Here is a 57,671-nt window from a genome sequence, read left to right as displayed (position 1 = left end):
TGCACCGATTTCCGCCTGGTGGTCAACTACAAAAAGAACATGATCAAGAGCTACTTCAACGACCTGGAAAAAAACTATCATGTCTCTTATGCGGATGAGGACGAGCCGCTGGGTACCGGCGGCGGTCTGTGCCTTTTGAAGGGCAAGCTGGACCACACCTTCTTTCTGTCCAACTGCGACATCCTGCTGGATGCCGACTACGGCGATATCCTGAACTACCATAAGAGCCAGGGCAATCTCATCACCATGGTCTGCGCGGTGAAGCACTTCACCGTGCCCTACGGCGTCATCGAGCTGAACAACGACGGCACCATCCAGACCATGCGGGAAAAGCCGGAGATGAACTTCCTCACCAACACCGGCGTGTATGTGGTGGAGCCCCGCGTGGTGGAGGAGCTGGAGGACGGCAAGAAGCAGGGCTTCACCGACATCATCGAGCACTACCGCGCCATGGGCGAAAAGGTGGGCGTGTATCCCATCAGCGAGCAGAGCTGGATGGATATGGGCCAGATCGAAGAGCTGGACCACATGCGCCGCCGCCTGGAGGGCAACAGCTGAATTTTCCACAAAACGGCCGCGCCTGCGGTCGAAAACCGGTGGAAAACGGTTGAAAAACAGATAAAAATTACCTTTTGTATAAGAAATGGAGCGATTCCATGAGCGTTTTGATCATTGCGGAAGCCGGTGTAAACCACAACGGCAGCCTGGAGCTGGCCAAGAAGATGGCCCTGGTGGCCAAGGAGTGCGGCGCGGATGTGGTGAAATACCAGACCGCCGTGCCCGAGCTGGTCATCTCCAAATTCGCCCAGAAGGCGGAGTACCAGAAGCGGGAGACCGGGGCCGAGGAGAGCCAGCTGGAGATGGTGCGCCGCATCCACTTCGGCTTTGAGGCCCATAAAGAGCTGAAGGAGTACTGCGATTCCATCGGCATTCAGTATCTGTCCGCGCCCTTCGATCTGCCCAGCGTGGAGTTCCTGGCCAGCCTGGACCTGCCCATGTGCAAGGTGCCCAGCGGCGAGATCACCAACCTGCCCTATCTGGAGGCGGTGGGCCGCACCAAAAAACCGGTGATTCTGTCCACCGGCATGAGCACCCTGCCCGAGATCGAGGACGCCCTGAGCATCCTGGAAGACAACGGCTGCCCCGAGGTGACCGTGCTGCACTGCAACACCGAGTACCCCACCCCCTATGAGGACGCGAACCTGCTGGCCATGCTGGAGCTGGGCGAGCAGTTCGGCCTGCCCTACGGCCTTTCCGACCACACCTCCGGCTGGGAGTGCGACGTGGCCGCGGTGGCCCTGGGGGCAACGGTGATTGAAAAGCACTTCACGCTGGACAAGACCATGGAGGGCCCGGACCACAAGGCCAGCCTGGAGCCCGCCGAGCTGAAGGCCATGGTGGATGCGGTGCGCCACACCGAAGCTGCTCTGGGCACCGGCCGCAAGGCGGTGAGCGCCAGCGAGGCCAAGAACAAGCCCATCGCCCGCAAGAGCATCGTGGCGGCCCGGGACATCAAGGCGGGGGAGACCTTCACCGCAGAGAACCTGACCACCAAGCGCCCCGGCGACGGCATCAGCCCCATGCGCTGGTACGAGGTGCTGGGCAAGACCGCCAAGCGGGATTTTGAAGAGGACGAAAAAATCGAGCTGTGAGCAAAGCAGCTTGATGAAAACTACAAAAGGGGGGTGCTGCCCATGGCAGCCCAGCCAAAGACCCTTGCGGTCGTCACCGGGACCCGGGCCGAGTACGGTCTGCTGCGTCCGGTGATCCAAAAACTGTTGAAATCTGACGATTTTATACTAAAGGTATTAGTTACCGGTGCCCATCTGGCCCCGGAATTCGGCAATACCGTACAGGAGATCGAGGCGGACGGGGTACCCATCGCCGCCCGCATCCCCATTTTGAAATTCGGCACCGGCCCGCTGGCCACGGCGGACACCGTGGCCTACACCATCCAGCAGTTCAGCCGCTGGTTCTGGGAGCATAAGCCGGACGCGGTGCTGGTGTTGGGTGACCGGTACGAGATCTTCGCGGCGGCTCAGGCGGCGGCCATGACCGGGGTGCCCATTGCCCACATCAGCGGCGGCGACGTGACCCTGGGTGCGGCGGACGACTACTACCGCCATTGCATCACCAAGATGGCCCACCTGCATTTCCCCAGCTGCGCGGAGTACGCCCGGCGGGTCATCCGCATGGGCGAAGCGCCGGACACCGTGTTCAATGTGGGCGGCCTGGGGGATGAAAACATCCGCACCATGCCCAAGATGAGCCGGGAAGAATTGAGCGAGAGTCTGGGCTTTGATCTTTCCGGCCCCTTCGCGCTGGTCACCTTCCACCCGGAAACCGCGGGCGGGGCCAGCCCCACCGAACAGGTGGCCCAGCTTCTGGCTGCAATGGAGCAGCTGCAAAAAGCCCGCCCGGTGCGCTGGCTCATCACCAAGGCCAACGCGGACGCGGGCGGCCTTGCCATCAACGAGCTGATTGACCGTTGGGTGGAAAAACATCCTGACAGGGCTATTGCCTTTACAAGTCTCGGGGTCAAGCGGTATCTCTCCGCCATGGCCTGCGCGGCAGCGGTGGTGGGCAATTCCTCCTCCGGCGTGGTGGAGACCCCCACCTTTGGGGTGCCCACAGTAAACATCGGCGAGCGGCAGGCCGGGCGGATCATCTGCCCCAACGTGCTCTGCTGCAAGGCCGAAAAGAGCGAGATCCTCACGGCCCTGGAAACCGCCTTCAGTGAGGAATTTGCCGCAAAGGCAAAGCAGACCGTGAGCCCCTACAACGGGGGCGACACCAGCGGCCGCATTGTAGAGATTCTGCGCCGGCAGCTGGCCCGGCCGGACTTCGGCGCGCCCAAGGGGTTCTACGATGGACCCGTGGAGTAAGCGGTACCCGATGGCCCCGGGCATGCTCCGGAACGCGGAGTTCAAGCCAGGCCAGCGGGTGCTTGCCATCAGCGATATTCACGGCTGCAAGGCTCTGCTGGAACGCCTTCTGAACAAGCTGGACTACCGCCCCGGCACCGACGCACTGGTGCTGGCGGGGGACCTGTTGACCAAGGGCGAGGAGAACATGGCCATGCTGGACTTCGCCATGGAGTTGTCGTTATTGCCCGACGTGCATATTCTGCTGGACAACTGCGACGGCATGAACGACGAGGCTGAAGCCCCCTGGCTGCCGGTCTTTCTGGACCGCCAGCCAAGGCAGCTGTTCTGGGAGCAGTGCGCTGCCCAGGGGATCGACAGGGATGCGGCGCTGGCGGATGCCCACGGCACCATCCAGACCCTCTGCCGGGCTTACCCGAAGCAGGCGGCCTTTCTGGCCGGGCTGCCCCGAATCCTGGAAAGTGAGCAATATTATTTCGCCCATGCTGCAATGGACGCGGCGCTGCCGCCGGACAAGCAGGACCCGGTGGAGGTGATCACCCGGCGGGGCTTTCTGCAAACTGCCGGGCGCTTTGACCGGCTGCTGATTGTAGGCCATTATCCGGCCTGCAATTACGACCTGACCGAGTGCCGCCTTTCTCCTTATTATGACAGGGAGCGGAAGATTCTTTGCATCGACGGGGGCAACCGGGTCAAAACCGGCGGCCAGCTGAATGGCGCGGTCTTGCAGGACGGGGAGTATCTGGGCTGCGAATGGGTGGACGAGCTGCCCGCCGCCCGGGTGCTGCGCCCGCAGGCGGAAAAGCCCGCCACCGTGAACATCAACTGGCCCAGCTATGAAGTGCAGCCCCTGCAATGGCAGGGCGGGCTGTGCCGCTGCCGCCACGAAAAAACCGGCCGGGAGTTCTCAGCTCCCGCGCAGCTGGTGCAGCAGACGGAGACCGGCTGGAGGCTGGCGGACGATTACACCGACTACCGCCCGCCGCTGCAAACCGGCCAGCGAGTGGGCCTTGCTGCCCGGGCAGGGGACTGGGCGCTCATCAAAACCGGCGACCGGCCCGGCTGGGTCCCGGCGGAATGGCTGCAACAGGAATAATTCCCGGCGGGCGGCAAAAGAACCGTCGGAACAAAAAACGCGAGGTGTGAACAAATGAAACTTTTGATTGTGGGTCTGGGCAGCATGGGCAAGCGCCGTGCCCGCCTGGCCAAGGGAATGGACGCATCCATCCAGATCAGCGGCGTGGACACCACCGAGTCCCGCCGGGTCGAGGCCGAGGGCCTGGGCATCCCCGCCTATGCCAGCATCGGCGAAGCAGTGGCGGCAGAAAAATTCGACGCGGCGCTGGTCTGCACCGCCCCCATCACCCATGCGGGCATTATCAGCGAGCTGCTGGATGCGGGCCTGCCGGTGTTCACCGAGCTGAACCTGGTAAGCGACGGCTACGAGGAGAACATGAAAAAGGCCAAGGAAAAGGGCCTGCCCCTGTTCCTTTCCTCCACCATGCTATACCGGGGCGAGACCCGGTACATCAAGCACCAGGTGGAAGCCTTCGACAAGCCGGTGAACTACATCTATCACATCGGCCAGTATCTGCCGGACTGGCACCCCTGGGAAAACTATAAAAATTTCTTTGTGGGCGACAAGCGCACCGGCGGCGTGCGGGAGATTTTCGGCATCGACCTGCCCTGGCTGCTGGACACCTTCGGCCCGGTGAAGAGCCTGCACGTGGAAAAGGACAAGATCAGCCAGCTGGAGGTGGACTACCCGGACAGCTACTTTGTGACCCTGCGCCACGAAAACGGCGTGAAGGGCATGCTGGCGGTGGACGTGGTAAGCCCCAAGGCGGTGCGCAACTTTGAGTGCTTCGGCGAAGGGCTGCACCTGTTCTGGGAGGGCAACCCCAAGAGCCTTTACACCTTCGACCACGACAAGGGCGAAAAGCTGCCGGTGAACACCTACGAGAGCTTTGAGCACGATTCCCGCTACAGCGACAACATTGTGGAAAACGCCTACGTGGACGAGCTGGCCAACTTCTTCGCGGTGCTCAAGGGCGCCGAGCAGCCCCGCTACAGCTTCGAGAAGGATCTGGAGACCATCCGGCTGATCGAGGCCATCGAGGAGGCATAAGGCTGTTTTTGCCAACAAAATAAAAGGAGGAAGCACCATGAAAGTATTGTTTGTGGGCCTGGGTTCCATCGGCAAGCGGCATCTGAACAATCTGATCCACATCGCCTCCCGGCGGGGCATTCCCCTGGAGGTGGACGCGCTGCGCTCCAGCTTAAAGCCTCTGCCCCCCGAGCTGGCGGCGGTGATCAAGCACCAGTACATCGACTTTGAGCAGCTGGGCCGTTATGACGTGGCCTTCATCACCAACCCCACCAGCCTGCACGCCTCCACCCTGGCGGATCTGGCGGGCAAGGCGGAGAACCTGTTCATCGAAAAGCCCATCTTCGATCACACCGATTATGATCTGGCCGAGCTGGGCCTGGAGACCCAGAAGGCCTATGTGGCCGCGCCCATGCGCTGGTGCGGCACCTTCCTGGCGCTGAAGAAGCTGATGCCCACCCTGTGGCCCTACTCCGCCCGGGTCATCTGCTCGTCCTATCTGCCGGACTGGCGGCCGGGCGTGGATTACCGCAAGGTCTACTCCGCCCACAAGGACATGGGCGGCGGCGTGACCATCGATCTGATCCACGAGTGGGACTACATGGTGGAGCTGTTCGGCAAGCCTCTGGAAAGCTACAACTTCAAGGGAACCTATTCTGATCTGGAAATCGATTCGGACGATCTGTCCGTCTACATCGCCCGCTATCCGCATATGCTGGCGGAGATTCATCTGGACTACTTCGGCCGCACCTACCGGCGCACCATCGAGCTGTTCTGCGCCGACGGTACCGTCACCGCCGACTTCGGCGCAGGCACGCTGACCCTGGCCAATGGTGTGGTGCAGCACTTTGAGGAGCCGGTGAACGACCGCTATATGCGGGAGATGGAGTATTTCCTGGATTACGCCATCAACGGCCAGGGCGAGAGCATCAACAGCCCGGCCATGGCGCTGGACGTGCTCAAGCTGACCCTGGGCGAGGAATAACAAAGGCAATACCACATCATTTCAGGTGATACGCCGCCTGAGGGGGCTTGCCGCGAATGGTGCGGTGTTGCCCAAGGAATCAATCCGAAAGAAGGAACAAAACGTGGAAAAACTGCTCATCACCATCTGCGGCCGCGCAGGCAGCAAGGGATTTAAAAACAAGAACTTGAAGGTGTTCTGTGAAAAGCCGCTGGTGTACTATACCCTGAGCGCCGCTTCGCTGTTCAAGGCCGCCCGGCCGGACGTGCAGGTGGACATCTGCCTGAACACCGACAGCCAGGCCCTGGCGGACCTGGTGGCCGCCAAATATCCCGAGGTGGTCTTCCTGCCCCGGGGCGAGGCCCTGGGCGGCGACACTGTGCCCAAGATGGCCGTCTTCCAGGACAGCCTGGCCCGCATGGAGGAGAAGAACGGCTGCACCTACGACTACGTGATGGATCTGGACATCACCAGCCCGCTGCGCACCGCCAGGGACGTGCAGAACGCCTTCGAGATGAAGGCCGCCCGCCCGGACCTGGACCTGGTGTTCAGCGTCACCGAGTCCCGCCGGAATCCCTGCTTCAACATGGTGCGGGACTGCGGCGACCATGTGGAAAAGGGCATTGACAACGCCACCTACACCGCCCGCCAGCAGGCCCCGGTGTTCTACGACGTGAACGCCAGCATCTACGTGTTCCGCCGGGATTTTTTGGCAAACAACACCACCGGCATTCTGTGGGACGGCAAGATCGGCGTGAGCAAGATGCTGGATACCGGCGTGCTGGACATCGACAGCGAGGAGGACTTCCTGCTGATGGAGGTCATCGCCGGGCATCTGTTCAAGACTCTGCCGGAGTTTGCCCAGGTACGGGACAACATCCGGGAATAAAACGCGGCGCGGGGGCCTGCGGCTCCCGCGCTGAAATCTGTTATCGAGGAATACCATGGGAAAGACACAAACCCCCTGCGCCCGCGCGCAGCGGAACAATCTGATCTTCTGCTTTGCCCTGGCCACGGTGCTGGTGGGCGGTGCTTATCTGCTGCTGGGCTTCTGGCCCTTCGGCGACGGCACCATGCTCACCGGCGATCTGAACGGCCAGTATGTGGCCTACCTGGCGGACTTGAAACGCCGCCTGGGCGAGGGCGGCCTGTTCTACAGCTTCGGCAAGCTGTGCGGCGGCAGCACCCTGGGCCTGTTCGCCTATTACATGGCCAGTCCCTTCAATCTGATCTTGCTGGCGCTGCCGCTGCGCATGATTCCGGTGGCGGTGCAGCTCATGTTCTGGCTGCGCACCGCCCTCACCGCCACGGCCTGCTGCTTCTTTCTGCAAAAGCACCTGAACAGCGCCAGCCCGCTGCTGGCAGCGCTCAGCCAGGGCTACGGCCTCTGTGCCTTCTGCGTGGTCTACAGCCAGAACGTGATCTGGATGGACGTGGTGCTGCTGGCGCCGCTGGTGCTGTGGGCTTTGGAGCGGCTGGTGGATACCGGCCGCCACTGGGCACTTTTGTGGCTGGTGTTCGCCTGTGTGCTCCTGAACTTCTACACCGCCTGGGCAGTATGCCTGTTCAGCGTGATCTACTTCTTCTACTACTGGGCCACCAGTGAACGGTTGGGCGAGCGCACCGGCCGTCTGTTTGCCCGCCGGTTTGGCCGGTTTGCGGCCAGCGGTGTGCTGGGCGCGGGGCTGGGCATGGTGCTGCTCTATCCGGCGCTGGTGGAAATTGAGGAGAGCAAGGGCGCACTGTTTGCCATGGAGCTCTCGCTGGAGCCCAATTTCAGCCTGCCCCAGCTGGTGTGGCAGCTGTTCTTCGGCAACTTTTTCTGGGAGGACGTGACCGGCGGCCTGCCCAACATCTACTGCGGCGTGTTCTGTGTGGTGCTGGGGCTCTTTTTCTTTTTCAATGGGAAGATCCGCCTGCGGGAAAAGCTGGCCGCCGCCGGTGTGCTGGCGACGCTGGTGCTCAGCTTCTGGGTGAGCGGCATTGATCTTGTCTGGCACGGCTTCAAGGAGCCGGTCTGGTTCCCCTACCGCTACAGCTTTTTGGCCAGCCTGTTTTTGCTGCTGCTGGCCGCCCGCGCTTTGCTGGCTGCCCGGCCCAGGGTTTGGGCCTTCGCGGCGGCTGGGGTACTGGGCGCGCTCTGGCTGGCGGGCTACACCGCCACCGCAGGAGAGGAGTTTTCCGTCCTCAAGCTGGTCATGTGCGGCGGGCTTTACTTCGGCACGCTAGTTTGCATCTGGCTGCTGGGCGCAAAGCGCAGCGTGGCGCTGCTGGGCACCGCAGGCTTCTGCTGCCTGGCTGCGGCGGACATGGGCGTGAACAGTATGCTCAGCCTGCGCAAATTTGAGAGCTACTCCAAAAGCGGGTTCGAGACCTTTTATGACCAGGGCCGCCAGGTGGTGGAAGCCCTGGAGCAGAAGGACGAGGGTTACTACCGGCTGGAAAAGAACTTCATGCGTACCCTGAATGACCCCATGCTGCTGGGCTACTGGGGCATCAGCCATTATTCCTCCACCAAAGCCAGCACCGCAAAGCCCATGCTGGAGCAGTTGGGCTATGTGAACTACACCACCTACGGCTGGGGCTCCACCGCCGTGGCGGACAGCCTGCTGGGCATCAAGTATCTGTATACCGACGGCAGCCGCCCGGTACCCGCGCCCTATCAGAAGCTGGAGCTGGGGACCGAGCTGGAGGTGTATGAAAATCCCTACGCCCTGCCGCTGGCCTATGTGGGCAGCGCGGACGCTCTGAACGTGGACGTGGAGGAAAGCAGCAATACCTTCCAGTTACAGAACGAGATGCTGCGGGCACTGGTGCCCGGCAGCGCCGACGCACTGCTGCCTGCGCAGAATGTGACGGTGGACGACCAGGCAAAGGGACTCACCGTGTATTTCACTGCGCCGGTGAGCGGGCCCTGCTATCTGGCGGTGCCGGATACCGGCAACTTCCTGCCGGCGGACGTGAAGCTGGACGGTGAGCTGCTGGGCGAATACTTCCAGGGCGACTCGCTGGGCGGTGTGTTCCCGCTGGGCAGCCTGGAGGCCGGGCAGACGGTCTGCCTGCAGCTGGGCGTGGAGGCCCCGGCCCAGTATATTGACAAGCTGCAGATCTACAGCCTGGATGAGACGGCGCTGGCCGGAGCGGTTGACCAGCTGAAGGAAAACGCCCCCACCGAGCTGACCATCCGGGAGGGCGGAAGCATCCGGGTGACCGCCCAGGGCAGCGCAGAGAACGACCTGCTGATTCTGCCCTTCGCCTGGGAGGACGAAGCCCACTGGACCGCTGAGCGCAACGGCGAGCCGGTGGCGGTGGAGCAGGTCTTTGAGGGTATGATGGGCGTGCGGCTGGAGGAAGGCGAAAACCAGATTCAGCTGACCTACCATCATCCGGGCGCGGCAACAGGCGCGGCGGTGAGCGGCCTGTGCCTGATCGCCGTTCTGGGCTGGTATGCGGCCGAGCGGCGCAAAACGCAGAAGAATAGGGGAGAAGCAATATGAACGACCAGCAGCGTGTGCTGGAATTTGTGATGGCGGCAGGTGAGGTGCTGCTGAAAAACGGGGCCGAGGTAAGCCGTACCCAGCAGACCATGGAGATCATGGCCAAAAGCCTTGGGGTGGACAGCTTCCACGGCTATGTGCTCACCAACGGCCTGTTTGCCAGCATGGGCTCGGACTACGGCCAGCCTGCACAGATCCGCAGTGTGCCCGCCAGCGAGGTGCATCTGGGCCGGGTGGAGGCGGTGAACGCCCTTTCCCGCAAGATCGCCCAGGGGCAGGTCAGTCTGGATGAGGCTTACGAGGAGCTGGAGCGGATCAAAACCATGCCCTACGCCCCCAGCCGGGACCAGATCCTGGCCTGCGGCGCGGGCAGCGCCTGCTTTGCCCTCATGTTCGGCGGTATCTGGCAGGACGGTCTGATCGCTCTGGCGGTGGGTCTTGGCTTGCAGGTGTTTTTGCTGTGGATGGGCCGCTGGGGCCTGAACAAGCTGATCACCAAGTTTCTGGGGGCGGCCTTTGTGGCGCTGGCCACCATGCTGCTGTTCCTCACCGGCTTCGGCCAGAATATGGATAAGGCCATCATCGGTGCGCTGATGCCGCTGGTACCCGGCATGGCGCTGACTCTGGGCATCCGTGATCTGATCATGGCGGACTTTCTGTCCGGTACCATCCGCATGCTGGATGCCCTGCTCACCGCCGCCTGCATCGCCTGCGGCGTGGGCCTGATTCTGGGCCTGGCCACCATGATCCCGGGGGTGAACGTATGATGCTGCTGATGATCGAGTTTCTGCGCCAGCTGGCGCTGGCCTTTCTGGGCACCGTCTGCTTCGGCCTTTTGTTCCATGTGCCGCCCCGGCATTTTGCCGCCTGCGGCATCGTGGGCGCCATCGGCTGGCTGGTCTACTGGGCTATGATGCTGGTGCAGCCCAGCTCGGTGCTGGCAAGTCTGGTGGCGGTGATCCCGCTGACCATTGCCACCCGCGCCTTCGCCATCGTGCGCCGGGCCCCGGTGACCTTGTTCCTGATTCCCGGCATCTTCCCGCTGGTGCCCGGTGCGGGCATCTACTACACCGCCTACGCCTTCATCACCGGCGATACCGCCCAGTGCGCGGCCAAGGGTGCCGAGACACTGAAGATTGCGGTGGCGCTGGCCATGGGCATTGCGGTGGTTATGTCCATCCCGCTTAAGCCCAGCAATCTGCGCCGGGACCGGAACTGAGTGCCGGTTCGTCCCATTGCTGAAAATTCTTTTTCTGTAAAAATCCCCTCGCGGCAGACAGGCCGCGGGGGGATTTTTGCGTGAAAACACAGGGAAAACCGATTGCCCTGCCGGTCAGACTCCGGCACCCTTCGCCCTCCTTTCACATAGGCTGTCGAAAAAAGAGGGATTCGGGTGAACAGAAAATTCATCCTGTCCGTGGGGTTCGGCATGCTGTGGCTGGCGTTTTCGGTCTGGCTGTCGCTCCCCTGGATCGAGGAAACGGTAGAGGTGCTGCCGCCGGTCTATGTGTGGGCGGTGGTCATCGGCATCGCCTTTCTGCCGGGCTATCTGATGAGCGCCATGTTCTTTTCCAATCTGCTGCACCGAAGGGGGCGGCAGTATCCGCAGACCTGCGAGGACACCACCGTCATCCTGTGCGCCCACAATGAGGAAGGGAACATCGCCGGAACCATTCAGGCGCTGTTCAGTCAGAAGTATGCCGGGCGCATCTGCATTCTGGCGGTGGACAATGCCTCCACCGACGGTACCAAACGCCAGATTCAGGCTATGGCTCGGCTGGCACCGGAAAACCGGCCGGTGCGGTATCTGTACTGCGGGCAGCCGGGCAAGGCCAACGCCCTGAATCTGGGCCTCAGTAAGGTGCGCACCCGCCATTTTCTCACGGTGGATGCGGACACCTGGCTGGAGGGCAGCGCGGTGCAGCGGATTATGAACCACATTTTGGGCACCCGGCGGGGCTGCGTGGCAGGGAATCTGTTTGTGCAGAACCCCACCCGCAGCCGCACGACCCGGATGCAGAACTACGATTACCTGCTCAGCATCGCGGCGGTGAAGCGGTTCCAGGGCAGCTACGGCGCCACCCTGGTGGCACAGGGGGCTTTCAGCGCCTACAATAGCTGCGCGGTGCGCCGGGCGGGGGGCTGGCAGCAGGTGATGGGGGAGGACATCGTGCTCACCTACCGGCTGCTGGAGCTGGGCTATTCCTCCGGCTATGAGCCTGCCGCCGTGGGCTATACCAGGGTGACGGAGACCTTGGGCGGCCTTTACCGGCAGCGGCGGCGCTGGGCCATGGGCATGCTGGAGGGCCTGCGGGAGGTGCCGCCCTGGCGGCAGAGCGGCTGCACCCGGTATTTCACCAGCGTGAACCTGAGCATCATCTATCTGGACCTGGCCTACCTGTTTGGTTTTGTGCCCGGCGTGATTCTGGCGCTGTTTGGCTATTGCTATCTGGTGGGGCTGCTCACCGTGTTCACTGCGCTGGTGGGGGCACTGTGCTTCTGGACTGTTTATAGGTACCAGCAGCGGCTGAACATTCCGTTTAAGAATACGGTGGGTGGATTCATCCTGTTCCTGTTTTTCTTCCAGCTGGTGCAGAGCACGGCCTCTCTGCACGGCTACCTGAGCCATCTGGCAGGCAGGCGGCAGAACTGGAAATAAAGGCAGCAAAAAGCCCCCTGCCGGTGCGGCAGGGGGCAAAATGCTTTGGTGCGAAACGCTTACAGAGCGGCGTATTCCCGGGCGATGCGGGCAGCCACACGGGCGTTGTTGTAGGCCAGCTGGATGTTGGTGGCCAGGCTGCGGCCCTGGGTGTACTCCACGATGTGGGCCAGCAGGTAGGGGGTGATGTTCTTGCCGCGCACGCCGTCGGCGTTGGCGCTGGCCAGAGCCTTGTCGATGATGGCACTCATCTCGTCGAAGTCCATGGCGAACTCCTCGGGCACCGGGTTGCCGATCAGCATACCGCCGGCAAGGCCCAGGTCCCACTTGGTCTTGGCAATCTTGGCCACGTCGGCAGCATCCTTGGCGGCGTAGTCCACGCCGAAGCCGCTCTTGCGGCAGTAGAAGGCGGGGAAGTCGCTGGTCTGGAAGCCCAGAACGGGAACGCCCATGGTCTCCAGGTACTCCAGGGTCAGGCCGATGTCCAGAATCATCTTGGCGCCCGCGCAGACAACGGCCACGGAGGTGTGAGCCAGCTCCTGCAGGTCGGCGCTGATGTCCATGGTGGTCTCGGCGCCGCGGTGTACGCCGCCGATGCCGCCGGTGGCAAAGATCTTGATGCCTGCCAGGCTGGCCAGGATCATGGTGGAGGCCACGGTGGTGGCGCCGGTGCCGCCCTCGGCCAGGATGATGGGCAGATCGCGGCGGCTTACCTTCACAACACCCTCGCCCTTGCACATCAGCTCCAGCTCCCCGGCGGACAGGCCCACCTTCATGCGGCCGTCGATGATGGCCATGGTGGCGGGCACAGCGCCTTCGGCGCGGATGATCTTCTCCACCTCAGCGGCGAACTCCAGGTTCTGGGGGTAGGGCATGCCGTGGGAGAGGATGGTGCTCTCCAGGGCAACAACGGGCTTGCCCTCTTCCAGAGCGGCTTTAATTTCGGGGGTGATGTCCAGATACTGCTTCAGATTCATTTCACATACTCCTTTATCATTTGTTGAATGGTTTGTTCGCTCATGTCCGGGTTGATGGTGTCCTTGCCGCTGATGGCTACAAGACCCGCACCCAGCGCCCAGTCCAGAATCTCGCTTTCGCTGAGACCTTTGCGGGTGGCATGCAGAATGCCCGCCATGGTGGCGTCGCCCGCGCCGGTGGCATTGACCATCTTGTCAAAGCGGCGGCTGCGCCGGTGGATGCTGCCGCCCGGCCCCTTGTAGTAGATGCCGTCCGCCCCCAGGCTCACGAAGACACGGCGCACACCGGTTGCCAGCACGCGGGTGCAGGCCTCTTCCAGGTCCTCCTCGGTGGCAATGGGCATGTCCGCCAGAATCTCCATCTCCAGCCGGTTGGGCTTGATGGTATCGAACCGGCCCAGAATGGGCACCAGCTTGCGGGCCCAGGTGGTGCTCACCGGGTCCACGCACAAAGGTGCAGTGCAGTGGGCGGTCAGGTAGTTCAGCGCGCTGGCGGAAAGGTTTCCGTCGCAGACCACCAGCTCCGCCCCGTTCAGCAGCTCCAGCTGCCCGGCCACAAAGCTCTCGTCCATCTCGGTGAGGATGCGCATGTCGCTCATGGCAACCAACATGTCTCCTGCGGAGTCCATGATGGAGATGTAGGTGGAGGAGGAATGGCCCGGCCGGGTGAGCATGCCCTCGGTGCCCATGCCCAGGGCCTGGCAGCCGGTGCGCAGCATCTGGCCGTAGGCGTCGTCGCCCACCGCGGTCACGATCTGGCAGCTTTCGCCCAGGCGGGTGAGGTTGTCCAGAATGTTGCGCATCACGCCTCCCATGGACAGATGCAGCCGCCCGGGGTTGGAGTCCCGCATGATCAGGGGCGCGAAGCTCTGGCCGTGGATGTCCACATTAGCGCCGCCGATACCGGCGATATAAGGTTCGGTCAAAAACAGCCCTCCGTTCGCTTGAATTGGCCGCCCTCTTGCGGCCGGTGACGTTTTTCACCCTTATTGTACTATTCAGAAAAGGGGATTTCAAGTGACATCCGGCACATGTATAAACCGGCGGTTTTGGCGCAAAACTAAAGGCAAAGCGGCAGCAGAACACTCTGGCGCGGCAACCGGCTGTGCCGCCGCAAAACTGCAAAAGATAAGGAGCAAAGGGAATGAAATGGATCGCTTCGTTGTTTCGGGGCAGGGGGCTGTACTGGGCGCTTTCGCTGTGCATCGTGATTGCGGCGGCGTGCAGCTTTTTTGCCGTGAAGAACATCGTGGAACAAAACAAACCGCAGACAGAGCAGGGAGGTGAGGCAATATGGGAGCTGCCCGAGGCACCGGTGGAACAGGATGTGGAGGATGTACCCATCAAAGCTACTCCCGCCCCAACCGCTACGCCCAGGCCCAGCGCCTCGGCCAAGCCATCACCCTCGCCGGCTTCCTCCTCTGGCTCGCAGGAGCAGCCCGCGCCTACTGCCGCACCCGAAGAGCCTGCCGCTGCGCCGGCGCCCTCCTTCGTGTGGCCGGTGGATGGGCAGACCGGGCAGGAATATAGCGGCGACGAGCTGGTGTACAACGAGACCCTGAAGGACTGGCGCACCCACAACGGGCTGGACATCTTCTGTGAGGCCGAAAGCCCGGTGAAGAGCGCGGTGGCCGGGCGGGTCACCGCCGTGTATGAGGACGGCATGTGGGGCCAGATCGTGGAGGTTGACGACGGCGCCGTCACCTGGCGTTACTGCGGCCTTGCCAGCGGCAGTGTATTGGTGAAGGCGGGCGACGAGGTGCTGGCCGGTCAGGCCATCGCCACGCTGGACCAGGCCCCCGCCGAGAGCGGCCTGGAGTCTCACCTGCATCTGGAAACGCTGCGGGGCGGCAACTATGAGGACCCCCGCCAGTACCTGAGCGAGGGCTGAACTTTCAAGTCATCCGAATGAACACAATGCCCCGGCCTGAAACCAGGCCGGGGCATTGTGTATCTGTGTATTTAGGAGTTGAGAGGATAGCAAAAATCAGAAGACTTCCATCACCGCATCGCCGGCCTTTACCTCGCCGGTGCGGGTCAGCTCGAAGCCGCCCAGATCGGCCAGATTGCCCACCACGACGGGGGTTACGGTGCGGTAGCCCGCAGCCAGAATGGCCGCCCGGTCCATGGTGCCGATGGGCTGACCGGCTTTCACGGTGTCGCCCTGCTGGATGTTCAGGGTGAAGGGCTCACCGTTCAGACGGATGGTGTCGATGCCCATGTGGACCAGCAGGTCCACACCCTGGGCGGTGCGCATGGTGAAGGCGTGCTTGGTGTCGAACACCAGAGTGATCTCGCCGTCTGCCGGAGCCAGAACCTCATCGGCCTCAGGCTCTACGGCAAAGCCATCGCCCACCATTTTTTCGCTGAACACGCCGTCGGCAACCTCTTCCACCGGAATGACCTTACCGGCCAGAGGGCTCACCACGGTCAGGCGCTCGCCGCCGGCCTTGGGGGCGTCGGCGGGTTTTTCTTCCGCCTTCTTGGGCTCCTGAGCAGGCTTGGCCACCGGAGCGGGATGATCGGAAGCGGAGGATTTCAGGTAAGCCTCCAGGTCGGACTTGATCACGGATACCCGGGGACCGTACACTACCTGGACGCCCTGGCCCTTGCACAGTACACCGGAAGCGCCGCTGGCCTTCAGCAGCTGCTGGTCTACCTTAGCGGGGTCCTTCACGGTGCAGCGCAGGCGGGTGATGCAGCAGTCCACATCGGAGATGTTGTCCTTGCCGCCCAGGCCCTGGGTGATCTGTGCGGACAGCTCATTCGCTGCTTCAGCCTCGGTCACTTCACCGGCCTGTTTGCGGGCCTCCAGGTCCTTGCGGGTGTAGAGCTTGGCCTCGGAGCTGTCGTCCCGGCCGGGGGTCATATAGTTGAACTTGCGGATCATGAAGCTGAACACGAAGTAGTAGATCAGGAAGTAGGCCACGCCCACCACGGGAATCCACAGCCAGCTGGTTTTTTCGTTGCCCTGCATGATGCCGAAGAGGGTCAGGTCGATCAGGCCGCCGGAGAAGGTCAGGCCCACGCCCACGTTGAGCATGTGCATGATCATGTAGGAGGCGCCGGCCAGTACACAGTGTACCATGTACATGGCGGGAGCCACGAACAGGAAGGTGAACTCCAGGGGTTCGGTGATACCGGTGAGCATGGAGGTGAGGGCCGCGCTGAGCAGCAGACCGCCCACCGCCTTGCGGTTCTCAGGCTTTGCGCAGCGGTACATAGCGAAGGCCGCACCGGGCAGGCCGAAGATCATCAGGGGGAACTTGCCGGTCATAAAGCGGGTGGCGGATACCGAGAAGTGGGTGATGCCGGGGGTGGCCAGCTCAGCGAAGAAGATGTTCTGTGCACCTTCTACCAGCTGACCGCCCACAACAGCGGTACCGCCCACGGCGGTCTGCCAGAAGGGAATGTAGAACACGTGATGCAGGCCGAAGGGGATCAGCGCACGCTCGATGAAGCCATACAGCCAGGTGCCCGCATAGCCGGAGGCCAGCACGAAGCCGCCCAGGGCGTTGATGCCGATCTGGATGGTGGGCCAGATGTAGTACATGGCGATGCCCACCAGCAGGTAAACGGCAGAAGAGATGATGGGCACGAAGCGGGTGCCGCTGAAGAAGGAGAGCACCTGGGGCAACTGAATCTTATAGAACCGGTTGTGCAGCGCCGCGGTGCCAAGGCCTACCAGGATACCGCCGAACACGCCCATCTGCAGGCTGGTCATGCCCAGAACCTCGGCGGTGGCGCCCGCCAGGTCCGGCGCGCCGAAGGCGCCGATCATGGCGCCGATGGTGGCGTGCATGATGAAGAAGGCGATGGCGGAAGCCAGGGCCGCCACTTCCTTTTCCTGCTTGGCCATACCGATGGCTACGCCCATGGCGAAGATGATGGGCAGGTTGTTGAACACCACCGAACCGGCGGAGTTGAGCACCTGCAGAATGGCGTTGGCGAAGGTGCCGGGGCCCAGCAGGCCCATCAGGTTGTAGGCCTCCAGCATGGTTTCGTTGGTCAGCGAGCCGCCGATGCCCAAAAACAGGCCTGCCACCGGCAGAATGGCGATGGGCAGCATGAAGGAGCGGCCCACACGCTGCAATACGCCGAAGATCTTGTCTTTCATAAGTTTCATTCCTCCTCTGTACTCAGGCCCATCGACACCGACAACCGGTGCAGATGGACGGTCAAAAAGAACTGTTCGCTGCTGGGGAAGTTCAGATCGAACATTTCCCGGATGTGCTGGCCGATGGCCTGGGCACATTCATAATCGGCCGCGTAGTGGCGGGCGATCAGGTTCTGGAAACCGGTGTCGCCGTCCGGTGCGTAGCGGCCCTGGAACAGCCGCTGGGCCAGAAACTTCAGGTGCACCACGAACCGCTCGTAATCCACCGAGCTCTCGTCAAAGGTCACCCCGTAGTAGGCCTGGGCGTAGTTGACCACCTCGCGGATCAGCTTGGTGATGGGGACCATGTCCGCCATGCGGCCGTCCAGCTCGGCGTTCACAATGTGAAGCGCCATGAAGCCGGCCTCGTCCTCGGGCAGCCGCAGCCCCAGAACGCTCTCGATCACATCCAGCGCCTGCTGGCCCAGGGCATATTCCTGGGGATAGAAGTTCTTGATCTCCCAGAGCAGCTGGTTTGGGTATTCCACCCCGTTCCGGAGCCGCTCCACCGCAAAGGAGATGTGGTCCGTGAGGGTGATATACACGTTCTCGCTGAGCCGCCGTCCCAGGACCCGCTCGGCGGTCTCGATGATGTGGGTGCTGATGTCCAGGTATTCGCTGGGCACGTCCTGCATCAATTGCATCAGCCGGTCGCACTGACCGGGGTCCCGCAAGGCGTAAACCTTTTCCACCCGGGCGGCGGGCAGCAGGTCCCCGGCGGATTTCTTGAACCCGATGCCCAGACCCCGCAGAATGATTTCCTGGCCGGTGGAATCCTGCGAGCAGACGAAGTTGCTGCCGATTACCCGCAGAATCTTGTAGGTGCCGTGTTGTTCCATGGGGGAGGTCATGGGCTCATCCCCCCACAAACCGCACCGGCAAACATGCCGTGCTTCATGCGTTTCATCACCTTTCCTTACATCGCGCTGCATTCCGGCGGACCGGTTTTGGCAAATAAAAAAGACCAAACTACACCCGGCGATCAATCGCACCGAGAGAAGTTTGGTCTTGCCTGCATTACCAGTCACAAGCCGTATCGACTTTGAACTGTTCACAGGATAGCACAGGGCAGAAAGCTTTGTCAACAAAAAAACAGGAACGGAAAAAACTTTGGAAGTTCTGCCGGGAAAGAAATGAAAAACTTGTGAATTATGCCAAGTCAGAAGGGGGAAGAGGCAGATACTTGGCCTCGAATTCCTCCACACTGATGGGCCGGTCGAAGTAATAGCCCTGGGCCAGATCGCAGTGCATGCTGCGGATGAAGTCCACCTGGGCGATGGTTTCCACGCCCTCCACCACGGTGGTGATGTGCAGCTCCTGGGCCAGATGGATCACGTTTTTCATCACCAGATCCCGCTTTTCTTCGTCGGTCTCGTCCCGGGCGGCCAGGAATACCCGATCCAGCTTCAGCTCGTCGATGGGCAGATCCTTCAGGGTGTTCAGCGAGGAGTAGCCGCTGCCGAAATCGTCCATCGAGATGGCAAAGCCCTGGCTGCGCAACCCGATCAGCACCGCGCGCACCCGGTCGATGCTTTCCAGAGCAAGGCTTTCGGTGACCTCCAGCACGATGAGCCGGGGCGGGATGTTCCAGCGGTTCAAAATGCCGCACAGCCGCTGCACATAGCCTGCCTCATACAGCATCAGCCGGCACTGGTTCACTGAGATGGGCACGACCGGACGGCCTTCGTCCATCCAGCGGCGCAGGGTACGGCAGGCCTGTTCCACCATGTAGAAATCCAGCTCCACGCAGAAGCCGTTTTTCTCGAACACCGGGATGAACTGGTCCGGGTAGAAGGAAAGTCCATCCGGCCGAATCCAGCGCACCAGTGCCTCGGCACCGCCGGGGCGGCCGGTGACCAGGTCAATCTTGGGCTGCAGTTTCATCACGAACTCGCCGCTCATCAGTGCAAAATCCATGCTTTCCTCAATCTGATTGCGCAGGATCACCGGCTCATAGATGGCCGGGTCAAAGAAGATCAGCTCGTCCTGCCGGGAGCCGGAGGTGGTTTCGGCGGTCATGGCCGCTTCGGTGATGGCCCGCTCCAGGTCCGGGGTAGTGTTGGTGACAAAGCGCACACCTGCTGAGCAAACCGCCTGATAGTTCTGGTGTTCCGATACCCGGAACTGGCGGATCTGGGAGAAAAAGCGGCTCATGCGCTGGCGCACCTGCTCAGGCTCAGCACAGTCCAGCAGCAGAAGGAAACGCTCGTTGCGGCCCATGCAGAACAGCTCGGTGGGGCCCATCTGCTGGTCCAGCGCCTCCTTGATGTGGCGCAGCAGGGAGTTGAAGCGCTCCAGTCCGTACAGGTCTTTGATGGTGGGGGCGTTGTCGATGTCCAGCACGATCAGGGCTTTGGGGTCGGCGGTGAGCTTGGTGGGCATCTCCTGCAAAAAGCGAACCCGGTTGTAGGCCCCAGTGATGGAATCGAAATAAGTCAGTTTGTTCATAGAGCGGTTGTTCTGGCGCATCATCCGGTAGATATAGAGGGTAAGCAGGATCACCAGCAGGAAAATCACAAAAAAGGTGATGCGCTGCAGGTTAAACCACTGGCTCAGATCGGTGACCAGGATACGCTGGGGCACCACGCACATGACGTACCAGTCGTTGACGTCCATGGGAATCAGCGCCACCCCATACAGGGTACCCTCGTTGGTCAGGCTGAAAAAGGCGGATTCGTTCACGGCGAAGGCGCTCAGGATGGTCTGCTGCAGCTCATCGCTGAAGGCGGGGGTATCGAAGATGCTGCGGGCGTCTTCGCTGATGAAATAGGTCTGGTTGCGCACTACGAACTTGCCCTCAGAGTTTACGATATGGGCGTGGACCTGGCCGTTGAGCAGCAGGCTGGGGCTGAGCAGCTCCCGCAATGCGTCGGTGTTGTTGGTGCCGGTGAGCACTCCGATCACCGGACCGTCCACGCCGCCCTGGTAGATGGGCACCGCGTACCGGTTCACATAGCAGCCCAGGGTATCATCCCAGAAGGTGAAGGAGATGTTGCCTTCACCGGCCAGTGCCCGCTGCACGGCGGAATCCTGGCTCAGGTCCTGCTCCAGCTGGGAGCTGCCGTCCAACAGAACAAAGCTGCCCTGGCCGGTGGTGTCCACCACGCCCATGCGCAGAAATTCGTTCTGGGAGTTTACCACATCCAGCTGGGCCAGAAAGGCCGGGTCGTGCAGCAGCTGTTGGGGGGGGAGACCTTCGTCAGAATCGTAGCCGATGAAGGCGGAAAGGGTCACCAGCGTTTGCAGATTGCCCTGAATGTGAGAGTTCACGATGTTTCGGGCGGTTTCTGCTGTGGCCTCCAGCGAGTGGGCGGCCTCCTCGTGCTGTACCTGCGCACCGTTGCGGGAGAAGATATAGAAAGAGACAGTGAGCGCGATGCAGACCGCCAGAATCAGTGAAAAGGCAATGACGATCTGGCGATGGATATGTTTTGTCACGGGCAAAGCTCCCCTTCCTGGCAGCGGCTCCGAAGCGGCAGGCGCGAGGGAAAACGCTGTGAAATTTTCGGCTGTGTTTTTATACAGTATAAACGAATTTTGACTCGAAGGAAAGAGCAAAGCTTGGATTTTGAATCAGGCACAGGCCAAAACAAAAAACTCCCCAATCAAAGACTGGGGAGAAAAAGAGTCAGGCAGGCTGCTCCGGTTCCGGTTGTGTCACAAGCTCCGGCGCGGGTTCCGTCGCGGGCGGCGGGCAGAGAGGAAACTCCACCAGCACGCAGAACAGGTCTGCCACTGCGTGCACCGAAAACCGGCCGCCGCAGGCCTCGGCGAAGCTTTTGGCGATGGAAAGGCCAAGGCCGCTGCCCTCGCCGCTGCGGGCGGAATCGCCCCGCACGAACCGCTCCAGCAGATGCTCGGCATCCTCCGGGGCGATGGGGTCCCGGGTCACGTTTTTGATGCTGATGGAAACCCGGCTTTCGTCCCGCTCCATCTGGGTGTAGACCCGGCTGCCGGGCAGCGAGTAGGCCAGGGCGTTGGCATAAAGATTCTGGAATACCCGGTACAGCCGGTCGCCGTCCGCACAGATCCAGGCCTGCTCGGGCAGATGGGTCACAAAGGTGAGGGGACTGGCTTCAATGGCCTCGTCCATGTCCGCCAGGGTCTGGCGGATCAGCTTGGCCAGATCCAGCGGGCGGGTCTGCAAGGGCAGCTCGCCGCTGGCGGCCTTGCTCACCTCGAATACATCCCGCACCATGGTTTTCAGCCGGTCGGCCTTCATCTTCAAAATCTTGGCGTAGTCCGCCGCGGGCTGCTCAAGCGGTTCCTCGCAGAGAAGACCCGCATAATTGATGATGCTGGTCAGGGGCGTTTTCAGATCGTGGGACACATTGGTGATCAGCTCCAGCTTGAGCCGCTCGGCGCGCATCTGCTGCTCCACCCGGGCCTGGATGCCTTCCTCCAACGCGTTCAGGTCCTCCGCGGGCACGGCGCAGAGGGAGGTCTCGGGCAGGGCCAGCGGGGCGGTGTGCTGCCCGGCACGCAGGGCTGCAATCTTGTTCGTGAGGGCATCCGCATGCTTGAAAAAGGTGTTCAAACGTAGCAGACTGAGCACAAAACAGGCAACGCCGACGCAGAACAGGCCAGCGCCCAGTGCGACTGCAAGCAGCCAGGAAATGCCAAGACGCCAAAGCGTGTAAAAGAGAAAACCGGGCAGGAAAAATGCCATCAGGAAACACAAGGGGCTGATCAGGAGGGGGAGCAGGATGTGCAGGACAGCCCGGCGCTTCCAGGGCTGGGCGGCGGCGAACTGCTTGTACCGGTGGATCAGACGGGCGGTCAGGCTGGTGTGCAGGGTGTGGCGCAGGTTGAAGCGGAATTCCAGCCAGAACAGCCAGACCAGCGGAAGGTCCACCACCAGAAGAAATGCAGCCAGAACAGGAGATGCAAAGAAGGTGACCGAGTAGCCGTACAGGTAGCTTTGAGCCGCGCAGCTTAAAATCGCCAGCAGCAGGTAGCCGGAGAGGAGCAAAAAGCCCAGCACCATGAGCTTCACAATCAGAGGGACCCGGCGCAAAAGCCCGGCCACCCACTGGGCGGCTGCCCGCCTTTTTTTCCACAGAACAAGCCACGCCACCAGACAGAGCAGCCCCCAGACGCCCAGCTCCACGAGAATGCAGGCGAAGGTGGGCACAACAGAATTGTTGATCCAGGCATAGGCGAAGCCCAGGGTGCCGGTGTCGCTGGAGGGCACCTGCTTGACGGCCACCACGATCTCAGCATTGGGCAAAAAGTCCTGCGGTTCCACCCGGGTGGCGGTGATGCCCTCCAGCAGCACCGCCTGGGTGCTGCTGAAGGCGGTGCCGTTATCCGGGAGCACCATCCGGTCATAAACATCCAGCAAAAGGCTGTTGCCTCCGGTTTTGCCACCGGTTAGCTGGAAGGCAATTTCATAACCCTGGGGGATCTCGTCCGGCGAGCGGAGCAGGGAGGAGGAGATGGTCTCCTCACCCTCGGCGCTCAGATACAGCAGGACGTCCCGGCTGGTGTATTCCTCGCTCTGCCGCAGCTGCTCCAGCGCCTGACGGGACAGTAACTTCTGCTGGGAGACCCCCTGGGGCGTGAGCGCCGCGCCGCCCGGGGTGACCAGCCCGTCGGCACACAGCACACGGGCGTGGTAATACACGGTGCTCAAAAAACGCTGGTATTCCGGCACCGCCTCAATCTGCCGGTTCATCAGTGCATAATAGGACCGTGGCCCCTGCAGAAAGACCTGCACCAGCCGGTCGTCCAGCGGGATGCAGTAAAAAATGAGAAAGAAGCATACCGCCGCCATCCAGCCCGCCAGAATGCGAACCACCAGCGGCCATTTCCTTCCCTCAGTGCTTTTCAAGTTTATATCCAAGACCCCACACCACCTTTACATATTCCGGTTCCTTCGGATTCAGTTCGATTTTTTCCCGGATGCGCCGGATGTGTACCATCACGGTGTTTTCCGGGGCATACACATTGCTTTCGCCCCAGGCGCCGGCATAGATTTCTTCGGCCGAGAACACCCGCCCCGGGCTGCGGAAAAACAGCTCCATGATTCGGGTCTCGGTGGGCGTCAGCCGCACCGGCTCGCCGTCCGCCGTGAGCTGATGACCCTCGAAGTCGTATTCCAGCCGCCCCACCCGCACCAGCGGACCGCCTGCCTGTGCACCGCCCAAAGTCAGATACCGGCGCAGATGGCTCTTCACCCGAGCCACCAGCTCGGTGGGGCTGAAGGGCTTGGAGATATAATCGTCCGCCCCGATGGAAAGCCCCAATACCTTGTCGCTGTCCTCGGTTTTCGCGCTCATCACCAGAATGGGCAGGTTGCGCTTTTGCCGGATGCGCAGAATGGCGGAAAAACCGTCCATCCGGGGCATCATCACGTCCATTAAAATCAGATGCACCGTGCGCTGCTCCAGCACGTCCAGTGCTTCAAAGCCGTCCGCCGCGCCGTATACGCAAAACCCCTCTTTTTCCAGATAAAGCCGCACCGCGTTTACGATGTCGGCATCGTCGTCCACCACCAGGATACAGGCCTGCTGGTCCATATAACCGCCTCCTCTTGCCAAAACCGCTCTTTTGTTGATTGTAGCCAAAACCGGGGCGTTTTCCAAGGCCCCTTTGAGCGCATCCTTATTATAGCAAAGGTTTCTTACAGCCGGAGGGTGGTTTCTCTTACGGTTTTCTTACAATGAGAAAAGGTCTTCGAACCGGTGCGAACCTTGTAACTTCGGGGCTTTTTGTGTATAATGTACCCTGTATGACTATGAGAAAACGCGGCGAAAGGAGCAGCAGCATGGCAAACAGTGTTCTGGTGGGCAGCACCGGCTTTGTGGGAGGCAACCTGATGGCGAGCCATCCCTTTGATGCAGCCTATCATTCCAGCAATGTGCAACAGGGCTTCGGCAAGGAAAACGATCTGGTGGTTTACGCCGGAGTGCCCGCCGCCATGTTCCTGGCCAACCAGGACCCACAGGCCGACCTGGCGGTGATGCGCGCGGCCCGGGAGAACCTGCGTCAGCTGGCTCCCAAGAAGCTGGTGCTGATCTCCTCCATCTGCGTTTTTGCGGACAGTAAGGGCAAAACCGAGGCGGACGAGCCTCAGCCCGAGGGCCTTGCGGCCTACGGGGCCAACCGGCTGCAGCTGGAGCGCTGGGTGCGCCAGGACTGGCCGGACGCGCTGATCGTGCGCCTGCCCGCCTTGTATGGTCTGGGCTTGAAAAAGAACTTTTTGTATGACCTGCACACCATCACCCCGGCGCTGCTGCGCCCGGCGAAATACGAGGAGCTGGCGGCAAAGAGCGAGCTTGTAAAAGCCGCCTACTCCGACGCGGGCAATAATTTTTACAAGCTGAACGGCACCCAGGACCCGGCGGAATTGAAGGCCTGGTTCGCGGCCAACGATTTCAACGCTCTGGCCTTCACCGACAGCCGCTCGCTTTACCAGTTCTACGACCTGCGCCGCCTCTGGGCGGACATTCAGAGGGCCATGGAGCTGGACCTGCGGGTGCTGCACCTGGCAACGCCCCCGGTGAGCGCCGCCCGTGTGTATAAGGCGGTGGCCGGTGGCCATTTTGAAAATCATCTGGCGGCGCAGCCCTTCGACTACGATCTGCGTACCCTGCATGCCGAGGCCTTCGGAGGCAGGGATGGCTACCTCTGCACCGAGGAAGAAGAGCTGGCGAGTATCTGCGCCTTTATGAAAGGATGGACGGAATGAAATTATCGGCTTCCAACATCGGCTGGGCCGCGGACAACGATGAGCAGGTCTGGCAGCTTTTGAAGGACCTGGGCTACCAGGGCATCGAGATCGCCCCCACCCGGGTGATCCCGGAAAACCCTTACGACTGCCCGGCGGGCGCGGCCCTGTTTGCCGGTGTGATGCATCAGAAATACGGCTTTGCCATCCCCAGCATGCAGAGCATCTGGTTTGGCAAGACCGGCAACATCTTCAACCCGGAGGAGGCCAGAGAGCTGGAGGAGTACACCCTGCGGGCCATCGAGTTCGCGGTGAGCTGCCGCTGCCGCAATCTGGTGTTTGGCTGCCCCCGCAACCGGAACATGCCCCAGGGCGCCGACCCCCAGCAGGGCGAGGACTTTTTAAGCCGTATCGCCTGGATGGCGGCCCAGCGGCAGGTGGTCATCGGCCTGGAGGCAAATCCCCCGGTGTATAACACCAACTACATCAACACCACCGCCGACGCCTTCGCCATGGCCAAAAAGCTGGACAGCCCCGGCCTTGGCGTTACACTGGATGTGGGCACGATGATTGCCAACGGCGAGCGGCCCAACGACTTTGCGGCGGATATGAAATACGTGAGCCATGTGCACATCAGCGAGCCGGGCCTTGCCCCCATCGAGAAGCGGGCAATCCACCGGGAGCTGGCGCTGCTGCTGGGCGCGCTGAACTACCAGGGCTATGTGTCGGTGGAGATGAAGACCGCGGACACGGACACTGTGCGCCGCAGCCTGGAATATGTGGCGGAGGTGTTCGGCGCATGAGCGAATGGGTGAAAAACGTGCCCGGTGTGCCGGACTACACGGTGGACGCCTTCCGGGAAAAGCGCAGTGACTACTGCCTGCTCATCCCCATCATCAACGAGGGCAAGCGCATCCTCACCGAGCTGGAACGGGCCCAGAAGGGTGCCGTGGACGGTCTGTGCGACATCATTCTGTGCGACGGCGGCTCCACCGACGGCAGCATGGAGGCCCAGGGCCTGGTGCGCCGGGGTGTGAATACCCTGCTCACCAAAAAGGACCCCGGCAAGCAGGGGGCCCAGCTGCGCATGGGCATCCACTATGCGCTGGAGCGGGGTTACGAGGGCATTCTGACCATCGACGGCAACAATAAGGACTCCATCGAGAGCGTGCCCCTCTTCATTGAAAAGCTGGAGGAGGGCTACGATCTGATTCAGGGCAGCCGGTTCATCCCCGGCGGCAAGGCGGTCAACACCCCCTTCAGCCGCTACTGGGCGGTGCGCCTGATCCATGCGCCGGTGATCAGCCTGGCGGCCCGCCACTGGTTCACCGATACCACCAACGCCTACCGGGGCTACAGCCGGGCCTATCTGACCCACCCGCTGGTGAAACCGCTGCGGGACGTGTTCGTGGGCTACGAGCTGCTGGCCTACCTGAGCGTGCGGGCCACCCAGCTGGGTCTGAAGGCCTGCGAGGTGCCGGTGGAGCGGGCCTATCCCAAGAACGAGCCCACCCCCACCAAGATCAAGGGCTTGCAGGGCAATACCAATCTGCTGAAAATCTTGTTCGCCGCACTGCGGGGAAAATACAACCCGTGAGTTGGAGCTTAGCATATGGACTTAAACTGTAAGAAACGGACAGAACAAATTCGTGGAATAGCGATTTTTATGGTCTGGCTGATAGTTCTGTTCTGCTTTTTTGGTGGAAGTTATCGTAAAAAGGCCGCAGTAGAACCGTCTGGTTTGATGCAGATAAGTGAAGTAAACGAGACTCTTGTCAGCCGGATTCAGGCATACGGCGAGGCGCGGCAGGATACGCTGAATTGTTTGGAACTTCGGCTGGGAACTTTACAGCCTGTGTATCAAACGATTGAGCTTTCTGTTCAGAATGAAGATGGAAAAATAATATTTCATTCAACAAAAAAACTTTCGCCTGAGGATCAGAACAGCGTGGTTTCTTTTGCTGCCAATCTCCCGCTGGAAAAAGGCGCAGAGTATGTATTCTGTATCGATACACAGGAAGGTGCCCAAATTGCCGTGGGACAGGGAATGCAGGAGTATGGCTGGGACGGAACTGTTTTGCTGGACGGCCAACCGGCACAGAACACGTTGATCCGCGCCCGCTATCTGCAGCCTGTGAGCACAATAGAGGTTTGCGCATACGCTGTGTTGTTCTTTGTATATGGCACACTGGCAACAGCGTTGATTTGGTTTATGGGGGATATCCGCAGATATGTAGCCGGAGTGTATATCCGATATGTCAGGGCAGTCGACTGGAGTACAAAAGCTTACGCCTGGTGGGGATTGGCGCTTTTGATGGAGCTGGCAGCGATCTGCTTTACATTCCATTATACGCTTGAAAATGTGATGGACGATCCGTTTGTTTGGACTGTGGCAGTAGCAGGCGGTCTTTGTACCGCAGTTGTTCCAAAGGCCTATGACCAGGTCAGACGCAGATATGGTAAGGCGGGAATTGCGGTTGGATGGGGAATTTCTTTTTACGCCGCATTTGCGCTTTGCGGTAATTATTTGTCTATATATCCGGTGGGGCGAAGCATTGATTTCGCAAGTGTTTTACAGTTTCTGATTTGTTGGCTCTGGGTAGCGCCGTTCATCTTTTGTGCGCTCTGCTTCATGGAATGCCGGAGGCCTCAGCCCCATCGAAACAAAAATATGCCGGTTTCGCTCACGGTACTGCTGATTGTGATTGTGGTTTTACCCGTATGCTTTGTGTTGCTTGGGGCAAACCCGGCGATTTCTACAACAGATTCGGCCACCTGCCTTGCGCAGGGGGCTCATCAGGTGTATGGGCTGGAAAACTGGCATCCGCCGATATACATCCTTTGCCTGGCGGTTCTTGTTAAAATATGGGACTCCACCTACATGATTGTTTTGGCTCAGACGGTGGTTTTTCTCTGGCCCTGGTGCCGGCTGTGCGGGCTTTTGTACAAGAAGGGGATGAGGCCGACAGGAATTATTCTGGCTACCATCTTTATCGCGGCAATACCCAGTACTCCGGTTCTGCTTTGCACAATCTGGAAGGACGTTCCCTATGGGTGCCTTCTGCTGTTGCTGACTGTGTTGGCAATGGAATACACAGAGCTGCCCGAAAAGCGAAAAAATCTCCTGTTTTTGCTGGAAGTTGCAGTAACACTGACAGGTGTGGCGCTGATTCGTGCCAATGGAATTGTACCGTTCGTGATGATGATTGCGGCGATTGCGGCGATCAAAAAACTGGGGCGCATGCGTTTTGTTGCCGTTGCGTTGAGTGTTTTGCTGATCGGAGTAATCGTCGGCCCGGTTTACCGCTATATTGATGTGCAGCCGGTGGCGGAAGATAACTCAGGCGGTGCGTATATAGGGCTGGTTCATGATATACTTGGGGTATATCATTCCGGAGGAACAATCTCACAGAATACGATGGCTTTGCTTGAGGAAGTGTCAGAGGGACGATTGCAGTCCGGAAGTTACACGCCCTATCGTTTCTGGGCTTATAAAATGGCCTATAGCGGTAGTGTGGGAAGCGTGATCACCGCCTATCTGGATACTTTTGTACACAATCCGGTTCGGATGGTGCAGCAGGTTGCATGCAGAACAGACGGTGTGTGGAACATTGCTGCTGCAAAAGGCGCGCCGAGGGTATTGAATCTGAGTGGTTGTATGGATGAAACGGGAGTTGAGCCCTGGCAGGACTATTATCCCCGGCGAGTAGAAAATTCCTTTACTGCGCAGGTGGAAAAGTATGCGTCGGACAATATCGCTTATACACTGAAGGGCGTGATTGTCTGGAGAGTTGGTGTATGGACGCTTCTTTCCGTTCTGTGTGTGGCTTTTTGGCGGTTACGGCGACAGCCGTGGTGGAAGATGCTGGTGTTTGTTCCCCTTGTGGGACATATTTTCTCTCTGCTTCTCTCCACCGGCTGGGATGATCAGCGCTATTTCTGGCCGATCCAGATGATGAGCTTTGCCATTTTTTTGCTGACTCTGGTGAACGGTCCTCTTTCCTCAAATGATAAAAAGGAAGAATACGAATATGATTTTTGATAAAATCATTGTGGGCGCGGGGCTTTACGGTCTGTACGCGGCGCAGAAGTGCGGCGCGGTGGGCCAGCGGGTACTGGTGCTGGAAAAGGACCCCGGCCCCTTCATGCGTGCCACCTATATCAACCAGGCCCGGGTCCACATGGGCTACCACTACCCCCGCAGCTATTCCACGGCCATCAAGAGCGCCCATTACTTTGAGCGCTTCTGCCGGGATTATGACTTCTGCCTGCTCAAGGAATTCGATCAGGTCTACGCCACCAGCGCCCATTTCTCCTGGACCAATGCCCAGGAGTTCCGGGACTTCTGCGCGGCGGCGAACATCCGCTGCGACGATGTGGCCCCCACCAAATACTTCAACCCCGGTCAGTGCGACGGCGCGTTCCTGACCACCGAATACACCTACGATGCCCAGGTGCTCAAGGAGTATTTTCTGAAGGAGCTGGCAAAGCTGCCGAATGTGACCATCGCCTACAGCCGCAAGCCGGAATCTGTGGAGCGGGCGGGCAGCGTCTGGCGGGTAAAGGCGGGGGACATCACCGCCGAAGCGCCTTTTTTGCTGAACGCCACCTATGCCGGGGTGAACGAGCTGCACGCCATGCTGGGCTATGAGCCCTTCAAGATCAAGTATGAGCTGTGCGAGATCATCCTCTGTACCGTGGATGACAAGCTGAAAAACACCGGTATCACCGTGATGGACGGGCCGTTTTTCTCCATCATGCCCTTCGGTCAGACCGGCTACCACAGCCTGACCAGCGTGACCTTTACCCCCCATGTGACCAGCTACGACAGCGTGGCTACCTTCCAGTGCCAGAGCCGCAGCGAGGGAAAATGCCGCCCGGGCGATCTTTACAACTGCAACGAGTGCCCGGCCAAGCCTGCCAGCGCCTGGCCCATGATGAGCCAGCTGGCCCGCAAGTATCTGAAGCCGGAATACGGCTTTGCCTATGCCGGAAGTCTGTTCAGCATGAAGCCCATTCTGAAGGCCAGCGAGATCGACGATTCCCGCCCCACGGTGATCCGGCAGTATGCGTCGGACCCGGCCTTTGTGAGCGTGCTGTCCGGCAAGATCAATACCGTTTACGATTTGGATGAGGTGCTGCAATATGGCGCAGATCACGAATAAGGAAAAGAATTTTATCTCGGCGGTGGTCTATCTGCACGACTGCGCCGGGCAGGTGGAGTCCTTCTTCGACCGGCTGCTGGCCCGGCTGGAGGAGCATTTTGACTACTACGAGATCGTGGCCGTGAACGACGGCTGCACGGACGATACGGTGGCCCGGCTGAAGGAATTTGCGGCCGGGAGGATGGAAAAGCCATTGACCATTCTGAACATGAGCCTGCACCAGGGGGTGGAGCAGGCCATGAATGCCGGGCTGGATGCGGCCATCGGCGACTTTGTGTTCGAGTTCGACAGCCTGGATACCCCTTACCCGGCAGAAATGATCTGGCAGGCCTATGAAACGGCGCTCACCGGCTTTGACGTGGTGACCGTCAGTCCCAGCCGCCAGAAGACGGCCAGCAAGGCTTTTTACGCTCTGTTCAACGCCTTCAGCAACAGCATTTACAAGCTGGAGAGCGACGCCTTCCGGCTGGTGAGCCGCCGGGCTATCAACCGGGTGAAGGCCATCAGTGAAAATCTGCCCTACCGCAAGGCGGCCTATGCGGCCAGCGGGCTGGCCTGCAAGACCCTGCATTTTGAGGGGAGCATTCGCGGCCAGCAGGAGGCCCGGCTGGACAAGGCCATCGACAGCCTGGCCCTGTACACCAACGCGGGCTACAAGATCAGCTTCGGAATTTCCTGCGCAATGGCTTTGCTTACCCTGATTGCACTGGTTTACACCGTGGTGGTGTGGCTGGTGGGCGAGCCGGTCACCGGCTGGACCACCACCATGCTGGTGCTCAGCGGCGGCCTGGCCGGGATGTTCGTGATCCTGACCATCGCGGTGAAGTACCTGAGCCTGCTGGTGGATCTGGTGTTCCGCAAGCAGGCCTATCTGATCGAGGGGATCGAGAAGATCCAGAAATAACCGATACATTTACAGCAACAAAGGGAGAAACACCATGAACAAACGGCTGCGCAGTGCGCTGCAACAGGATATAAGCCGCCGCACCTTCTGGGTGCTGGTGGTACTGGTGGTGCTCGTCAAGCTTGTGATGACCCGCTTCCAGATGGTCTATGTCTGGGTGGGCGGTGCCCCGCTGGACGATGAACTCATGTTCGGGGCGGCCCAGAGCATCACCGCCGGGCAGTGGCTGGGGGCCTACGACTGGCTTACCCTTTCCAAACACATGTTCTTTGCGGTGTGGCTAGCGCTGTGCAGCCTGCTGCACCTGCCTTACCTGGCGGCGGGGCAGCTGCTCACCTGCAGCGCCGCACTGGCCTGTGCTTTCGCCTTTGCGCCGGTGCTGCGCAGGTGGAAGAGCCGGTTTGCAGTGTTCGCCTTGCTGGCCTTCAGCCCGGCGGCCACCGCCTCCTTCACCCTGCGCGTTTACCGGGACAACATCTTCCCCGGACTGTGCATGCTGTTCTTTGCCGGGCTGTGCGGTTACGCGCTGCGCTGCCGCAGGCCGGTAAAGCAGGGCATCGGCTGGCTGGTGCTGTCCGGCGTGGGGCTGGGCCTTGCCTGGCTCACCCGAGAGGATGGTATCTGGCTGCTGCCCTTCGCGGCGGCGGGCACCCTGATTCTGATTGTCACCGCTCTGCGGGACAAGGGCGCCTTGCCCAAAAAGCTGGGCCGCTGCGCCCTGTTGGCGGTGCCCTACGGCCTGCTGGCAGCGGCAATCCTCGCTTACAGTGCGGTGAACTACGCCTACTACGGTCTGTTCGCGGTGAGCGATTTCTCTTCCGGCAGTTTTGCTGCAGCGGTGGGAGCCATGAGCCGGGTGAAGGCCGAGGAGTGGAAACCCCTGTGCAGCGTGCCCACCGATGTGCGCATGAAGCTGTACGACGCGGTGCCTCAGCTGCAGCCGCTGGAATACTGGCTGGAAGAGGATGAGGATCTTCAGAACAGCTTCCGCAACCCGGAGCTGGACGATTACCAGTCCGGCAGCTTCTACTGGGCGCTGCGCAAGGCTGCCTGGAACGAGGGTGTGTATGACAGCCCCCAGAAGGCAGCGGAGTACTGGCAGCAGGTGGCGGATGCCATCAACGCCCTGTGTGATTCCGGCCAGCTGGAAGCAAACGGACCCGAGCGCAGCAGCACTACCCCGCCCATCCGGATGGAGTATGTGCCGGATGTGCTGGCGGAGGGGGTACGCAGTCTGCTGCACACCCTCACCTTCCGGGACTGTGCACCCTATTATGCGGACCAGCGCAGCCTGATTCTGCCCGAGGACGAGGCGGTTTATGAGGCTTATCTGGGCCAGCAGGTGAACAGTGCGGCTCAGGCGGGCAGCGACCTGCCCTATTACAGCCCGCTGCAAAAGCTGGTGTACACCGGCATGGAGGTCATCCGGCTGGTATACGCGGTGGGTCTGCCGGTGCTGTTTGTGGCTGCAGTTGTGCTGCAGGCACGGCGGGGAATCCAGCTGCTGCAGCTGCGCAAGCAAAAAGCCATCCAGCCCGGGCAGGCCCTGCTGTGGGTGCTGCTGCTGGGCCTTCTGGGAATGGCGCTGCTGCGCTGCTTTATGATCGCGTTTGTGGAGGTGGCCTCCTTCAACATCGGCACCTCCACCATGTACCTTTCCACCGTGCACCCGCTGCTGCTGCTTTACAGCGGGGCCGGTATCCTGACCCTTTGGAGGAAAAATCAGTGGCAAACATCCTGATTGTGGGCGCGGGCGCGGCCGGTCTGATGGCTGCGGGTGCGGCTGTGCGGCTGGGCCATTCGGTCACCGTGCTGGAGCACACCGAAAAGCCCGGCCAGAAGCTGCTCATCACCGGCAAGGGCCGGTGCAATGTGACCAACAACTGCGACGAAAACACCTTTTTGCAGAATGTGCGCACCAATCCGCGCTTTCTGTATTCGTCGCTCTACGCCTTCCCCCCGGCCAAGACCATGGAGCTGTTTGAGGAGCTGGGTGTCCCCTTGAAAACCGAGCGGGGCCGCCGGGTCTTCCCGGTGAGCGACCGGGCCGAGGACATCCGCCAGGCCCTTTTGCGCTATGCAGACGGGGCACAGATCCTGTACGATGGGGCGGAAAAGCTTCTGATCGAGGAAGGTCGGGCCGTGGGCGTCGTGACCAAAAGCGGCCGCACGCTGACCGCGGACGCGGTGCTGGTGGCCACCGGCGGCGTGAGCTATCCGGTGACCGGCTCCACCGGCGACGGCTACCAGCTGGCCAAGCAGGCGGGCCACAAGATCGTGCCCACCGTGCCCAGCCTGTGCAGCCTGGTCTCCCCGGACGAGGACTGCCGGGCCATGATGGGGCTTTCGCTGAAAAACGTAACCCTCACCCTCTACCGGGACAAAAAGGCCGTGTTCACCGAAATGGGCGAGATGCTGTTTACCCATTTCGGCATTTCCGGCCCGCTGACCCTGATGGCCTCCAGCTACATCAAGGATATGCAGAAGCATGCCTGGAAGGCGGTCATCGACCTGAAGCCCGCTCTGGACGAGGAGCAGCTGTATAAACGGGTCACCAACGACTTTGCCCTGCTGGCCAACAAGAGCGCCCAGGGCGCACTGGTGAAGCTGCTGCCCGCCAGCATGCAGCCGGTGATGGTCAAACGCTGGGGCGTGGACCCGGCCACCCGGGCCAACCAGATCACCAAGGAGCAGAAGCGGGAGCTGGTGCGGCTGGTCAAGCACTGGGAGGTGCCCATCAGCAAGCGGGGCGACCTGGCCCACGCGGTGATCACCGCCGGCGGCGTGGACGTGAAGCAGGTGGACCCCAAAACCATGGAGTCCAAGCTCTGCCCGGGGCTTTACTTTGCCGGCGAGGTGCTGGACGTGGACGCCTACACCGGCGGCTACAACCTGCAGATCGCCTGGTGCACCGCCCAGGCCTTCGCTGCGAATTTGTGATACAGGCGGCGGGGCCGCTTTGCATAGAATATAATAGAAGGAAGTAAGGAAAACATGATCTCTGTTGCCATCGACGGCCCCTCCGGGGCGGGAAAATCGACCCTTGCAAAACGCCTTGCCAAGGAGCTGGGCTACCTGTATGTGGATACCGGCGCCATGTATCGTGCCATCGGCCTGTTCGCCCTGCGCCAGGGCGTGGACCCCAAGGATGAGGCTGCGGTCACGGCCCTTCTGCCTCAGATTCAGATTGAGCTGCGCTATGTGGACGGCGCCCAGCGAGTACTGTTGTGCGGCGAGGATGTGAGCGAGGCCATCCGGGCCGAGAATGTGGGCATGGCCACCAGTGCGGTGTCGGCCCATCCGCCGGTGCGTGCTTTCCTGCTGGAGCTGCAGCGAGGCATGGCCCGCACCCACGACATTCTGATGGACGGGCGGGACATCGGCACCGTGATTCTGCCTGGCGCCACCGTGAAGATTTTCCTCACCGCCAGCGCTGAGGCCCGGGCTGACCGGCGCTTCAAGGAGCTGCAGGACAAGGGCGTGGACACCGATTACGAGACTGTTCTGGAGGACATCCGCCGCCGGGATTATCAGGACAGCCACCGGGCCACCGCGCCGCTGCGCCAGGCCGAGGACGCCGTTCTGGTGGACACCAGTGAGATGGATCTGGAAGAGAGCTTCCAGGCCCTGAAGTCGCTGATTCTCAGCCGGGTCTGAGCGTTCCAATTTCAAGCCAATCGAGAAAGGAAACAAGCATGTTTTATGGTATTATGGTGACCGGAGCCTGGCTGATCTGGCATCTGGTCTTCCGCATTCGGGTGGTGGGCAAGGAGAACCTGCCCCGGGACGGCAAGGGCTTTGTGCTGGCGCCCAATCACATCTCTGCCATCGACCCGGTGTTCGTGGTCATTGCCCGGTTCTGGGGCAAACGGATGCTGATCATGGCCAAGGAGGAGCTGTTCGAGGTGAATCCGCTGCTGAGCTGGATGTTCCGCAACGTGGGCGTGTTCGGCGTAGAGCGGGGCAAGGGTGACACCGGCGCGGTGGAAGCCGCCGTGGAAAAGGTGAAAAAAGGGCAGGGCCTTCTGATCTTCCCGGAGGGCACCCGTTCCAAGACCGGTGAGCCCGGCAAAATCAAGAGCGGCGCTTTTGTGGTGGCCAGCGCTGCCGGGGTGGATATGATCCCCTGCCGCATCATCTACCGCCACGGGCACATGAAGCTGTTCAGTGGGGTGAAGGTCTGCTTCGGCAAGCCCATCCCCGCCGCTGCGCTGGATATGGGCGAGCACAAATCCGCCGCAAAGCTCCGGGAGTGCAAGGCCATGCTGGCCGACGCCTGGGAGGAGCTGTATCAGCAGAATAAGTTTGAATAAACCCCGCGCAGGCGGGGCAGAATAAAGGGAGAAGTACCCATGAAAATTTTGAAAGCCAAGACCGCCGGGTTCTGCTTTGGTGTGGACCGTGCGGTGAAGCTGACCTATCAGCTGGCCGAAGAGGGGCACAAGGTGGTCACCCTGGGCCCGCTGATCCACAACCCCCAGTGTGTGGCAGACCTGGAGTCCAAGGGCGTGGTCACCGCTGCAGGGCTGGAAGATGTGCCCGACGGGTACGAGGTGGTCATCCGCAGCCATGGCGTTGGCGCGGATGTGTACAGCGCTATTGCGGAAAAGGGCCTGGTGCTTCACGACGCCACCTGCCCCTTTGTGGCCAAGATTCATCGCATTGCCAAGCGCGCCAGCGACGAGGGCAAAACCCTGCTGGTGGCGGGCGACAAGACCCATCCGGAGGTGCAGGGCATCGTCGGCCACACCAAAGGCGAGGTATTTGTGTTCGCCGATTTGGATGAATTAAAGGCCTGGCAGGGCCCGAAAAATGGGCAAAATGGTATAATCGTGGTGGCACAAACCACATTTCAGGTAACAAAATGGTTAGAATGTACAAACTTTATAAAAAAAGACTATACAAACGCCGAGATTTTTGATACAATATGTAATGCGACGTGGACGAGGCAACAGGAGGCGGAAGACCTCAGCCGAAAATGCGACCTGATGGTCGTCATTGGAGGTCATCATTCTTCCAATACCCAAAAGCTTGTAAAAGTCGCTGAAAAACACACAAAGGCCGTTACGGTGGAGACCGCAAAGGAGCTCCGGCCGGAATGGTTTGAGGGTGTGGACACAGTGGCCGTCACAGCCGGGGCTTCCACGCCATCGTCTATAATTGAGGAGGTACTTAACAGTATGAGTGAAGAAATCCGTGAAGAGATGAGCTTTGCCGAGATGTTCGCAGAAAGCGAGGCTAATCTCAAGCCTGTTTTCGCAGGTAAGGTAGTGGAGGGCACTGTTACCAGCATTACGCCCAACGAGGTGCAGGTTGATATCGGCACCAAACACACCGGTTTTGTGAAACTGAGTGAGCTTACCGACGACCCCGCAGCCCGTGCGGAGGATCTGGTCAAGGTTGGGGACAAGCTGGACCTCGTCGTTGAAAAAGTTAACGATCAGGAAGGCGTTGCCTACCTGTCCCGCAAGAAGCTGGAAGCCCGCAAGGGTCTGGAAGAGGTGGCCAAGGCCGCTGAGGAAGGCACCGTCATGGAAGGCGTTGTCACCGAGACCAACAAGGGCGGCGTGATCGTTCTGGTGAAGGGCGTTAAGGTATTCGTACCCCGCAGCCAGGCTACCATGCGCCGTGACGAGGATATCAACGCTCTGGTAAAGCAGAACGTGAAGCTGATCATCACCGAGTGCGCTGGCCGCAAGATCGTTGGTTCCATCAACAAGGTTACCGCCGAGGAGAACGCTGCCAAGCGTGAGGCCTTCTGGGCTGACGTTGAGGTTGGCAAGACCTACACCGGCGTTGTGAAGAGCCTGACCGCTTACGGTGCCTTCGTGGACATCGGCGGCGTGGACGGCCTGTGCCACATCAGCGAGCTGAGCTGGAACCGCATCAAGCACCCCAGCGAGGTCGTTTCCGTGGGCGACACCATCGAGGTGTATGTGAAGGCTCTGGACCCCGAGAACCACAAGGTTTCCCTGGGCTACAAGAAGGCCGAGGACAACCCCTGGGAGAAGCTGAAGAACGAGTATCCCATCGGCAGCGTATTCACCGCTCCCGTTGTGAGCATCACCAAGTTCGGTGCTTTCGTTCGCATCCTGCCCGGTGTGGACGGTCTGGTTCACATCTCCGAGATCAGCAACGAGCGCGTGGAGAAGGTTGGCGACGTGCTGAAGGTTGGCGATGAGGTCAACGTGAAGCTGCTGGATGTCGACTTCGACAAGAAGCGCATCAGCCTGTCCATGAAGGCTCTGCTGGACGACGAGAACAGCGACGCCGAATAATCAAATGGCTCAGAAGCCGCCCGGCAATTGCCGGGCGGCTTTTTTATTTGCCACATGTATTTACATGCAAATCACTAGGAATCAGGGCGAAAACATGCTATACTGGAACTATTCCAGAGCAGGGCGGGCGGCGCTGCCACCACCGGCAGGCTGTTTTTTGCCCGGCACCTCAGGGAAAGGAGATCGTTGAATTTATGAAAGCGTTTCGTTTGACTGGCCTGATCCTTGGGATCGTGGGCCTGAGCCTGTCTGTAACGGCGATTGTGTTCAGTGCGGTGGGCATGTTTAAGGCCCGTCAGTGCAAGCAGTGCAAGTTGGGAGGTCAGATCAAGTAATGGATAAAAAAGAGATCCTGGCAAAGGTTGACCATACTCTGCTGAAGGCCGACGCCACCTGGCCCGACATTCAGAAGATCTGCGACGAGGCTATGGAAAACCACACTGCCTCCATCTGCATCAATCCCGGCTATGTGAAGCAGGCCTGCGAGTACATGAAGGGCGCGATCCCCGTGTGCACCGTTGTGGGCTTCCCTCTGGGTGCCACCGACACCGCCACCAAGGTGTTCGAGGCCAAGACCGCCATTGAGAACGGCGCCGAGGAAGTGGACATGGTCATCAACATCGGCCGCCTGAAGAATGGCGAGTACGACTTTGTGCGCGATGAGATCGCCGCAATCAAGAAAGCCATCGGCGACAAAGTACTGAAGGTTATCATCGAGACCTGCCTGCTCACCGATGCCGAGAAGGAAAAGATGTGCGACATCGTGTGCGAGGCTGGCGCGGACTTCATCAAGACCAGCACCGGCTTCTCCACCGGCGGCGCCACCTTCGCGGACATCGAACTGTTTGCCCGCTGCTGCCGCGGCCGCTGCAAGATCAAGGCTGCGGGCGGCATCTCCACCATCGAGGACATCGAGAAGTTCCTGGAGCTGGGCGCCGACCGCCTGGGTACCAGCCGCGCAGTGAAGATTCTGCAGGGCCTGGAGTCCAGCGGATACTAATTGAATTGAATTTTTCAGCGGGCCGCCGGGGTTTTCCACCGGCGGCCCGCTTTTGGTTGAAAACTGCTCCGGTAAAATGCTATACTCAAATCAAGCAAAAAGGCGGGGTGGGAAGCATGGGCAAAAAAATTATCTGCGCGCTGGCGGCTTTTGCGGTGCTGGCGGGTCTATGCTTTGTCCTGAGCTACACCAGGCCCATGACCCTGGAGCAGCTCTGCCCGGGCATCCGGCTGGAGGATTGCCGGGCAATCCAGGCCAGCTTCCGGCGCGGGCAAACCGGCGAGGAGATTACTCTTACCCTGCAAAACGGCGACACAGCCTTTGCGCAGGTGACCGAGCTGATGGAGAAAGCCTCCTTCCGGCGCAGCCTGCTCAGCCTGTTTCCACTGGGCGGCAAAAGCCATGCGCTGCAGCCGGAGGACTTCAAATGGCTGCTGCTTCTGGAATTTGGCGACACCCAACTGCCGGACGGCACTCAGGGCAGCGGGATGCTGATAGAGCTGAACGATTTTTACGGAACGCTGGAGGTCTCCTATGTGGACGAGACCTGGCGCTGCAGCGTATCCAATCAGGAGGAATGGCGCAGCGCGGTGATGGAATGCCTGGAAACGGCAAACAAGAAGGAGGGGAACGAATGAGCAGAAAAATGGTTTTGGGGTTGGTCCTCATGTGTATGGGGTTTTTTGGCGGGATTTTGCTAATCGGCGCCATGGTACTGAGCCCTATGAATCCCTGGAGCTACAACGGAATTACCGGCTGGTACGGCTGCCTCCTGGGAATGCGTCTACAGCTTCCGTTGGGGGTCTGTATTGCTGTGACACTGGCCGGATTCGCGCTCAGTGTGATTGAAGCATTCCGGAAAGAATAATCCCAAAAAGAGGAAAGGACGGAACGGATATGAAGCCTGTGGTTGCAGGACTTTTGACCTTTGTGGTGTTTTTCTTTGGCAACAGCTATCTGCTGGGCGGGCTGGGCCAGCTGTGCCTGATCGGAGGCGATGCCTTTGTGAATTCCTATTTTGCCCCTGTCATGACCGGGCTTGCGCTGCTGGCGGCCCTGGTGGTGGGCTGCACACTGGCTGTGCTGCAAAAGCTGGATGCGGTGCAGAAGACCCTAAACGACAGGAAGCCCCACGAACAATAACACCGGCACGCAGCGCGGCAAAAACTGAGAAAACAGGCCCCGGACCCGAGGAAAGGGTCCGGGGCCTGTTTTTTCGTGGTGCCGTTTGCTATCATGGAGAAAAGCAGAACATTTTGTAACAACTCCGAAAGATAGCGTTGCTATCATCAGGATGGAAAAGGAAAACAGGGGGCATGAGCAATGAAGCCGATTCTGATCGTGGACGACGAGGTGGCCATCGCGCAGCTGATCGCCATGACGCTGGCCCGGATGGGCTATACCTGCCAGATGGCCTTTGACGGGCTGAAGGCCGCCGAGCTGCTGGAGAAAAACGAGTACGATCTGGTGCTGCTGGACATCATGCTCCCCGGAGCGGACGGCTACGAGCTGATTGACTTCATCCGGCCCACCGGCATCCCGGTGATCTTCATCAGCGCAAAGACCACCGTGGCTGACCGGGTGAAGGGGCTGCATCTGGGCGCCTGCGACTACATTGTAAAACCCTTCGCCCCCGAGGAGCTGCTGGCCCGGGTGGAAAATGTGCTGCGGCTTTCCGGCCGGGGACAGGCAATGCTGAAAGCCGGGGACGTGACGGTGGATGTGTCCACCCGGCAGGTGAAAAAGGCCGGGCAGGAGGTGGCCCTCACCCCCACCGAGTATCAGCTGTTGCTGGTGCTGCTGCACAACAAGAACATTGCGCTTTATCGGGACACCCTGTACGAGCGGGTCTGGGGACGGGATGCCGAGCTGGACACCCGCACCCTGGACATCCACATCCACCGGCTGCGCAAAAAGCTGGGCTGGCAGCACATGATCCGTACCATTCCCCGGATAGGCTACCGATTGGAGGAAACGCCATGAAACTCGCGCCGAAACTGGTTCTGACCATTCTGTTGTTGTTGGGCGTTCTGCTGGCGGCGGGCGGCGGCTGGCTGATCAAAACGGATTTTGAACGGAACTTCGACCAGGCTCGTACCCGGAACACCCTGGCTCACCGGCGGGATACCTATTCACTGCAGAACGGGCTGCTGGTTAAGGTCAGTGACGGAATGTTGAGCGGACAGGCCGTGGTGGATTACGGCGAAAGCCTGGGCCGGTATGTGGGGCAGCAGGAAGGCGGCTTCGCGGTATATCAGGGCGAGGAACCGCTGTATTCCAGTCTGCCCGCAGTGCTGGGGCAGCAGGCGGCACTCCGGGCCATTGAGGCCGGAGAAGAGGCGCTGCTGCTGCAAAAGGCAGGCCAAAGCAGCTATATGATGATGGCAAGCCAGGTGCAGGTGGCTGGCGAGGAATACTGGCTGGTGAGTGCCTACGACGTGACGGGTGTGTTCCAGGCCCGGGAAGACAAATTCCGGGAGCTGTTCCGGCTGGAGCTGGCGGCGCTGGCCCTCGCGGGCGCGGCGGCGGCTCTGGCGGTGAGCTGGATGATCCGCCCGCTGAAAAAGCTGGAAAAGGCCAGCCGGGCGGTGGCGGCGGGGGACTACACCCTGTCCACCGCCACGAAAAGCCGGGACGAGGTGGGCGCGCTCAGCCGCAGCTTTGACGCCATGACTGCCACCGTACGGGATAAGGTGGACCAGATGGAGGACACCATCCTGCGGCAAAAGCAGTTTGTGTCCGCCTTTACCCATGAGCTGAAGACCCCCATGACCAGTATCCTGGGCTATTCCGACCTGCTGCGCAGCGGCGAGATGGACCCGGAGGACCAACGGCAGGCGGTGCAGTACATCCACCGGGAGGCTTTGCGGCTGGAGACTTTGAGCGGTAAGCTGATGCAGCTGATGGGGCTTGTGGAGCAGGAGGAGCTCACGCTGGAGCCGGTGCGGCTTGTGCTGGTGCTGCGGGATACGGCGGCCAGCCTGCCCGAGCTTGCGCCCATGCTGGAGATCCAATGTAACCCGGCGCTCACGGTGCTGGCGGACCGGGACCTGCTGGCGGACCTGGTGCGTAATCTGGTGGTGAACGCGGCCAGGGCCCAGCCGAAGGATGACCGGGTGCACATCACCGCGGGCCGCACCGAAAATGGCATCGTGCTGCGGGTAGTGGACCGGGGCCGGGGCATTCCGGAGGCGGACCTGCCCCACATCACCGAACCCTTTTATATGGTGGACAAATCCCGCGCCCGAGCCCAGAACGGCAGCGGCATGGGTCTGGCCCTCTGCGCCCGCATTGCCCGGCTGCACGGCAGTGAACTGCGGTTTACAAGCAGGCTGGGTCAGGGCACGGTGGTGGAACTGAACTTGCGGGAGGGGACGGTATGAAACAGAGGCTTTTTACGGCAGCGGCCTTCCTGGCGGCTTTCGCCTTTCTGGCACTGGTGCTGGCCGCTCCGCTGCCCCTGATGGAGCGAAGCGACGAGGTGCTGTATACCCAGGTCATGCCCCGCCAGCTGACGGCTGACGGGCAGAGCACCCAGGCGAGAAGCATTGATTTTGCCCGCCAGCTTTACGACCGGGATCAGCTGCTGGGAATCAAAAACTACGCGGGAGCGCTTTTGCAGATGACGAATCAGGAAGCCCTGGGCGACGCGCCCGACCGGCTGTATGACTTTTTGCACCAGATGGATTTCTGGAGCGAGGAGGAGCAGGCGGAGCTGGAACGGCAGATCGCGCAAGCGGACAGCTGGCAAACCATTTCCGACAGTGTGGGTTTTTCCGCCTGGTGGTTGTATACACCGGTGGGGGCAGAGATGTGGAACACTCTGGAATGGGAGCTTAGCTCCCAGGGGCAGCTGGTGCGGCTGCGGATGAATCCTGTTCAGGAGTACACCGGGCAGGACCTGGAGCATCTGATGGACGAATATCTGGCAGTCACCGGCCTGGATGTGCTGGAGGACTGGCAGGCGCTGGATGTGACGGCGCAGCTTCCCGTGGACGAGGAAAGCATTGTCGAGCTGCGGGCCCGGTATTCCCCGGGAGCGAAGCTGTATCTGTACGCAAATTATGTGGACGGCGCGCTGGCGTTCGGGGTCTGCCCGCTGGAGCAGGAGGAGCTGGCTCAGCTGGATGTGAGCCTGCTGGAGGAATAAACCGGAAGGAGGGGGCCATGTGAAACGGAATCATTGGCTGCTGGCAGTTACGCTGCCTCTGCTGCTCCTGGCGGGCTGTGGCGCGAAGGAGCCGGACCCGGGCACAGAGGCACCCACGCCAACGCCCGCGATTCAGATCCAGGAGCCGCAGACCCAGGTGCTGCGCAGCACCGACAGCCATGGTTATTACACCAGAAGTGCGTACTATGATCTGGAGACCATGACGTTGAAACAGTGGGACCTGAAGCTGCCGGACGGATACCGGATGAGCAGTGATGGCCCGGTCTCGGACGGGCAGGCGCTGTATTTCGTCCTGACCCGGCCGGGGGAGGACGCCAGTGAGGCGCTGAGCCGGGTGCCGCTGGAAGGCGGAGATGTACAGATCCTTTATGAATGCGGTGAGCATGAGCAGATTGAAGTTGCCTACACCGACGGTGGGGGCGAATACGACAAACGGCCCATCCTGTTGCGCGGCGGTGAACGGCGCTGTTTCCTTGTGCACCGGTGGGGCGAGGAGGAAGAGAATTCCACCTGGCTCTATGTGTGGGACCCGGTATCCGGCTCCTGTGAGCCGGTGAAACAGCTGGGCGGCCATATGCGCTTCTGGGGCGAGTATCAGGGCCGGGCTGTGCTGCGGGATTCGTGGGAGCCGGAGGCGGGTCTGTTCCAGCTGGACGCGGAGACCGGGGAGATTACGGTTCTGTTGAGCGGCGAAAACCCCCAGGCGGCCCAGCTGTTTCTGGGGCCGCCGCTGCTGATCCGGGAGAATTTCGTCTGCGCGGGCACCATGTCCGCCGACAACCCGGACGGCAAGGAGCGGGTGTATTGTCTGGACCTGAAAACCGGGACGGTGCGGCAGCTTGCCAGCTCGGATGACGGCTATCTGCTGGTTCGCATGAAGGATATCTGGGATGGAAAACTGCGTGTTCGGGGAATGGAAGGCTATGAGTCGGGCCAGTGGTATGTGGACTGCGCCACCGGCCAGAGGGTGGAGAGCGTGCTGACGGATGAGGGCGGCACGCCGCTGCACATCCGGGCGCAGCTTGGGGAATACTACCTGATCGATGTGGAGAGAGGATGCACCACGGACACGGTGTGGATGAACGAGGTGGGAGAGCCGGTGTATTCCCGGGTTGCCCTGCAGGAGCTGGCCCTCATTGCCAAAGAGGATTACTGGGCGGGCCGGCCCGACTACCGGATTTTTGAACAGGAAGGGGAGCAGGCGGAATGAGAAAAGCAAAACATCTGCTTGCAGCGGCGCTGGCGCTGCTGCTTGTGGTGGGCTGCGGGCAGCCGGCCGAATCCACGACTCCGGTGGCTTCGGCGGCACCGGAAAGTCAGGAGCAGCCGGGTACAGGGCTGCTTACCTCCTGGGACGGACGGCGTTATTACACCACGGAAAATGTGGTGTGCGATACCGCCGATATGACCGCCCGCTATCTTGTACTGCCCATTGGGGGACAGAGAAGGCTGCTCGGCTATCCGGTCACCGACGGGAAGTTCCTGTACTATTCCACAGACAGCCTCTGGAACCAGAAAGGCCGCAGCGGGCAGATCTGGCGAAGCGAGCTGGACGGGAGCGGGGCCGTACTGCTCTGGCAGACCGAAGATGCAACGGACATTGTGCCCATCTCTGACGCATTGAACGGCTGGTCGGACAGCACTGCCCGGCTGGTGGTGTTTGCGTGGCAGGACGCGGTCTGGTTTTTCGTCGGGCAGGAAAGCCGGATCGACAGCCCGCAGGTGCTTCGCTGTGGGAACGGCGAAACCGAGGCGCGCCCGGTGGAGTACCCGGAACCTCTTCCGGAGGGGGAATTTGCGGGGGAGATGGCCGGTCAGCCGGTATTCCAAAGCTTCCGGGAGGATGGATGCGTCTACTGGCAGCTGGACCTTGCCACCGGAAAGGTGCGGGAACTCGCCGATTTTCCAGAACCGGCCCATTCCAACCTGTTGGTGCAGGATGGGATACTGTATTTGCAGGACGATGAAAGCTGGGAGCTTTGTGCGGTGGAACTGGCCAGCGGTGAGCGGAGAGTCCTGTGGTGCCCGGAGACGCCGGAGCAAGGTTTCGGGCTGCAGTATGTGTGGGATGGCCATGCTTTTTTAATGAGTGCGGAGCGGCCTCTGCGGTACTGTTCGCTGAATCTGAGCGACGGCAGCATGCAGGAGATGACGCTGAGGGGAAGCTGGGAAGGCGGCGGCGGTGAATTTGTGCTGTATGCCCGGGCACCTCTGGGGGACAGCTATGTGGTGGTATACCGACGAAGCGAAAACAGCCGCATTGGTATGAACCAGACGGGCGAACCGGAGCGGTGGAAGAATATGCGGGAATATTACGCCCTCATCAAAAAAGACGACTACTGGAACAACGTGCCCGAATACCGGTACTTCACCTGGGTGGATGATTGATGAATTTTGCCCGCGGGCATTGTTTTGCGCCCTCTGCTCTGCTACAATAGGGGGCAGAAAACAACGCGAAAAGGCGGTCGAATATCCATGAACAGAAAACACATTGTATGCTACGGCGATTCCAACACCTGGGGCTACTGCGCCGCCACCGGCGGCCGCTATGAGGACGATGCCCGCTGGACCCGCCTTTTGCAGGAGCAGCTGGGCGAGGGGTATCTGGTGGCAGAGGAAGGGGTGTGCGGCCGCACCACCGTGTTTGAAGACCCGCTGAACGAGGGCCTCTGCGGCTTTGCCCACCTGGCCACGGCCCTGAACACCCACAGTCCGCTGGATCTTTTGGTGGTGATGCTGGGCACCAACGACTGCAAGCAGCGTTATTCCGCCACCGCCCAGAACATTGCCGACGGGCTGGCCCGTCTGGTGACACGGGCAAAGCAGCTGCCGGTGTGGGCAGGCGAACCCAAGGTGCTGATCGTGGCGCCCATCATGATTGATTCCCGGGTGCACCAGGTACCCCGCGTGGGCCAGGAGATGGGCGAGGGCTGCGTGGAAAAATCCCGCCTGCTGCCCGCTTTGATGGAGCAGACCGCCCGGGATACCGGCTGTGAATTCATGGACTGCAACCCCTATGTGCAGCCGGGCGAGGCGGACTGGATGCACTTTGACGCGGCCAGCCAGGCACGTTTTGCCCTGGCGCTGGAGGCCAAGATCCGGGTGCTGCTCAGCGGCCGGAGCTGAGTGCCCATACGCATAGCGCTTTTTCACACCCCATATCCTTGTACAAAAAGGATATGGGGTGTTGTTTTATGCTGCATGCGCTCACGTTGACAGTTCTGGCCGGGCTGAGCACCGGCATTGGCGGGCTGGTTGCCGCCCTCTTTCGCCCCGGGCGGCGGACGATGGCGCTGTGCAGCGGCTTTGCGGCGGGAGTGATGCTGGCCATGAGCCTGCTGGACCTGCTTCCCCATGCGCTGGCGGGCTGGCGACAAGCCATGGGCCCGGCGGGTGCGAGCCTGGCGGTGACCAGTCTGGCATTGCTGGGCATGGTCCTGGCGGCACTGCTGGAACAGCTGCTGCCCGAGGCAAAACAGGAGGCAACCGGCGAGGGCCGGGCGGCTGCCTTGCGGGGCGCGCTGGTCACCGGCCTTGCACTGCTGGCCCACAATCTGCCGGAGGGAGCGCTTACCCTGTTCGCGGGCGTGGCAGACCCGGCGGCGGGCCTGCGGCTGAGCCTGGCAGTGGGGCTGCACAACCTGCCCGAGGGCATGGCGGTGGCCGCGCCGCTGTATTATGCTACAAAAAGCCGGGCCAAAGCGGCGAGCGCGGCCTTTGCCAGCGGTCTGGCCGAGCCGGTGGGTGCGGTGCTGGCCTTCGGGCTGCTGGGGTCGCTGCTTACCCCGGGCTTTCTGAATGGAATGCTGGCCGGAGTGGCCGGGGTGATGTGCTGGGCGGCGGCCTTCGAGCTGCTGCCCATGGCCTACCGGCTGGGCCCGGCGGACAAGGTGGCAACGGGCTTGGCGGCGGGGGTTTTGACGATGCTACTTGGAATCAGCGTGTTATCATGATATAATAAAGCAGATTATCTTTTTTGGCCCGTGGGACGAGATGCCGCGGGCGGGAAGGGGGTGACGGCCGTGAAACGAATGGCTCTGGCGGCACTTGTGCTGGCGGCAAGCCTTTTGTGCGGCTGCGCCAGCAGCATGAGCGGCGGTGTGGAGGAGCTTCTGCGCGCCCCCCAGCTGGCCGGACCCCAGACCAATGTGCAGAAGGCGCTCACGGCCTATCTGGGCGAGGCGCCTCAGCTGAAATACCCCCAGAACGGCGATATCCTTTCCCCGTTTTTGTTCGGCGACTGGAACGGCGACGGCTCCATGGACGCGGCGGCGCTGTATGTGAGCTCCGGGCTGCAGAACGTCTGCCTGGCGATTCTGGAGCAGTCCGGCGGCAGCTGGGTGGTGACCCAGGAGCTCGAGGGCCTTTCCGCCGAGGTGGACAGTGTGAGCACTGCGGCCATGAGCGGCGATGGCGGAATGCAGCTGCTGGTGGGCTATGTGGGCACCAGTGGGGAAAAATATCTTTCGGTATATGCTTACCAGGACCGAACTCTTACCCAGGTAATGGAGCAGGCCTATTCCCAGTATGAATTGCAGGATATCACCGGCAGCGGTCTGAAGGACCTGATCCTGATCGGCCCTCAGACGGTTGATGGAATGAAGGTGCAGCTGCTCACGGCCATCCGGGGCGAGTTCACCATGGCCCAGGAGTTCTGGCTGAGTCCGGAACGGTTTTCCAGCTGCGAGGCTCTGCACCTGAGCAGCGGATCGGACGGTGGCTATTATCTGGTGCTGGACGGCTACGTGGGCTCCGGCTCGGCGCTGGCCAGCATTCTGCTGAGCTACAATGCCGCCACCCAGCAGCTGGAGGAATATACCCCTCTGCTGCCGGTGGACGTTTATAGCGAGAGCATCCGCTATTCCAGCCTGCTCACCAGCACCGACATTGACGGCGACGGAACGGTGGAGATTCCGGTGGAGCTGCCGGATGCCAACGGCCACATCACGGTGGGCCGCCTGAGCTTTGTGGCCTGGATGGACTACACCAGCACCGATCCGGAGAAGAGCTTCGGCATTGTGGATCTGGAAAATGGCTTTTACCTGGAGCTGCCCCCCAGCTGGGAGGGCAAGATCCAGGTGAAGGAAGGCTCGCAGGAGGGCAGCTGGGCCATCCGCAGCCTGGAGGACGGTACCGGCTACCTGGAGGTCCGGGTGGTGGAGCCCAGCACCGAGGGCGGGTCCTACTTCCGCCTGGGGAACGTGGGCGGCAAAAAGGTACAGGCCAGAATTCTGGCTTCCCATGTGGGAGAAAACGGCGAAAACCTGCAGCCGGCGGCACTGACCGACTGCTTCCGGGTGCTGTGAGCGGCAAAAGCCGCCCGCCCCGTTTTTATAGGAGGTTTGATTGCATGCGTAGAGTGTTAGTTGTGGAAGACGAGACCAGCATCCGCGAGCTGATCGCCTTGAATCTTCAGATGGCGGGCTATCAGGTGCTGGAGGCCGGCAGTGCCGAGCAGGGCCTGGCGCTGCTCAGCCAGGGCCAGAAATGCGACGCTGCTGTGCTGGACGTGATGCTGCCCGGCATGAACGGCTTTTCCCTGTGTGAGACCATCCGCCGGGACGACCCGAACATCGGCATCATTATCCTGAGCGCCAAGAGCATGGAGCAGGATAAGATCCGCGGCCTGTCCATCGGAGCCGACGACTATATGACCAAGCCCTTCAGCGTGTCCGAGCTGCTGGCCCGCATCGAGGCGCTGTGCCGCCGGGTCAACCGGGGCGCGGCAGAGGCTCCCGTTCCGGACGAGACCCGCATGGTGAGCGGCCAGTTTATTCTGGACCAGAAGAGCCGGGTGCTGTACAAGGCGGGCAAGCCCATCGATCTGACCCAGGTGGAGTTCCAGATCATGGAGCTGTTTTTCCAGAACCCCGGCACTGCCCTGGTGCGGGAAAAGATCCTGGAAGGGGTCTGGGGCGAAAATTACTACGGCGATGTGAAGATCGTGGACGTGAACATCCGCCGCCTTCGCATGAAGGTGGAGGACGAGCCCTCCAGCCCCAAGCACATCCTCACTGTGTGGGGCTACGGCTACCGCTGGAACGGATGACAGGCAGGTATACAGGAAGGGGGCTGCCATGAACAGCATCACCAAACGATGGCTGCGCAGCAGCCTTCTGATCACCTTTTTGCTGGTGGCAGGCGCGGTGAGCATCTATATCTATACCCTGATCTCAGGCAGCTATAACGGGGTACAGCAGGCCATGCTCAGCCGAATTTCCAGCATGGGCGGTCAGCTGAAGATCACCACCGGCCAGAGCGCGGAGCAAACCTCCCAGAGCCGAGGCAGCCTGCTGCGCCGGATGGTGGAGCAGTTCGACGAGAAGGACAAGTTCGAGTTCATGCTGCTGGACAGTGAGGGTCAGGTGATCGCCACCTCCTCGGGCGGAACGCTGCGCTATGAAAAGGCCCCGGAGGATTTTCTCATGGCCATGGAATCCCCCAACAGCAGCGGCCGCAGCGTGTATACCAGTGTGACCGGTGAGCGGGTGATGGCCATTTCCGTGATGGTACCCTACCCGGCGGAGGATGTGGCGGCCCTGCGTATGGTGACCAGCCTGACCATGGTGGACCAGATGATGGTGGAACGGGTGCTGCTGGCTTTGGGCCTTGGTGCGGTGATCCTGCTGTTCAGTGCCTGGAGCGGTGTGTTTTTCATCCGTTCCATTGTGCGTCCGCTGGACGAGGTGGCCAAGACGGCCAACGCCATCGCCCGGGGCGATCTGAGCGCCCGCCTGCCCGAGGGCAGCGACGGCGACGAGATCGGGCGGCTGTGCAATACCATCAACCAGATGGCGGGGGAGCTTTCCAAAACCGAGCGGCTGCAGAACGAGTTTATTTCGTCGGTGAGCCACGAGCTGCGTACCCCGCTCACCAGCATCCGGGGCTGGGTGGAGACCATCGCCCATATCCGGGACCCGGAGGACGAAAACTACCGCAAGGGCCTGTCCATCATCGGGCGGGAGACCGACCGGCTGTACGATATGGTGGAGGAGCTGCTCAGCTTCTCCCGGCTGCAGAGCGGCGTGAAGCTGGAATGCCGGCCTCTGGATCTGGTGGCCGAGCTCACCGACGCGGCCCTGTTCATGGAGGCGCGCATCCGCGCCGAGGGGCTGCGGCTGGTGTATGAGGAGCCGGAGTTGCCCCTGCCGATCTGGGCGGATGGCAGCCGGCTGCGCCAGGTGTTCATCAACGTGATGGACAACGCGGTGAAATATTCCTCGCCCGGCGGGGCCATCACTCTGGACCTTTTGCAGGACGGCGAGAATGTGTACGTGCTGATCAAGGATGAGGGCCGGGGCATTGCGCCGGATGATCTGGAAAATGTGAAGCTGAAATTCTTCAAGGGCAAGGGCGCGGTGCGCGGCAGCGGCATCGGCCTTGCAGTGGTGGATGAAATCATGACTGCGCTGGACGGCTCGGCAGATATTTCCTCTGAGCTGGGCAAGGGCACCACTGTGACCCTGCGCCTGCCCATCTACCGGGGCAGCGGCGAAGCGCCGGACTGGGCGGTGAATGCCCCGAAAGAAAGCCCGGAAAAGGAGTAACCCTGTGACGATTCTGATTTTGATCGTTTTGGCCGCGGCGCTGGCTCTGGCGTTGGAACGGCCACTGGAACGTACGGTCCAGGTTGTTCTGGCCGGGACCGCTCTTGTAACCTACTGCGCCACGCTGGCCGGGCACAAAAGCTCGGCACTGCCGGTGATGGCGGTGTGCGCCGGTGCGGCCTGCCTGACGGCGGTGGTTCGTTGCCGCAAAGCCGGTGCAGGCCGGTGCGTGGCTCTTCTGATCCGCCCGGGCGTGTTTGCCCTGGTGCTGGCCATGGCCGCGGGCTGGCTGCTGATGCGGCAGATCCGCTTTGTGATGCTGGATGATCTGCTTCACTGGGCGCTTTTCAGCAAGCAGATGTGTGGACTGGAGGCCTTCCCAGAGGGCGCCCGGCTGGCCAGCGCCTATGCGGACTATCCGCCCGGCGCTCAGATGCTGCTGGTGTTTTTGCAGATCGGGCAGCCCTTTTCTCACCCCATGCTGTTCTGGGGGCAGCTGCTGTGGTACACCGGCCTGACACTGCCTCTTCTGGAGAAAACCAGCGAGGGCGGCAGGCTGCGGCAAGCCGCCGCCGCAGTGGGCGGCGCGGTGTTCCTGCTGCTGTTCCCGGCACTGTTCAATCACTATTACACCGAGAGCCTGGTGGTGGAGCCTTTGATGGGCCTGATGCTGGGCTGCATGGCCTACACGGCCTGGCGCGGCCGCACCGGGCCGGACCTTCTGGACGGACTGACCGTGAGCCTGTTGGCCTGCCTGCTGGTGCTGACCAAGAGCACCGGCGTTTTGTATGCGGCGGCGGGACTGCTGGCAGTAGCAATTTTGTGGCGGCAGGCGCTGTTTTGCAGCAAAGGCCGGGCACGCAGGCTTGCCTTTGCGGGCGTTACCGTGGCGGCTGCTGCGGGCCTGTGGCAAAGCTGGCGCTGGCTGTGCGCCGCAAAGGGCTATGTTTCCTATTTTACTGAGGATGCGCCCCAGGCCTATACGCCGGACAATCTGACCGCCTTTTTGAAGGGCGAGGGTCTGGCAGGGCAGGTGATCCCCTCCTTTTTGCGGGCACTGGCGGTTCAGCCGCTGGCCAAGCGCTGGGGACTTTCCGCCCTGGCGATGCTGGCGGTGGTGTGGGCGCTGGCCTGCCTGCTGCCCCGGCTGCGCCGGCAGGAACTGCGCCCGGTGCTGGCAGTTTTTACATTGATTTTTGTTGTGTATGCGGCGTCGGTGTGCTATTCTTATGTGTACCTGTTCCAGGAGGGCGAAGCACTGACCCTTTCCGCCTTCAGCCGCTACATCGGTCCGCTCCCCACCGGCGCCCTTTATCTGGTGCTGGGGGCGGCGGTCTGGCAGTATTGGGGCAGAGGAAAGCCTCTGGCCTGGTGCTGCGCGGGAGCGGCCTTCCTTGCCTGTCTGAACTGGCAGGCCCCGGCCCGCTGGCTGCCCGGCGCCTATCAGACGGTATTTGAGCAGTTCATGGGCGATCAGGCATCCGGAGTGGACGGCATCCTGCAGGAGGCCGAGGCTCTGCACGATTGTCTGGAACCCACCGACCGGGTGCTTGCAATCACCCAGGCCTCCTCCATGGACCGGTTGGGTCAGCTGCTGCGCTATGCGCTGCTGCCCAATCAGGTGGAGTACTGGTCCCCCACCGAGTGCGGTGATTCCCACGGGCTTTCGCTGCGGTGGAACGAGTACCTGGTGGAACAGGGGTTTGAGTACGTGTACTGCGCGGCGGATGGCCAGCCCACCGCGGACCAGGAGATGCTGACTGACCAGGCGGGGACGCCGGTGCGGTCAGGCTGGCTTTACCGGGTGAACACAGAGGACGGCGCAGTGCAGCTGGAGCCGGTGTGTCAGCCCGGCTGAAAGGAGAAAGAATGGAAAAACCAAAGGAATGTTTTAAGACCAGTGTGGGCGGTCAGGCCCTGATGGAGGGCATTATGATGCGCGGCCCTAAAAAGATTTGTGTGGCCGTGCGCAAGCCGGATGGCGGGATCGACCTGACGATGGAGGACGTGAAGCATCACAAGTGGCAAAAGATCCCCTTCGTGCGGGGCGCCTGCTCCATGATCGAGAACCTGGTGCTGGGCTACCGGTACCTGATGCACTCCGCCGAGGTGAGCATGCCCGAGGAGGAGCAGGAGCAGCCCGGCAAGCTGGACCTGTGGCTGCAGGAGCATACCGGCCCCAAGTTCCAGAACTTTCTGATGGGACTGGCCGCGGTGATGGGCGGCATGCTGGCCATTGTGCTCTTTATGGTATTACCCACCGCCATTGTAGGTGGTATCAACCACTTTGTACCCCTGGGTTGGGGCAAGGTACTGCTGGAAGGCGTACTCAAGATTGCTATGTTCGTGATCTACCTGTTCCTGTGCACCCGCATGAAGGAGATTCACCGGGTGTTTGAGTATCACGGCGCCGAGCACAAGACCATCGCCTGCTATGAGGCGGGTCAGGAGCTGACGGTGGAGAACATCCGCCATCACTGCCGGTTCCATCCCCGCTGCGGTACCAGCTTTATGATTCTGGTGCTGATCGTGAGCATTCTTTTGTTCAGTGTGCTGCCCTGGAGCAGCACCGGCCTGCGTGTGTTCCTGAAGCTGCTGCTGCTGCCGGTGGTGATGGGCATCAGCTACGAGCTGATCAAGCTGGCGGGCCGGTATGACAACCTGGCTACCCGCATCATCAGCGCGCCGGGTCTCTGGCTGCAGCGGCTGACCACCTTCGAGCCGGATGACTCCATGATCGAGGTGGCCATCGCCGCGGTGAAGCCGGTGCTGCCCGGCCGCCCGGAGGACGGACTGTGGTAAGCGGCGCGCCCCGGACCGCCCATGCCTGGGCGCGGGCCCGGCTGGAAGCAGCCGGCGTGGAGGATGCAGCCTTTGACGCTGCCTGCCTGATGGAGCTGGTGGCGGGGAAAAACTGGCGCTGGATGGACGGCGAGCTCACCGCAGAGCAGAAGAGGCGTCTGGAGCAGCTGACCGAAAAGCGGGCGCAGCGGTATCCGCTTCAGTATCTGGCGGGGCGCTGGCCCTTTCTGGACTTTGAGCTGGAGGTGGGCCCCGGGGTTCTGATTCCCCGGGCGGACACCGAGCTGCTGTGCGAGACCGGCGCGGAGCTGCTGGCAGGCAAAACCGGCCCGCAGGTGCTGGACCTGTGCGCCGGAAGTGGCTGCGTGGGCCTGGGCATCAAACGACTGGTCCCTGCCGCGCAGGTCACCTGCCTGGAAAAAAGCCCCGAGGCCTTTGTCTACCTGACCCGGAATGCCGCCGGAGCACTGCCCGGCTTTGATGCAGAGCGGCCCGCAGTACAGCCGGTGGCAGGGGATGTATTCACCTACCAGAACCAACTGGCGCCGGAGAGCCTGGATCTTGTCCTCTCCAACCCGCCCTACGTGACCGGCGACGAGATGAAGGAACTGGAGCCGGAGCTGCGCTTTGAGCCGGAAATGGCTCTGGAGGCAGCCCACGAGGGGCTGGCGTTTTATGAGCACATCGCTCCCGGTTACCTTGCCGCATTGCGGCAAGGCGGCTGGCTGGCGGTGGAGATCGGCTGGGAGCAGGGCGCGGCGGTGCGCGGCATCTTTGAGGCTGCGGGCTACCGGAATGTGGCTGTCCGGCAGGATCTGGCGGGCAAGGACCGGGTGGTCCTGGGGCAAAAAACCTGAAAAAGAGTGATGATCGTCCGATAAAACGGTCGTTTAACCAGAAACTTACAACTTGCAGTTGTAAGTTTCTTCTCTTTTGTGTATAATAAGACAGAAGAAATAAACGCCGCCCCGGCCGGCAGGCCGGGGGCGGCGAAATTGTGAAGACAAATTCGATTGGAATAAAGGAGCAAACACATTATGGCAGACAAGAAACCTCTTCCTTCTCCCAGCAAAAAGGCGGCGGGAGACAAAAAGGCCGCGCTGGAGACCGCGCTGGCCCAGATCGAAAAGCAGTTCGGCAAGGGTGCCGTAATGAAGCTGGGCAGCAACGTGGCCATGCAGGTGGACGCCATTTCCACCGGCAGCCTGTCGCTGGACCTGGCGCTGGGCGTGGGCGGTATGCCCCGCGGCCGTGTGGTTGAGATCTACGGACCGGAATCCAGCGGTAAAACCACCCTGGCGCTGCATGTGCTGGCCGAGGCCCAGAAGGCCGGCGGCGAGGTTGCTTTCATCGACGTGGAGCACGCGCTGGACCCGGTGTATGCCCGTGCCCTGGGTGTGGACATCGACAGCCTGCTGGTAAGCCAGCCGGATACCGGCGAGCAGGCACTGGAGATCTGCGAGGCACTGGTTCGCTCCGGCGCCATCGATGCCATCGTCATCGACTCGGTGGCCGCTATGGTGCCCCGCGCCGAGATCGAGGGTGAGATGGGCGACTCCCATGTGGGCCTGCAGGCTCGCCTGATGAGCCAGGCTCTGCGCAAGCTGACCGGCGTTATCGGCAAGACCAACACCGTGGCCATCTTTATCAACCAGCTGCGTGAGAAGGTGGGCGTGACCTACGGCAACCCCGAGGTAACCGCAGGCGGCCGTGCACTGAAATACTACTCCTCCGTGCGTATCGACGTGCGCCGCATCGAGGGCCTGAAGGATTCCACCGGTGCCTTCATCGGTAACCGTACCCGCGCCAAGGTGGTCAAAAACAAGGTGGCCCCTCCCTTCAAGGAGGCGGAGTTCGACATCATGTTCGGCGAGGGCATCAGCAAGACCGGCGAGATCCTGGATCTGGCGGTGACTCTGGGCATCGTGCAGAAGAGCGGTGCGTGGTTCAGCTACGGTGAGACCCGTCTGGGCCAGGGCCGCGACAACGTGAAGATCTACTTCAAGGAGCATCCCGAGCTGATGGCCGAGATCGAGGAGCTGGTACGCCAGAACGCCGACAAGCTGGTGAAGGGCGGCAAGAAGGCGAAGGGCTCGGTGACCCCGGTGGTGGCTGCGCCCGCCCCCGCCGCAGCGGAGGCCCCTGCTCAGGAGAAGGCTGCCGCGGTGAGCGAGGCCGATCTGGACATCATGGTAGAGGACTGAGGCTGTGCTGTTTGAAGAGGAGGACAAGGCCTACCGCCGCGCGCTGGACAAGGCCATGGAATACCTCTCGCTGCGGGACCATTCCAGCGGTGAGCTGTATGACAAGGTACGCAAAAAGCTGGAGGACGACCGGGCGGCTGCGGCGGCCGTGGCCCGCTGTGTGGAGCTGGGGCTGATCAACGACGAGGCCTTTGCCCGTCATCGGGCCAAGTATCTGCTGGCCCGCCACAAGAGCCCGGCCCAGATCCGGGCCCACCTGGCGGAAAAGGGTGTGGACCGGCAGACTGCCGCCCAGGTGCTGGAGGAGCTTTTTGAAGAGGAAAGCTCCGCCGACGCGGTGTACCAGCTGCTGTGCCGCAGCTACGGCCGCAAGCTGGCCGCGGGCAAGCGCCAGAACGTGATTGCCGCCATGGCTCGCCGGGGCTTTTCCCTGGGGGACATCAAGGAGGCACTGGCCCGCTGGGAGGAGGAAAACCCGCCCGAGGAGGACCAGCCGGACTGGGAGCCGGAGTTCTAAAGCGGAAAGGGCGGGGGAACGGGCGGATTTCCGCCAACTTCCACCCCGCAATGCTGGACTTTACCCCTAGAAACATGATAGAATAACAAGGCGAGGGAGAGTTCTCCCTCGCCTTTTCCTGTAATGACCGCCCGCCTGCAAATCGGGAGCGGCGCGGTGCAAACGAACCAGACAAAAAAGGAGAATACTGCATTGAATATCGCAATCATTTCGCTGGGCTGCCCCAAAAACCAGGTGGATGCCGACGTGATGTGCCACGGTCTCATCGCTGCCGGTCACACCACCACCGCCGACCTGAGCTTGGCGGATGTGATCATCGTGAACACCTGCGGCTTCATCGAGAGCGCCAAGACCGAGGCCATCGAGAATATCCTGAACGCCTGCTCCTACAAGGAGCAGAACCCCAACTTGAAGGTGGTGGTCACCGGCTGCCTGGCCGAACGCTACCAGCATGAGATCCGCACCGAAATCCCCGAGGTGGACGCGGTGGTGGGCATCGGCTCCAACAAGGCCATTCCCCAGATCATCGACCGTCTGTGCGGCGGCGCGGAGGACCAGAACCGGGAGTACTACGGCCCCAAGACCGACCTGCCCCTGGGCGGCCGCCGGGTGATCTCCACCCCTCATCACTACGCCTATCTGAAAATTGCCGAGGGCTGCAACAACCGCTGCCACTACTGTGCCATCCCGCTGATCCGCGGTCCGCTGCGCAGCCGTCCCATGGAGGATTGCCTGGCCGAGGCCCGCTGGCTGGCCAATGAGGGCGTGAAGGAGTTGGTGCTGGTGGCTCAGGACCCCACCGCCTACGGCGACGACTGGGGCAAGAACAGCATCTGTGAGCTGCTGGATGAGCTGAATAAGATCGAGGGCATCCGCTGGATTCGCATCCTGTATGCCTACCCCGAGCGCATCACCGACGCCTTCATCGCGGCCATGGTCCGCAACGAGAAGGTGGTGCCTTATCTGGATCTGCCCATCCAGCACTGCAACAGCCGGGTGCTCAAGGCCATGAATCGCAAGGGCGACCGCCAGGTGGTGGAAAGCGCCATCCAGCGCCTGCGCCAGGCCATTCCCGGCATCACTCTGCGCACCACCCTGATCGCGGGCTACCCCGGTGAGACCGAGGAGGAGTTCGACGAGCTGTGCCAGTTCGTGAAGGACACTGCCTTCGAGCGGCTGGGCTGCTTTGCCTTCAGCCCCGAGGAGGACACCGTGGCTGCCTCCATGCCGGACCAGCTGCCGGAGGAGGAGAAGCAGCGCCGGGCCGACATCATCATGCGGGCCCAGGCCAACATCAGCGCCGCCAAGCTGGAGGAGAAGATGGGCAAGACCCTCACTGTGATCTGCGACGGCATCGACGAGGAGAGTGGCCTGTACCTGTGCCGCAGCGAGGCGGATGCCCCGGAGATCGACGGCAATGTGTGCGTTTCCAGTGAGGACCCGATGTATCCCGGCGAGTTCTATCAGGTGTACATCGAGGAAAGCGATATGTACGATCTGTACGGCTATGTAGTGGAGGATGAGAAGGATGAATCTGCCCAATAAACTCACCCTGGCCCGCATTGTGCTGGTGCCGGTGTTTATGGTACTTGCTCAGATGAGCCAGTACGGTACCTCGAATTTTGTGCCCGCCTGGTATCTGGCGGCAGGCGTGGTGTTCGCAGTGGCCAGCTTCACCGATTTTCTGGACGGCTACCTGGCCCGCAAGTGGAATCTGGTAACCGACTTCGGCAAGTTTGCCGATCCGCTGGCCGACAAGCTGCTCACCACTGTGGCTTTCCTGTACATGATGCGGGACGGCGTGTGCAGCATCTGGGTGGTGGCCATCATCCTGGCCCGGGAGTTCGCTGTGGCCGGTGTGCGCATGGTGGCGGCTTCCTCCAACCATGTGATCGCGGCCAATATGTGGGGCAAGGTGAAAACCGTGCTGCAGATGCTCACGATTCTGTTCTACTATTTCGCAGCGGCCTTCTCCAGCGGTGGGGATATCATGGCTGTGGGTCTCATCTCCATGGTGCTGTGCTGGGCGGTGGCGCTGGTGACCCTGCTCTCCGGCGGCATCTACCTGTGGCAGAACCGGGAGTGCTTCATGAACGCCAAGTAATCAGAGCCATTTTACGAAACAGAAAAGAAAAGGGCTTGCCTTCTTCACGGAAGGCAAGCCCT

General features: G+C 61.1%; 53 protein-coding genes (1 of these 53 running past the window's edge). 46 read left to right on the top strand and 7 right to left on the bottom strand.

The genetic code is table 11. From position 1 onward, the window contains the following. The 11 genes from PH256_RS11195 to PH256_RS11145 form a co-directional block, all read left to right on the top strand. Positions 1-558 carry the 3' portion of a sugar phosphate nucleotidyltransferase gene (locus PH256_RS11195; RefSeq protein ID WP_333766395.1) on the top strand. The gene continues 492 nt to the left of window position 1, outside the view, so the window shows 558 of its 1,050 coding nt (coding positions 493-1,050); the start codon falls outside the window, past its left edge; the stop codon is at positions 556-558. 98 nt (positions 559-656) lie between these two features. Further along, positions 657-1,652: an N-acetylneuraminate synthase gene (neuB, locus tag PH256_RS11190; protein WP_087183702.1), complete on the top strand. Its 996-nt coding sequence runs from the start codon at positions 657-659 to the stop codon at positions 1,650-1,652. Between the two features lie 42 nt (positions 1,653-1,694). Next, positions 1,695-2,885, top strand: coding sequence for a UDP-N-acetylglucosamine 2-epimerase (gene neuC, locus PH256_RS11185; RefSeq protein ID WP_270914245.1), 1,191 nt, complete (start codon positions 1,695-1,697; stop codon positions 2,883-2,885). Next, positions 2,869-3,981: a metallophosphoesterase gene (locus PH256_RS11180; protein ID WP_270914244.1), complete on the top strand. Its 1,113-nt coding sequence runs from the start codon at positions 2,869-2,871 to the stop codon at positions 3,979-3,981. Before neuC ends, PH256_RS11180 begins: the two co-directional genes overlap by 17 nt. A 54-nt stretch (positions 3,982-4,035) precedes the next feature. Beyond that, positions 4,036-5,013, top strand: coding sequence for a Gfo/Idh/MocA family protein (locus PH256_RS11175; protein ID WP_270914243.1), 978 nt, complete (start codon positions 4,036-4,038; stop codon positions 5,011-5,013). A gap of 37 nt (positions 5,014-5,050) precedes the next feature. Next, on the top strand, positions 5,051-5,977 hold the full coding sequence (locus PH256_RS11170; RefSeq protein WP_270914242.1) for a Gfo/Idh/MocA family oxidoreductase: 927 nt from the start codon (positions 5,051-5,053) through the stop codon (positions 5,975-5,977). A 103-nt stretch (positions 5,978-6,080) separates the two neighbouring features. Continuing rightward, complete coding sequence (locus PH256_RS11165; protein WP_087183697.1) at positions 6,081-6,845, top strand: acylneuraminate cytidylyltransferase family protein; 765 nt, start codon at positions 6,081-6,083, stop codon at positions 6,843-6,845. Between the two features lie 55 nt (positions 6,846-6,900). Continuing rightward, a complete protein-coding gene (locus PH256_RS11160) occupies positions 6,901-9,453 on the top strand; it encodes a YfhO family protein (RefSeq protein ID WP_270914241.1) in 2,553 nt (850 codons plus the stop codon). Then, complete coding sequence (locus PH256_RS11155; RefSeq protein WP_087183695.1) at positions 9,450-10,220, top strand: threonine/serine exporter family protein; 771 nt, start codon at positions 9,450-9,452, stop codon at positions 10,218-10,220. The genes PH256_RS11160 and PH256_RS11155 overlap by 4 nt, the downstream gene beginning before the upstream one ends. Next, complete coding sequence (locus PH256_RS11150) at positions 10,217-10,672, top strand: threonine/serine exporter family protein (protein ID WP_333766393.1); 456 nt, start codon at positions 10,217-10,219, stop codon at positions 10,670-10,672. Before PH256_RS11155 ends, PH256_RS11150 begins: the two co-directional genes overlap by 4 nt. Before the next feature lie 174 nt (positions 10,673-10,846). After that, positions 10,847-12,112 carry a glycosyltransferase gene (locus PH256_RS11145; RefSeq protein WP_270914239.1) on the top strand — a complete coding sequence of 422 codons (1,266 nt, stop codon included), beginning with the start codon at positions 10,847-10,849 and terminating at the stop codon, positions 12,110-12,112. Positions 12,113-12,171: 59 nt separating this feature from the next. Here the strand turns inward: PH256_RS11145 and PH256_RS11140 are convergent, their stop codons facing one another. Together PH256_RS11140 and PH256_RS11135 are read right to left on the bottom strand one after the other, a co-directional pair. After that, positions 12,172-13,089 (bottom strand): pseudouridine-5'-phosphate glycosidase, encoded by a 918-nt coding sequence (locus PH256_RS11140; protein WP_087183693.1) that lies wholly within the window; start codon positions 13,087-13,089, stop codon positions 12,172-12,174. After that, positions 13,086-14,015: a PfkB family carbohydrate kinase gene (locus PH256_RS11135; RefSeq protein WP_270914237.1), complete on the bottom strand. Its 930-nt coding sequence runs from the start codon at positions 14,013-14,015 to the stop codon at positions 13,086-13,088. The genes PH256_RS11140 and PH256_RS11135 overlap by 4 nt, the downstream gene beginning before the upstream one ends. A 218-nt stretch (positions 14,016-14,233) precedes the next feature. On the opposite strand from PH256_RS11135, the gene PH256_RS11130 reads away from it, so the two are divergent. Continuing rightward, complete coding sequence (locus tag PH256_RS11130; protein ID WP_270914236.1) at positions 14,234-14,980, top strand: M23 family metallopeptidase; 747 nt, start codon at positions 14,234-14,236, stop codon at positions 14,978-14,980. A 96-nt stretch (positions 14,981-15,076) separates the two neighbouring features. On the opposite strand, the gene PH256_RS11125 is transcribed toward PH256_RS11130, so the two are convergent. Beyond that, complete coding sequence (locus tag PH256_RS11125; protein WP_270914235.1) at positions 15,077-17,206, bottom strand: PTS transporter subunit IIABC; 2,130 nt, start codon at positions 17,204-17,206, stop codon at positions 15,077-15,079. A gap of 5 nt (positions 17,207-17,211) precedes the next feature. Further along, positions 17,212-18,096, bottom strand: coding sequence for a BglG family transcription antiterminator LicT (gene licT, locus PH256_RS11120; protein WP_270914234.1), 885 nt, complete (start codon positions 18,094-18,096; stop codon positions 17,212-17,214). Between the two features lie 45 nt (positions 18,097-18,141). On the opposite strand from licT, the gene PH256_RS11115 reads away from it, so the two are divergent. After that, entirely contained in the window at positions 18,142-18,291 is a 150-nt protein-coding gene (locus tag PH256_RS11115; protein WP_270914233.1) for a hypothetical protein, read from the top strand. A 103-nt stretch (positions 18,292-18,394) separates the two neighbouring features. On the opposite strand, the gene PH256_RS11110 is transcribed toward PH256_RS11115, so the two are convergent. The 3 genes from PH256_RS11110 to PH256_RS11100 form a co-directional block, all read right to left on the bottom strand. Then, positions 18,395-20,683 carry a bifunctional diguanylate cyclase/phosphodiesterase gene (locus PH256_RS11110; RefSeq protein WP_270914232.1) on the bottom strand — a complete coding sequence of 763 codons (2,289 nt, stop codon included), beginning with the start codon at positions 20,681-20,683 and terminating at the stop codon, positions 18,395-18,397. Between the two features lie 190 nt (positions 20,684-20,873). Then, a complete protein-coding gene (locus PH256_RS11105) occupies positions 20,874-23,045 on the bottom strand; it encodes a sensor histidine kinase (protein ID WP_270914231.1) in 2,172 nt (723 codons plus the stop codon). 19 nt (positions 23,046-23,064) lie between these two features. Beyond that, on the bottom strand, positions 23,065-23,766 hold the full coding sequence (locus PH256_RS11100; RefSeq protein WP_087183686.1) for a response regulator transcription factor: 702 nt from the start codon (positions 23,764-23,766) through the stop codon (positions 23,065-23,067). 248 nt (positions 23,767-24,014) lie between these two features. Between PH256_RS11100 and PH256_RS11095 the strand changes: the two genes are divergently transcribed. The 33 genes from PH256_RS11095 to pgsA all read left to right on the top strand — a co-directional run bounded on the left by PH256_RS11095 (position 24,015) and on the right by pgsA (position 57,609). Beyond that, positions 24,015-24,938 (top strand): sugar nucleotide-binding protein, encoded by a 924-nt coding sequence (locus tag PH256_RS11095; protein WP_270914230.1) that lies wholly within the window; start codon positions 24,015-24,017, stop codon positions 24,936-24,938. Next, complete coding sequence (locus PH256_RS11090; protein ID WP_270914229.1) at positions 24,935-25,720, top strand: sugar phosphate isomerase/epimerase family protein; 786 nt, start codon at positions 24,935-24,937, stop codon at positions 25,718-25,720. Before PH256_RS11095 ends, PH256_RS11090 begins: the two co-directional genes overlap by 4 nt. Beyond that, positions 25,717-26,514, top strand: a complete 798-nt coding sequence (locus tag PH256_RS11085) for a glycosyltransferase family 2 protein (RefSeq protein WP_270914228.1) — start codon at positions 25,717-25,719, stop codon at positions 26,512-26,514. Before PH256_RS11090 ends, PH256_RS11085 begins: the two co-directional genes overlap by 4 nt. A gap of 69 nt (positions 26,515-26,583) precedes the next feature. Beyond that, on the top strand, positions 26,584-28,959 hold the full coding sequence (locus tag PH256_RS11080) for a hypothetical protein (protein ID WP_270914227.1): 2,376 nt from the start codon (positions 26,584-26,586) through the stop codon (positions 28,957-28,959). Beyond that, on the top strand, positions 28,949-30,082 hold the full coding sequence (locus tag PH256_RS11075) for an FAD-dependent oxidoreductase (protein ID WP_087183681.1): 1,134 nt from the start codon (positions 28,949-28,951) through the stop codon (positions 30,080-30,082). The genes PH256_RS11080 and PH256_RS11075 overlap by 11 nt, the downstream gene beginning before the upstream one ends. Continuing rightward, positions 30,063-30,986 (top strand): glycosyltransferase, encoded by a 924-nt coding sequence (locus PH256_RS11070; RefSeq protein WP_270914226.1) that lies wholly within the window; start codon positions 30,063-30,065, stop codon positions 30,984-30,986. Before PH256_RS11075 ends, PH256_RS11070 begins: the two co-directional genes overlap by 20 nt. A gap of 34 nt (positions 30,987-31,020) precedes the next feature. Next, the gene (locus tag PH256_RS11065; RefSeq protein ID WP_270914225.1) at positions 31,021-32,727 is read left to right on the top strand and encodes a hypothetical protein; all 1,707 of its coding nucleotides are present in this window, start codon (positions 31,021-31,023) and stop codon (positions 32,725-32,727) included. Next, entirely contained in the window at positions 32,712-33,926 is a 1,215-nt protein-coding gene (locus tag PH256_RS11060; RefSeq protein ID WP_270914224.1) for an NAD(P)/FAD-dependent oxidoreductase, read from the top strand. Before PH256_RS11065 ends, PH256_RS11060 begins: the two co-directional genes overlap by 16 nt. Positions 33,927-33,980: 54 nt before the next feature. After that, positions 33,981-34,643 (top strand): (d)CMP kinase, encoded by a 663-nt coding sequence (gene cmk, locus PH256_RS11055; RefSeq protein ID WP_087183677.1) that lies wholly within the window; start codon positions 33,981-33,983, stop codon positions 34,641-34,643. Between the two features lie 38 nt (positions 34,644-34,681). Continuing rightward, positions 34,682-35,299: a lysophospholipid acyltransferase family protein gene (locus PH256_RS11050; protein WP_087183676.1), complete on the top strand. Its 618-nt coding sequence runs from the start codon at positions 34,682-34,684 to the stop codon at positions 35,297-35,299. Between the two features lie 39 nt (positions 35,300-35,338). Further along, the gene (locus tag PH256_RS11045) at positions 35,339-37,264 is read left to right on the top strand and encodes a bifunctional 4-hydroxy-3-methylbut-2-enyl diphosphate reductase/30S ribosomal protein S1 (protein WP_270914223.1); all 1,926 of its coding nucleotides are present in this window, start codon (positions 35,339-35,341) and stop codon (positions 37,262-37,264) included. A 194-nt stretch (positions 37,265-37,458) separates the two neighbouring features. After that, positions 37,459-37,599, top strand: coding sequence for a hypothetical protein (locus tag PH256_RS11040; RefSeq protein ID WP_158096372.1), 141 nt, complete (start codon positions 37,459-37,461; stop codon positions 37,597-37,599). Then, positions 37,599-38,264 (top strand): deoxyribose-phosphate aldolase, encoded by a 666-nt coding sequence (gene deoC, locus PH256_RS11035; protein WP_087180798.1) that lies wholly within the window; start codon positions 37,599-37,601, stop codon positions 38,262-38,264. The genes PH256_RS11040 and deoC overlap by 1 nt, the downstream gene beginning before the upstream one ends. Positions 38,265-38,380: 116 nt before the next feature. Then, entirely contained in the window at positions 38,381-38,902 is a 522-nt protein-coding gene (locus tag PH256_RS11030) for a hypothetical protein (RefSeq protein ID WP_270914222.1), read from the top strand. Beyond that, a complete protein-coding gene (locus tag PH256_RS11025; protein ID WP_087183674.1) occupies positions 38,899-39,132 on the top strand; it encodes a hypothetical protein in 234 nt (77 codons plus the stop codon). The genes PH256_RS11030 and PH256_RS11025 overlap by 4 nt, the downstream gene beginning before the upstream one ends. 29 nt (positions 39,133-39,161) lie before the next feature. Next, positions 39,162-39,407, top strand: a complete 246-nt coding sequence (locus PH256_RS11020) for a hypothetical protein (RefSeq protein WP_087183673.1) — start codon at positions 39,162-39,164, stop codon at positions 39,405-39,407. A gap of 180 nt (positions 39,408-39,587) precedes the next feature. After that, on the top strand, positions 39,588-40,247 hold the full coding sequence (locus tag PH256_RS11015; RefSeq protein ID WP_270914221.1) for a response regulator transcription factor: 660 nt from the start codon (positions 39,588-39,590) through the stop codon (positions 40,245-40,247). Continuing rightward, positions 40,244-41,647: a sensor histidine kinase gene (locus PH256_RS11010; RefSeq protein WP_270914220.1), complete on the top strand. Its 1,404-nt coding sequence runs from the start codon at positions 40,244-40,246 to the stop codon at positions 41,645-41,647. The genes PH256_RS11015 and PH256_RS11010 overlap by 4 nt, the downstream gene beginning before the upstream one ends. After that, positions 41,644-42,414, top strand: coding sequence for a hypothetical protein (locus PH256_RS11005; protein WP_270914219.1), 771 nt, complete (start codon positions 41,644-41,646; stop codon positions 42,412-42,414). Before PH256_RS11010 ends, PH256_RS11005 begins: the two co-directional genes overlap by 4 nt. A 19-nt stretch (positions 42,415-42,433) precedes the next feature. Next, positions 42,434-43,645 (top strand): hypothetical protein, encoded by a 1,212-nt coding sequence (locus PH256_RS11000; RefSeq protein ID WP_270914218.1) that lies wholly within the window; start codon positions 42,434-42,436, stop codon positions 43,643-43,645. Beyond that, a complete protein-coding gene (locus PH256_RS10995; RefSeq protein WP_270914217.1) occupies positions 43,642-44,823 on the top strand; it encodes a hypothetical protein in 1,182 nt (393 codons plus the stop codon). Before PH256_RS11000 ends, PH256_RS10995 begins: the two co-directional genes overlap by 4 nt. Positions 44,824-44,910: 87 nt before the next feature. Continuing rightward, positions 44,911-45,561 carry a GDSL-type esterase/lipase family protein gene (locus PH256_RS10990; protein ID WP_270914216.1) on the top strand — a complete coding sequence of 217 codons (651 nt, stop codon included), beginning with the start codon at positions 44,911-44,913 and terminating at the stop codon, positions 45,559-45,561. A gap of 68 nt (positions 45,562-45,629) precedes the next feature. Continuing rightward, complete coding sequence (locus PH256_RS10985) at positions 45,630-46,388, top strand: ZIP family metal transporter (protein ID WP_270914215.1); 759 nt, start codon at positions 45,630-45,632, stop codon at positions 46,386-46,388. A 69-nt stretch (positions 46,389-46,457) separates the two neighbouring features. Next, positions 46,458-47,741 (top strand): hypothetical protein, encoded by a 1,284-nt coding sequence (locus PH256_RS10980; protein WP_270914214.1) that lies wholly within the window; start codon positions 46,458-46,460, stop codon positions 47,739-47,741. A gap of 44 nt (positions 47,742-47,785) precedes the next feature. Continuing rightward, positions 47,786-48,484, top strand: a complete 699-nt coding sequence (locus PH256_RS10975) for a response regulator transcription factor (protein WP_087180809.1) — start codon at positions 47,786-47,788, stop codon at positions 48,482-48,484. Positions 48,485-48,512: 28 nt separating this feature from the next. Beyond that, positions 48,513-49,982, top strand: a complete 1,470-nt coding sequence (locus PH256_RS10970; RefSeq protein ID WP_270914213.1) for a sensor histidine kinase — start codon at positions 48,513-48,515, stop codon at positions 49,980-49,982. A gap of 4 nt (positions 49,983-49,986) precedes the next feature. Further along, positions 49,987-51,840: a hypothetical protein gene (locus PH256_RS10965; RefSeq protein ID WP_270914212.1), complete on the top strand. Its 1,854-nt coding sequence runs from the start codon at positions 49,987-49,989 to the stop codon at positions 51,838-51,840. 11 nt (positions 51,841-51,851) lie between these two features. Then, complete coding sequence (locus PH256_RS10960) at positions 51,852-52,784, top strand: DUF1385 domain-containing protein (protein WP_087183662.1); 933 nt, start codon at positions 51,852-51,854, stop codon at positions 52,782-52,784. Further along, positions 52,778-53,641, top strand: coding sequence for a peptide chain release factor N(5)-glutamine methyltransferase (gene prmC / locus PH256_RS10955; protein WP_270914211.1), 864 nt, complete (start codon positions 52,778-52,780; stop codon positions 53,639-53,641). The genes PH256_RS10960 and prmC overlap by 7 nt, the downstream gene beginning before the upstream one ends. Before the next feature lie 180 nt (positions 53,642-53,821). After that, the gene (recA, locus tag PH256_RS10950) at positions 53,822-54,988 is read left to right on the top strand and encodes a recombinase RecA (protein WP_087183661.1); all 1,167 of its coding nucleotides are present in this window, start codon (positions 53,822-53,824) and stop codon (positions 54,986-54,988) included. A gap of 4 nt (positions 54,989-54,992) precedes the next feature. Further along, on the top strand, positions 54,993-55,505 hold the full coding sequence (locus tag PH256_RS10945; protein WP_270914210.1) for a regulatory protein RecX: 513 nt from the start codon (positions 54,993-54,995) through the stop codon (positions 55,503-55,505). A 192-nt stretch (positions 55,506-55,697) separates the two neighbouring features. Then, positions 55,698-57,050 (top strand): 30S ribosomal protein S12 methylthiotransferase RimO, encoded by a 1,353-nt coding sequence (gene rimO / locus PH256_RS10940; protein WP_270914209.1) that lies wholly within the window; start codon positions 55,698-55,700, stop codon positions 57,048-57,050. Beyond that, a complete protein-coding gene (gene pgsA, locus PH256_RS10935; protein WP_087183659.1) occupies positions 57,034-57,609 on the top strand; it encodes a CDP-diacylglycerol--glycerol-3-phosphate 3-phosphatidyltransferase in 576 nt (191 codons plus the stop codon). The genes rimO and pgsA overlap by 17 nt, the downstream gene beginning before the upstream one ends. Positions 57,610-57,671 lie beyond the last annotated feature (62 nt).

The sequence above is a fragment of the Allofournierella sp. CML151 genome (assembly GCF_027853465.1).
Classification (GTDB): domain Bacteria; phylum Bacillota; class Clostridia; order Oscillospirales; family Ruminococcaceae; genus Allofournierella.
The sequence above is the reverse complement of the archived record's forward strand: the minus strand, read 5'-3'. Positions and strand labels throughout refer to the sequence as shown.

What these genes read in the sequence shown, in the direction of transcription:
- PH256_RS10995 (WP_270914217.1), top strand. Translation starts at nt 43,642, where the DNA reads ATGAGAAAAGCAAAACATCTGCTTGCAGCGGCGCTGGCGCTGCTGCTT.
- PH256_RS11070 (WP_270914226.1), top strand. Translation starts at nt 30,063, where the DNA reads ATGGCGCAGATCACGAATAAGGAAAAGAATTTTATCTCGGCGGTGGTC.
- PH256_RS11040 (WP_158096372.1), top strand. Translation starts at nt 37,459, where the DNA reads ATGAAAGCGTTTCGTTTGACTGGCCTGATCCTTGGGATCGTGGGCCTG.
- PH256_RS11085 (WP_270914228.1), top strand. Translation starts at nt 25,717, where the DNA reads ATGAGCGAATGGGTGAAAAACGTGCCCGGTGTGCCGGACTACACGGTG.
- PH256_RS11050 (WP_087183676.1), top strand. Translation starts at nt 34,682, where the DNA reads ATGTTTTATGGTATTATGGTGACCGGAGCCTGGCTGATCTGGCATCTG.
- neuC (WP_270914245.1), top strand. Translation starts at nt 1,695, where the DNA reads ATGGCAGCCCAGCCAAAGACCCTTGCGGTCGTCACCGGGACCCGGGCC.
- PH256_RS11065 (WP_270914225.1), top strand. Translation starts at nt 31,021, where the DNA reads ATGAACAAACGGCTGCGCAGTGCGCTGCAACAGGATATAAGCCGCCGC.
- PH256_RS10970 (WP_270914213.1), top strand. Translation starts at nt 48,513, where the DNA reads ATGAACAGCATCACCAAACGATGGCTGCGCAGCAGCCTTCTGATCACC.
- licT (WP_270914234.1), bottom strand. Translation starts at nt 18,096, where the DNA reads ATGACCTCCCCCATGGAACAACACGGCACCTACAAGATTCTGCGGGTA.
- PH256_RS10990 (WP_270914216.1), top strand. Translation starts at nt 44,911, where the DNA reads ATGAACAGAAAACACATTGTATGCTACGGCGATTCCAACACCTGGGGC.
- PH256_RS11075 (WP_087183681.1), top strand. Translation starts at nt 28,949, where the DNA reads ATGATTTTTGATAAAATCATTGTGGGCGCGGGGCTTTACGGTCTGTAC.
- PH256_RS11140 (WP_087183693.1), bottom strand. Translation starts at nt 13,089, where the DNA reads ATGAATCTGAAGCAGTATCTGGACATCACCCCCGAAATTAAAGCCGCT.
- PH256_RS10975 (WP_087180809.1), top strand. Translation starts at nt 47,786, where the DNA reads ATGCGTAGAGTGTTAGTTGTGGAAGACGAGACCAGCATCCGCGAGCTG.
- PH256_RS11175 (WP_270914243.1), top strand. Translation starts at nt 4,036, where the DNA reads ATGAAACTTTTGATTGTGGGTCTGGGCAGCATGGGCAAGCGCCGTGCC.
- cmk (WP_087183677.1), top strand. Translation starts at nt 33,981, where the DNA reads ATGATCTCTGTTGCCATCGACGGCCCCTCCGGGGCGGGAAAATCGACC.
- pgsA (WP_087183659.1), top strand. Translation starts at nt 57,034, where the DNA reads ATGAATCTGCCCAATAAACTCACCCTGGCCCGCATTGTGCTGGTGCCG.
- PH256_RS11155 (WP_087183695.1), top strand. Translation starts at nt 9,450, where the DNA reads ATGAACGACCAGCAGCGTGTGCTGGAATTTGTGATGGCGGCAGGTGAG.
- PH256_RS11160 (WP_270914241.1), top strand. Translation starts at nt 6,901, where the DNA reads ATGGGAAAGACACAAACCCCCTGCGCCCGCGCGCAGCGGAACAATCTG.
- PH256_RS11015 (WP_270914221.1), top strand. Translation starts at nt 39,588, where the DNA reads ATGAAGCCGATTCTGATCGTGGACGACGAGGTGGCCATCGCGCAGCTG.
- PH256_RS11010 (WP_270914220.1), top strand. Translation starts at nt 40,244, where the DNA reads ATGAAACTCGCGCCGAAACTGGTTCTGACCATTCTGTTGTTGTTGGGC.
- PH256_RS11115 (WP_270914233.1), top strand. Translation starts at nt 18,142, where the DNA reads ATGCGTTTCATCACCTTTCCTTACATCGCGCTGCATTCCGGCGGACCG.
- PH256_RS11150 (WP_333766393.1), top strand. Translation starts at nt 10,217, where the DNA reads ATGATGCTGCTGATGATCGAGTTTCTGCGCCAGCTGGCGCTGGCCTTT.
- PH256_RS11090 (WP_270914229.1), top strand. Translation starts at nt 24,935, where the DNA reads ATGAAATTATCGGCTTCCAACATCGGCTGGGCCGCGGACAACGATGAG.
- deoC (WP_087180798.1), top strand. Translation starts at nt 37,599, where the DNA reads ATGGATAAAAAAGAGATCCTGGCAAAGGTTGACCATACTCTGCTGAAG.
- PH256_RS11080 (WP_270914227.1), top strand. Translation starts at nt 26,584, where the DNA reads ATGGTCTGGCTGATAGTTCTGTTCTGCTTTTTTGGTGGAAGTTATCGT.
- PH256_RS11045 (WP_270914223.1), top strand. Translation starts at nt 35,339, where the DNA reads ATGAAAATTTTGAAAGCCAAGACCGCCGGGTTCTGCTTTGGTGTGGAC.
- PH256_RS11005 (WP_270914219.1), top strand. Translation starts at nt 41,644, where the DNA reads ATGAAACAGAGGCTTTTTACGGCAGCGGCCTTCCTGGCGGCTTTCGCC.
- PH256_RS10985 (WP_270914215.1), top strand. Translation starts at nt 45,630, where the DNA reads ATGCTGCATGCGCTCACGTTGACAGTTCTGGCCGGGCTGAGCACCGGC.
- PH256_RS11095 (WP_270914230.1), top strand. Translation starts at nt 24,015, where the DNA reads ATGGCAAACAGTGTTCTGGTGGGCAGCACCGGCTTTGTGGGAGGCAAC.
- PH256_RS10960 (WP_087183662.1), top strand. Translation starts at nt 51,852, where the DNA reads ATGGAAAAACCAAAGGAATGTTTTAAGACCAGTGTGGGCGGTCAGGCC.
- PH256_RS11125 (WP_270914235.1), bottom strand. Translation starts at nt 17,206, where the DNA reads ATGAAAGACAAGATCTTCGGCGTATTGCAGCGTGTGGGCCGCTCCTTC.
- PH256_RS11030 (WP_270914222.1), top strand. Translation starts at nt 38,381, where the DNA reads ATGGGCAAAAAAATTATCTGCGCGCTGGCGGCTTTTGCGGTGCTGGCG.
- PH256_RS11100 (WP_087183686.1), bottom strand. Translation starts at nt 23,766, where the DNA reads ATGGACCAGCAGGCCTGTATCCTGGTGGTGGACGACGATGCCGACATC.
- recA (WP_087183661.1), top strand. Translation starts at nt 53,822, where the DNA reads ATGGCAGACAAGAAACCTCTTCCTTCTCCCAGCAAAAAGGCGGCGGGA.
- neuB (WP_087183702.1), top strand. Translation starts at nt 657, where the DNA reads ATGAGCGTTTTGATCATTGCGGAAGCCGGTGTAAACCACAACGGCAGC.
- PH256_RS11025 (WP_087183674.1), top strand. Translation starts at nt 38,899, where the DNA reads ATGAGCAGAAAAATGGTTTTGGGGTTGGTCCTCATGTGTATGGGGTTT.
- PH256_RS11020 (WP_087183673.1), top strand. Translation starts at nt 39,162, where the DNA reads ATGAAGCCTGTGGTTGCAGGACTTTTGACCTTTGTGGTGTTTTTCTTT.
- PH256_RS11170 (WP_270914242.1), top strand. Translation starts at nt 5,051, where the DNA reads ATGAAAGTATTGTTTGTGGGCCTGGGTTCCATCGGCAAGCGGCATCTG.
- PH256_RS11130 (WP_270914236.1), top strand. Translation starts at nt 14,234, where the DNA reads ATGAAATGGATCGCTTCGTTGTTTCGGGGCAGGGGGCTGTACTGGGCG.
- PH256_RS11180 (WP_270914244.1), top strand. Translation starts at nt 2,869, where the DNA reads ATGGACCCGTGGAGTAAGCGGTACCCGATGGCCCCGGGCATGCTCCGG.